The sequence below is a fragment of the Acinetobacter sp. YH12039 genome, from assembly GCF_013420015.1.
GTDB classification, from domain to species: Bacteria; Pseudomonadota; Gammaproteobacteria; order Pseudomonadales; family Moraxellaceae; genus Acinetobacter; species Acinetobacter amyesii.
In genome coordinates this window covers 57672-104518 of the sequence record NZ_VOZA01000010.1, presented here as the reverse complement: position 1 = coordinate 104518, position 46847 = coordinate 57672, and the positions used below count along the sequence as shown (strand labels likewise).

Sequence of the window (46847 nt, the reverse complement as noted above, 5' to 3'; positions counted from 1 at the left end):
CGTCTTGGAATACCATTGGTACAGCCATGATTTTGCGTTCTTCCACTTCTTCTTGGAAGAATGCACCATCAATCATGGTTGCAGTTGTACCCGGGTTGTAAATTGCGATCAAGTTAAGTGCTTGAACCACGTCAGGACAGTTATGGCAGCTTAAAGATACAAACACATCAAAGTCAGTTTTAAGACCTAGACCTTTGATAGTGTTCAGTACTTCGTCAGAAACTTTCGGTGCATAACCTGAAGTTTGTAGCAAAGCTAGAATCAAAGATGTGAATTCGTGGCCCATCGGTAGACCTGCGAAGAATACGCGTGGTGTTTCACCTGCTTTTGCAATGCCAAAGCTTGGCGCACGGCTGTTGTTACCGTCAAAACGTGCAGTCACTAAATCAGATAAAGCAGCAACTTCAGTTACCAATTCTTTAATTTTGTCTGATTTGTCTGTGCCGTTTAAAGTCGCGACGATTTCAATCGGGCCTTCAAGGCGTTCAAGTAAGGTTTTTAATTGAGCAGAAGTATTTTGATCTAACATTGCTAACGTCTCCAGAGGAGTAAATTTATTTGATGAGAGAATGATAGAACAAACCATTAAATAGGTGAAACGGTTTGTTTTTATAAAATTAATCGGTTTTACAAATCAAATGATTAAATTTCTTTCTAAATCATAAATATATATACGTATAATAACATTAAATTGATTTACTTCGTACACATATATCGTGATAAATCCCTCATTTTTTTCTTTTTTATTGAAATTACACCAAGCCTATGCAAGACATACGCACGACCTGATCAATTACAAAATCTTTATAAAGCTTTAAGTTTCATTTCAGCAAGTCGGCTTTAAATCAAAGGAAATATCAGATGATTTGACTGCTTTTGAGTTCCATCAATAAAGCCACAATCAATCCCTTGCATCAATCAGCCATCGATCTACAAGTATAAAATCAACAGTGAGGAAAATAATGAAAATTGAATTTGTCTTTGATATTGTTTATCCCATGAGTTATGTCGGATTTCAAAAGTTAAAACAAAACTGGAATGAACATACAGCAACCCGTGTAGAGCTATTGCCGATTCAACGCGTTCCTGAAATTCCTGAACAAGGCTTAGATGTGCTGCAGTATTTAACCAATAAGTATGGCTCAAGTGCAGCAAATCGAAAACTCGAAATGACAAAGTTTGCCGCTTATAGCGAAGATGTGATTATCAATATTGAGCACATGAAACGTATGCCAAACAGTCAACTGGCTCAACAAGGTATTTTGGCCTTGGACAATATTCTGGATCAATATGCCCTGACTCAAGCCTTATTCCATGCATTATTTGCACACGGTCAAAATATTGCTGATATTCAGGTTTTAAAAAGCATCATTGAAGGCATTGGTTTAGATGGCTCAAAAGTACTGCGCTCAATTCAACATAAAGATATTGCAGACCGTCAGCATGAAATTACACAATATGTAAAATCAAAGGGACAGCACCCCATTCCTTTTTACCTTGTGGATGGCGAAGTGAATGATCAGACTTTTTCTACACAGGAACTTCGACAACTGTTTCATCGCGCAAGTTAATCTACCCAAGATCAAAAATCCCCATACAATGTGATGGGGATTTTTATTCTGAGCAATGCAATGATCTAAAAAGAAAATAGGCCTGTTAATGAAGTCCCTGCTCAATTCGATTAATCCGTGATTTGAAATGCTGAGATAGTAGATACAAAATTAAGCTCAAAACCAGCGTGAGTACCATCACGGCGATCAACAGCCAACGTACAACAACTTCTACTACATTGGCTTGCTGAACTTGTTTTTCCACGCTTTGCGCCATCGGTGTCATGGTTTTATCAAATAGCTGATTTTGCATTGCCCAGAGCTGTTCAGGCTGAAAACCGTATTCACGGAATTTTGCTGGATTTTGTTGCTCGGCATTGATTAAGGATTGCACCAAAGGAATGGCTGTCGCACGATCTACAGGCTTATGCATCAAAGCAGCTTGTGCAAGTAAATAGGCTTGCACGGGTTTTGCCAATTGTGCATCTTCCATCTCGAAAGCCAACGGGCTTTCTTGAATATTTTTTTCATAATGTACCAATTTTTGATCTGCTGCACGGTCATCATGATTAAGGTCATATTGCACATAGGTTAAGCCTGACCAAAGCACAATAAACGATAAAATCCAGCCGACAAATTTCAATACAAAAGATTGGAATCGAATTCTAAAAAATTGAAATTTTTTTAGAAAACCAACCAAGAAAAATGCGCCAATAAATGAAACGATGAGTTTTAGAAATAACCAACCAATAAAGGATAAAAAGTTTAAAAAATAGTCGGAAGACTCACCGAGTTGATATGCCAGTTCACCTGCACTAACGGGAATATGCAGTTGCTGTACGCTAGAACTTAGGCCAAAAAAGCTATAAACCATATCATGCTGAATAAACAGCATCACAGCCGAAACGATCAGCACAGAAACACTGGTTAAGGTCAATAACGTTAAATTACGTTGACGCTTCTTAATGGTTTGAAGCCCTGTTTCCAGTTGCTGCGGATTTAGCGCATATTCATCAATGGGAGGCAAAGACATACTCCTTCAGATTATATTTTCACCTCCCTCAAAGCTTATGAAGAAGGGTTTGAACCACTCGATTCAATCACCAAATGATTCAAATTGTTTTGTAAGGCACGAATACGTGTCGTCGCTTCTTCACGCTTTTGTACACCTTCTTTCTGAATTTGAATCACATCATTAACGGTTTTAATGAGGGTATTTTGCACATGTTCAAGTGTTTCGATATCAATCACTGAACGCTGATTGGCTTTTGCTGTATCGACAGAATTTTGATGCAACAAATCTGCATTGCGTTTTAACAGGTCATTGGTCGCATCATCAATGCTATTTGCCAATTGCACGCTGTTCTTTTGTTCTTGCAATGAAATCGCCAAGCTAATTTGGTTTTTCCAAGCAGGTAATGTGATGTTTTTAATTGCATAAAACTTATCGACCAACATCAAATTGTTGGATTGAATAATGCGAATCATCGGCAAGGTCTGCATTGCAGACTGTTGCAAGATCTGTAAATCACTCACACGTTTTTCAAGATTATTTGCCAAATGATTGAGGTCATAGATTTTTTGCGTAGTGGTTTGATCTTGAACTTGAGTGGTTAAGCTTGCAATTTCCTGTTGAATTTCTTGCTCTTTCAACTTACCTGCGGCGATATACACCCCTAATTGTTTATATTCGTCTTGCACGCCTTCAAACATTTTATCTAAGGTATTTACACGCGCTTTTAAGCCATTTTGCGAAGTCTCAATTTCTTTGACCAACGCATCAATTTGCTCTTTGGTGGTATTAAAGTGCTGATCAAAACTTTGCTTAGCACCTTTAAATTTATTCAGTAAACCACCAAAAAATCCTGAGCTTTTAGATTTATTTAAAATGCTCGTGGTGTTTAGTTGCTGTGCAACTTGTACCACCTGATTGAGCTTTTGACCTGTCGCATCTAAATCTTTATTTTGCACCAAATTTAACAATTCATCGGTATAGGTCGACGTTTTGGTGGCAATGTTTTTACCATATTCGGCAACACTATTATGACTTAAATCTGCCAATTCCTTACGTGCAGCTTCGACTTCGTGAAAATCGGAAGTTTGTAAGCCAATTTCCTGCAAATTGAGCTGCTGAAACTTTTCTTCAGTCACCTCTTTGCTTACTTCAACGGGTAAATTTTTGGCATCTAAATCGGTCATAACTCACCTTATATTTCTAAGACTTAGAGGAATTCTCTAATGATTTTTTTAAAGTTTTAATCAAATTTTCACGGCTATTATCAAGCTTTTCCAATGAACTTGTCGAGTTACTTTGACGACTTTGTTTCACATGATATTGCCATGCTGGAATCAACACCTGCTGAGCTTCCTTATATCGATCTAATAATTCAAAAGAAAGCTGCTGAGAAAGCTGCATTTGCGTAATTGCAATATCATTACTGGCTTGTAAGGTTTGCAAGGTATTCACCTTTTTCGATAAACGTTCAGCAAAGTTATCAAGCGGATGCTGATTTTTCACAAACTGTGGGTATTCCAGCAAAAACTCTTCAGCCGCGACGATATAGCGTGCCATTTGCTCACGTAAGCCTTGTAGTTGATTAAAACGTGCTTGGGACTTTTGAATTTCTAACTGTAGTTTTTGGCTCAGATGATTTGCCCGATCAAGCAATTGATCCAAATTTTTATAATATTCAACTTGTCCTGAACCGTACTCCAAATCAATGCCTAACCATTTTTGCAAGGCATTAAATTTGCGTGTTTTTAAATATTTTTTTGAATTGGCTAAGGCTTGAATCAACTGCTCAATGGTTTGACTAAGTTGCTTCGTCAACTGAGGGTCAACACCATCTAGCAGTACCGACTGTGCTTGAATTAATTGATCTGCATAATGATTTAGACGATATTGATCGGTCAGTAATGGCACAAGGTCATTCCGCTTAATCGAAAGCACTTCCGCCCGATCTACCGTAATATCCTTTAACGGCACCAATACATCAATTTGTGACATAGCCAATTAAACTCAATAAAATCATTTTTATACTACAAGTTTTGCCATAAAAGTCTTGTAGTATTTTGCAAAAAATACATCTATTTCATCAGTCAAATTTCGCCATCAAATTCAACCGTTGCCTATAGATCCGCCAAAGCAGCCATACAGCATCATATGAATGGATATGATGACCTAAACAGATGAATTCAAGCTTAAGATACCCAAAGATTCAATCTAGATTTAAATTAAACAACTGACTCTACATGAATTATTATCAAAATTATCGTAAAATTTAATCCATATACTTTAGAACCAAATATTAGATCAATAATTTTAGAGGCTTAAATGGAACGTTTTTTCCATAACACAATGTATGCTGCACGTTGGATTCTGGCTCCCGTGTACTTTGGTTTATCCTTTGCACTGCTACTGCTCGCGATTAAATTTTTCCAAGAAGTCATTCATGTCCTTCCGCATATTTTAGAATATTCAGAAGCTGACCTGATTTTAGTCATCCTCTCTTTGGTCGATATGACTATGGTGGGCGGACTGATTGTAATGGTGATGTTTTCAGGCTATGAAAACTTTGTTTCGCAATTAAAAATTAATGAATCGACCAATCGCTTGAACTGGCTCGGCACCATGGATGCCAATTCATTAAAACTCAAAGTTGCAGCATCAATCGTGGCAATTTCTTCGATTCATTTATTGCGTATTTTTATGGATGCGAAAAACATCCCCAATGACAAAATCATGTGGTACATCATCATGCATTTAACCTTTGTTTTTTCTGCTTTTATGATGGGATATTTGGATAAAATCAGTAAGCACTAATCTAGATAAGGTTAATGAAGCCATTTGCGATCATGGCTTCTCGTCAAATTTTAAATCTAGTTATTCATCAAGTTCACTCATTTGCCTTAAACGCTCAAGATCCAAAATCGCGATTTGTCCATAATTCCACGCGATCACTTGTGTTTGGACAAATTGCTGTAAATGTTTATTCAACGTTTGCCGTGAAATATTAAATGACTCTGCAAATTCCTGCTGACTGAGTTTCAGGGGAATTTCCTGCCGACATCCATATTGTTCATAGAGTCGAATCAAATGTCTTGCGATGCGCTGCTCTAGCGTTGCCGTTCTCAAATAACGATTATGCTCAAACATCAAATACATACGTCGACTGAGAGATTGCACGACATTCCAAAGCGCCTGTGGATCACGCTGTAAAACCGCTAAAAACGTTGTTCCAGAAATGATTGCCACCTCGACATGTGTCGCAGCAAAATAATCATAATTCAAAGGCTTTTGTTGTAAGACTGCGACAAAATTAAATACCGACTGGCGACGGATATAGTCATTTACAATCAATTCACCATTATTTTGCAACCAACCAATTTGTAGCGTACCTGAAAGCAAAATATTAATATCTTGCACGATTTGTTGTTGTTTTAAGATGTGCTGCTGTGCATGAAAACGTGAATATTTCACCTGTTGTACAAGCTGTTCTAAAGTCTGATCGCTAAAGCCCTGAAAGATGTCTTCATTACGCAAAATTTGCAACAAATGCTGTTGGGCTGTGTTCTTTTGATCGCTCACGTCTATAAAAAAATGCCTAAGATCTCATCGATCTTAGGCAAGTGCTGAAAAATGTAAAACCATTGTTTTTCGCATTATTTATCTATTTTTGTGCTGTTTTAAATGACGCTCTAATACTTAAGATGCTTTCTCATAAATACGGCCTGCTTCTGAACGCAAGTTTGAAATGTCCGTGTTTTGTATATTCTTCAACACAGTACTCGGCTGACCATTTACATCGACAGGTACATCACCCTCAATGGTGACACGTGAGGCGATACGTAACTCATCACCATAGTCATTGATGGCACGATGCTGCGTTGCACGATTGTCCCAAATGGCAACATCACCAACCGCCCAGCGCCAACGCACAATATTTTCCCATTGCACGATTTGCTCTTGAAACAGTTCAAATAAACGACGTGACTGTACCGGACTATACCCACTGAAGCGTTTAAAGAAGTGACCTAAAACCAAACTTTTTTCACCTGTTTCAGGATGTACACGCACCAATGGATGCTCGGTTTCCACTTCTACCGCGGTACGGAATAAATGGCGATCTTCTTCATTGTACTGACCTTTGGGAGTCGCATAGTCATAACTGTTGCTATGCACAGCGCGTAATTGTTCCGCCAACTTTTGTAGCTCCGGACTTAAATCTTCATAAGCCGTCACGGTATTGGCCCAAACTGTATCGCCACCATGTTCAGGTGCAACTACATTTCTTAAAATTGTGGCTTTAGGATAATTGGGCAAAAACGTAATATCGGTATGCCACGAATCTGCGCGCCCACCACGTGAGTCAATTGACAACGTATGTGCTGTACCATCTTTGAGTGGCACACTTGGGTGATTCAACGGATTTCCTAAAAGTCGTGCAAAGGCTTCTTGTTCTAAATCGGTGAGATCTTGCTGTCCACGTACAAATACAACTTTATATTTTAATAGTGCATGATTAAATTCATCGACCACGCTTTTGTCTAAATTTCCAGACAACTGAATGCCAGAAATTTCGGCACCAATACGACCTGTTACAGGTTTTACTTCAATATGCTGATATTGATAGTCCGGATTGTAATGATTCGATTCTAATTGTGTCATAGGGCTCTACCTTATTCTTCAAATTATTAAGCAACGATGGTGTGGTTGAAATACAGTGTGCCGACTTCGTGCCCATGACTCTGTCAATTCTTTGACAGTTTTCCCAAGTTAAACTGCTATGGTTGTGATGAAATCTGCTTAACAACTTTTGCCGATTTCATATCTAAAAATGCGATATCGAAAAATAAAAAAAGCCATCAATATCGATGGCTTTGTGTGTAGATTTTATCTGTATATCGCTGCGGAATTATAAATAATCCCCTTCACGCTCAGGTTGATAAAGCACTTTAATGATTTTGACTTTCATGGAGTGACCATCAGGCTGCGGCCATTCTATTTCCTGCCCTTCAGCCAAACCTAAAATGGCAGCGCCCACTGGAGCCAAAACATTGACTTGGCCTTTATCGCCACGAAAATCATGCGGATAAACCAATGTAATTTCGGTTGCTTCTGTCGCAGGTGCAATATTAATGAGAACCTTGGCGTTCATACTCACCACATTGGCAGGGACATCTTGTGGAGCAACCACTTCAGCGCGCGCCATCTCATCTTCCAAATGCTCCATCGTCGGCGTCAACTTAGACTGATGCTCCAACATGGTTTCTAAGCGATGTAAATCTTGTTCTGAAAGAATAATATTGGGTTTTTTCATATAAAGTTCCTTTGCGACCTTGCCAACAGATCTATAGCGATGGGCAAATTTTTTGTTATCTCTTATTCCGTTATATCAGAAATATAAATGTTTAGATAACTTTTGAATTTTTCTGATGACATAAAAAAAGCCCCCTTGAGGGGGCTTTCTCAAGTCAGACTTATTTTGCGTAAACTGGGAATTTAGCGCAAACAGCAGCAACTTTTTCTTTCACTGTAGCAATCACAGCTTCGTCACCTTTGCTGTCTAGAACGTCAGCGATCCAGCCTGCAAGGTCACGTACTTCAGCTTCACCAAAACCACGTGTTGTTACAGCAGGAGTACCGATACGGATACCAGAAGTCACGAATGGAGAACGTGGATCGTTTGGTACTGAGTTTTTGTTCACAGTAATGTGAGCAGCACCTAACCAAGCATCGGCATCTTTACCAGTAATGTCTTGTTTAATTAAAGACAATAAGAACAAATGGTTCTTAGTACCGCCAGAAACAACATCATAACCACGAGCGATTAATACTTCAGCCATTGCTTGCGCATTCTTAACAACTTGTTGTTGGTAAGCTTTATATTCAGGCGCCATTGCTTCTTTGAAGCAGATCGCTTTAGCCGCTACAGCGTGAACTAAAGGACCACCTTGGTTACCTGGGAATACAGCTGATTGTAATTTTTTCTCGATTTCTTCATTTGCTTTCGCAAGAATTAAACCAGAACGTGGACCACGAAGTGTTTTATGTGTAGTCGTTGTAGTTACGTCAGCAATTTGTACTGGGCTTGGGTAAACACCAGCAGCAACAAGACCAGCTACGTGAGCCATATCTACGAATAAGTAAGCACCAACTTTGTCCGCGATATCTCGGAAACGTTGCCAATCAACAACTTGGCTATACGCAGAGAAACCAGCCACGATCATTTTTGGCTTGTGTTCTTCAGCTAAACGTTCAACTTCTTCATAGTCGATTTCGCCAGTTTCTGGGTTCAAACCGTATTGAATTGCGTTGTAAGTTTTACCAGAGAAACTAACTTTAGCACCGTGAGTCAAGTGACCACCGTGAGCCAAGCTCATACCTAAAACTGTATCGCCTGGGTTAAGTAGCGCAAGGTAAACTGCAGAGTTTGCTTGTGAGCCAGCGTGTGGTTGAACATTTGCATAATCAGCACCAAACAATTCTTTAGCACGGTCAATGGCCAATTGTTCGATCACGTCTACATACTCGCAACCGCCATAGTAGCGTTTACCAGGGTAGCCTTCTGCATATTTGTTAGTAAGTTTTGAACCTTGAGCTTCCATTACTGCAGGTGAACAGTAGTTTTCTGAAGCGATTAACTCAATGTGCGCTTCTTGGCGAGCATCTTCATTCGAGATCGCTTGAGCTAATTCAGGGTCAAATTGAGCAATAGAGGTGTTGGCAAACATTAGCGAGGTCCTATTAAATTAGGGCTTTTAAGCCGTGCTAAGATTGGCGCGTATTGTAGCATGAAGTTTTAGAAATAAGAGAGGGAAGTTTGTGCTGTTTTTAAATAAATAATGCCCGTGTTGAATCTGCACGAGCACTATTTAAGTCAAATCAACTTATTGATTTGGCATGAGAGTCTCTACATCTTGCACAAAATTTGCCAGATTATCGGTATAAATACTGATATGATCTGCTGTCGCTTGCTCACGGTAGTCAATCGATGTTCCCGGCTTAGCAAGGCTAATCATAAATTTAGTCGCATCTGCTGGAATGGTCTGATCGGCTTTACCTTGATAAATGATGATCGGCGTTTTCACCGCTGTCGTTAAAGGCTGTGAACCTTCACTCATAAAGTTTTGGATTGGCTTTAAAGTTAAGAAATCAGACTGCATGCGTCCATAGTTATCCAAAGTCGTGTTCTGACTCGCATAACTGAGCATGTCATCTTGAATTAACTTGGTTAACTCACCTGAACACACTGTTTCAGCCTGAGGTGCAATCGCAGCCAAATGTCCACTAAATACTTTTGAATAATCCACACTGTTTTTATGCCCTTGCATACCCGCAATAATCTGCGCAGTAAAACTGTCTAAAGGTGCATAAATCATACTTTGCACAGTTGCAGGTTTACCTTCCGCTAACTTCTCGCCTGCGTCAAGAATGAGCGCAAGATTATTTGCAGGTGCTATGGCAATCGTTCCCTTATAGTTTAAGTCAGCACGCGATGCGAATTCAGCTGCACCTAACACGGCTTGACCACCTTGAGAATGCCCGATTGACACCCAATCCTTCGACACCGTTTTACCTTGGCTGGTTAAATAACTTCGAGCAGCGACAACGGCATCGGTAATCGAAAAGGCTTCACTTTTTAGATTCAGATAAGGATGGTTTTCACGTCCACTAGGTTCCCCTAATCCTTCATAATCGGGTGCCACAACGACATAACCCTTTGCCAATAACATTTGCAATAAATATTCAGTGCCTTGCAAACCTTGTCGGCTCGGAGCGCATTTATCAGCCACACCGGTCGTTCCATGTGCCCAAGCCACAATTTTCCAACCACCTGCCGGAGCAACAGTTTTTGGGGTAAAGACTAAGGCTGTGGCTTGAACAACTTTGCCATCTACTCCTAGCATTTTATAGGTCATCAAACGGCTGTCTGCACTCACAGCAGACATATTGTCTTGACTATAGGCGGTTGTAGTTACCACTGGATTTTTGATCTGATTGAGATCAGCGTTTGTTTCAGGGTTACTAAATTGTTGGTCATTACTATCATTACCGCAGGCTGCTAAAAATAGCGCACTGCTGACTAAAACCGTTAAACGCAGCATTTTCATTCCATGATCATTTTGTTTGTTGTTTTAAAGTCAATTTTTCATTGAATATGAATCATTAAATACATGGAACAAACTTTTGTTCAAGCCTAATTTTTAAGCAACTACTCTTATTTTAATATACTAAAATAACCTTGAATTAACACTTTGTTTTAACTTGATATTAATCAACAGTATCCGAATACATCAGCCACCCCGATCTCAGAAAAATGGCTGAACTTATATTTCTGATCATTGGATACAGATTGGGCTATTTTTCGGAGGTTAAAGCAAAATGTAAAATCAACAAAAATGCTGTACCCCCTGCCAACTACACAAACATATGCACAAAAGTAAAGCCGAAAAACCACCATGCCATTGATCGTGAACATACTCTAGTGCTTAATCCACTTAGCGACATTTTTGGATATCAAGATGGACAAAAGCCTTTAAAACAAGTCGATTTAGAAGATGGTTTAGCTTTATCCCGCTGTAAAGGTTTTATTTCGGCAGATGCGATAAAAGCAGATTATTTAAACACTGCGCAGCCATCTTCATAATATTCCTACAAATAATCACAGCATGGGTTTGTCAGTATGGATGTGATCATGTACATTCATAAACATTATTCAACATGCTGGAACTGGACATGCAAGCCATCATTCTCGACACAGAAACCCATACACTAAATGGACAACCCATCGAGATTGCCTATGCTCCAATTCAGGTGGCAGATACCAAAATCACCTTAGATAAATCTAAAATTTTTGATCAACTATATCGTTGTGATGAAGCTATTTCTTTTGCAGCGATGGCTGTACATCATATTTTAGAATCAGATCTTGAAGGTCAGCCCCACTACAGCAGTTTTGAACTCCCATCAGAGACGACATATATCATTGGGCATAATATCGACTACGATATTCGAGCGCTCGAAAAATGCGGTGTAGATAGTTCAAAAATCAAAGCCATTTGTACCCTTGCGCTAGCTCGTCGTGTTTGGCCTGATGCAGAAGCGCATAATATTTCTGCCTTGATATATATGATCACCAAAGGCAGTGAAAAAGCCCGTGAAATGATCCGTAAAGCTCACCGCGCAGATATGGATATTATTTTAACTGCCAATATTTTGATGCATATTGTGCATCACTTAAAAATCAACAGCATCGAAGAATTATACGAAGCTTCGGAAGATGCACGCATTCCACGCAGTATTAATTTTGGTAAACACCGTGGTACTGCAATTGCTGAATTACCTGCGGACTATGTGCAATGGCTATTACGTCAAGATGACTTAGACCCGTACCTACGTAAAGCTTTAGAAAATTCTGCTGTCATTACTTTATAAATCATTGATTATTTAATATTTTCTTAATATTACTGTCATTATTACTGCATAGGATTGCCTTAATTCTTTTGAGCTATGGAATTAAGGCATGTTCAACTATCAAAAAACTGAGCTGGGTTTTCAAACATTAAAAGACCGACAGCTCGCATTAAATGCAAGACAACGTCGTCTGCTACTCTTAATTGGTACTGATGACTTTAACCAAATGCCTGTGCATTATCAGCAGCGCATTGCTGAAGTGACATTGCTTGAGCAACTAATGGAACTTGGGCTGATTCAGCCAATTACAGCACATGATCATCTACGCCTTCAAAGCTCAGATTTTTCTGCTTTTAATACTCCTAAAAAAGCGCCTAGCAATACGTCCGATCTCAATACCTTTAGCCTTGCATCCGATTTCACAGCGCAAGAACATGTGACTTTTAATGAACTTTCAATGCCTACAATGGAAGTTCCTCAGACTCAGACTCAGCACGCACTGACGAACAACCTACCAATGGAGGCGATGGGCTCTACACCCCATCAACTCCCACAAGCCATACCTGAAAACATAACATCAAACAACCCTGTATTAGCAGAACAAATCATTGATTTCATCGAGCATGATTTTGATGAGTTACAGAGCTTTATGTGCAGTTACTTACAGCGTTATTGTGGGCTGATGGCAAAAAAATTAATGCTTAATATTCAACAGGCCACGGACATTGCAGAATTAAAAGCCTGTCAGATGCAATGGATCACCTGTCTAAATGAATCCAATATTCAACCTAAACTCTTACAACATGCATTACAGCAAATTAATTACAGTATAAAAAATCTGCAACAACTGGTTTGACTTAGAGACTTTTCCTCACTTCTCATTCAAAAAACAACTTAATGAGGTGAGTTATTTTTCAAACATATCAATATAAGAAATTGAATTATATTAACTTTATTGATTTACTTATTTCTTTTATGGTTTTAACTGCTGTTTTATACGACCTTCCCCTAATGTCAATCAACAGTAAAAAATCGCAAGAATAAAACCGACCTCCTAGCGTTTGAGCATGTCAATGTCACAACAGTTTTGTTTAGAATTTGATTCTTTCGATAATCCTATGCAACTCAGCAAAATTGGCAATTGGGTATTTACCTTCTTAACCTCACAAGACGAATTGCCTAATGTTCAATTGGCCATTACCTATGTCATGCCACGAAAAATTAGTGATGAATTACAGCCTAGACGTGTGGTCATTCAAAATACAGCCATTGAAACAATTTGGCGTATAGAACAAGTTGAATGCTTCAACAGCCAAACGAACCAAGAACTCACCTTTACAGCAGCGGAACCTCAAGCTCAAATGGTTTTAAACACTATCATTGAAGAATTTGCTCGCTATGATGTCCCGCTTGTATTCAAGCCTCTTTAATTTAAAGCGACTTTCAACTTATTTTGCATAAAGACTCAAGCTGTCTCAATGATTTAACCAAAGTTACCTAGACAGACATTAAATGAAAAATAATCCATACAGATTAATATTGCTCAATTCGTATACACTATTCCTGCTCAATAATTTTTGACCACGGATAATAAAAATGAACTTAGCCAATTATTCTAATGATCAGGCACTCATCCTTTTCAACCTATATAGCAGCCTAGAACAATGTCTAGATGCGATTGGACATTTGCACCTTGGACCAAAACTGGTGCTGACCGACCATGATGTATCAAAAGATCATATGATCGTACAACGTTTTCAAGCTGGTGTTTTAACTCAAGAAATTCAAGTGCGTAAACAAGACGTTGAACTGTCTTCTAGCAACCCGATGACACGCTATCAGTTACTGTCTTATATTTTGAATCAATTTAAAGCAGATCAAATAGCTTAAAGTTCTATCTCTAAAAAAAAACTCACCATTAAGGTGAGTTTTTTATTCATTCAATTTAAGCTTCTAAAAGCTTGTAAATACTGTCCGATTTTTGACTTTCAAAAAGTAATTCGATACTGGGTAGGATGATTTCACCTGCAATAATGATATGTTCAATGCGATGAAACAGCGCTCTTGAATCTTCTTCTGAAGGATTACGCACCAAAGCTTGTGCTTCATAAACCTGACTAAATTGGTCCTTCACTTTAATATCGATCATCTGTGTCATAGTGACGTCTCTACTTGTTTTAATAATTGAATTGTTTATATCACACCTTTACGCAACAACCTGCTTTGTAAATGTTAGATTTCATGGCAATGTAAACTTATTTTACTTTAGTAAATATATATCAATAACATAGATTGACTATTTAATTATTGTTTGACAAAAACACTATATTTTCACATTTTGAAAGACATTAAAAAGCCCGCATTGCTGCGGGCTCTATGTTGGAAGGCTAGTGCTGATTTCTTGTCTGTAATATTCAAAAACATCTTAAACATTACTAAACTCAACGAGCTGTCATTGATCCGTCCAACTTATTGGTAGCGTCGTTTTATGACCTACCGTGATTTAAATATAGCACTTTCAATTCTCTTGCCAAGCCTTGCTAACACTTCAAAACAATTGATCAAATAAAATACAATTGATATTTTTTCAAAATAAGCGATCATAGCTCTGCCCAATGCTTGTGAAAGATTTAAATAAATAGGCCATTAAAAATAAATTCTACACTATCAATCTATAAACATTCTTTTCTCTTACTTTTAATTCTACCTTTGACAACCCTTGTATTAATTTCTGACTTGAATTTTAAGTCTGATATCCATTTTTAGCATTGCTTAAAAATACTAATGAATAAGATTGCCGTCTCAAATTAAAATCTAAGACAAAAAAAAGCCCTTGTATCACTACAGGGGCTTTTTTGAATTTGGCGGAAGCGGTGAGATTCGAACTCACGGAGGACTCGCGCCCTCGTCGGTTTTCAAGACCGGTGCATTAAACCGCTCTGCCACGCTTCCATGTGCGCCATAATACGGAGGTTTTATTCATCTGACAAGTAAAAATTACAACTAAACCTTTCAAATGAATATTGTTTCGCCAAATCCTTAAAGTTTAGCCGCAAGCTCCGCACCTTCACGTATTGCGCGTTTCGCATCTAACTCTGCTGCTAGTTTTGCGCCACCAATAATATGGTAATTGGCAAGGGTTTTCTCACCCTGTTCTGGCATCAAATGCTTCACCGATTCCTGACCTGCACAGACAACAATCGTATCTACACGTAATAATTGATCATGCCCTGCATGTTCAACCCAAAGCCCTTCATCACTAATGGCTTTGTATTGAACACCACGCAGCATACGAACCGCATTTTTCTTTAATTGTGCACGGTGTACCCAACCTGATGTTTTGCCTAACCCTGCACCGAGTGCAGTTGTTTTACGTTGTAATAAGTAGATTTCACGAACAGGAGGTTCGATCTCAGCAGCCTGCATACCGCCTTCTGTTACATAGTTCGGATTTGGATCGACACCCCACTCTCGCTGCCAATCCGCTAAAGGCATTGGTTGTGGCTGATGTGGTGGTTTGAGTAAAAATTCAGATACATCAAAGCCAATGCCGCCTGCACCAATCACAGCAACTTTATTGCCCACAGCTGCGCCTTTCAGCACTTCTGCATAAGACAAAACATTCGGTGCATCACTACCTTCGATTTTCAAGCTGCGAGGAACTACACCTGTTGCAATAACAACTTCCTCAAACCCTTCACGTTCAAGTTGCTCACGGTTTACGCGCGTATTTAAACGCAAATCCACACCCGTTTTTTCGATTTGAACTTTAAAGTAGCGAATCGTTTCGTGAAATTCTTCTTTACCGGGAACGACTTTTGCCAAGTTAAATTGACCACCCACCTCTGCACTAGCTTCAAATAAAGTCACGGCATGACCTCGGCTTGCCGCTACCGTTGCAGCAGACATACCTGCCACGCCACCACCGACGACTGCAATACGCTTCGGTTTTTTGGTTTTTAAATAAACCAATTCTGTTTCATATGCCGCTCGTGGATTGACCAAACACGTCGCACGCTGATTTTTAAAAGTATGATCTAAACAGGCTTGGTTACAGGCAATACACGTATTAATTTCATCGACACGATTGGTCGCAGTTTTATTCACCCAAAATGGATCTGCCAAGAATGGACGTGCCATTTGCACCATATCTGCCTTGCCTGAAGCCAAAATTTCTTCAGCTGTATCTGGCATATTGATACGGTTTGACGCAATGACAGGTATCGCAACATGTTTTTTGACTTCAGCGGTATAATCCACAAATGCTGCGCGAGGCACTGAGGTCACAATTGTCGGAATACGTGCTTCATGCCAACCAATCCCCGTGTTCAACAACGTCACACCTGCTGCTTCCAACGCTTTGGCAACAGTAATGACTTCTGCCATAGTGTTCCCATCATGAACCAAATCAAGCAATGACAAACGGAAGCAGATAATAAATTTCTCACCCACTTCAGCACGTATCGATTTCACAATATCAACTGCAAGGCGCATACGATTTTCAATTTCACCGCCCCAACGGTCTGTCCGTTGGTTGACATGACGGCTTAAAAACTGATTCAGCAAGTAGCCTTCTGACCCCATAATTTCAACACCATCATAGCCGGCCTTATGTGCAAGGCTTGCAGTTTTGACATAATCATCAATGGTTGAAAGAATTTGTTTGTCCGTTAATTGACGTGGTTTAAAAGGTGAAATCGGAGATTTAATCGGACTTGCTGACACTGCAAAAGGCTGATAGCCATAACGCCCAGCATGCAAGATTTGCATTAAAATTTTGGCGCCATGTTTATGTACGGCATGGGTCACCAAGCGATGTGGAGCGATATCACCTAACGTATTCATGGTACCGCCAGCAGGTAACAGCCAACCTTGACGGTTTGGCGAGATACCGCCTGTAATAATCAGGCCGACACCACCTTTCGCACGCTCACCAAAATAAGCTGCAAGCTTAGGATAATTATAAAAACGATCTTCTAGCCCACTATGCATGGACCCCATCACGACACGGTTTTTAATCGTGGTAAAACCCAAATGTAAAGGCTTTAAAATATTTGCATAGCTAGTCGTTGTCATGCTGAATCCTTATTTTGGCTTTGCAACTTGTTGCATAACACTTTAGCGTTTTTTTTATATTTTGGGATGACAATTTAGAAAATATTCTTCGCCTTTATGGTCAATACCGTGTTACGCATAAATTATTCACTCATAAAAAAGCCGTGAACTTTCACATCACGGCATGTTGTTTTTAAAAGCATTATTTCCAATGTTTCAGCTTACTGGTTTGTCCAATCCCGACATTAAAACTATTAGTCGGATCCAGTTTTTGATAATGATTTTTTAATGCAGGCTTAGCCACATATAAATGTCCAACATTGTGTTCCGCAGGATATTCAGCACCACGATCATCGAGTAAATGCCACATTGCATGTTCCATTGCCAAAGGATCTACACCTTTTTTCACAATATAATCTTGATGAAAAACATGACAGAGAAAATGTCCATAATAGAGTTTATGGATAATTTGCTCATCCATGGCGTTCGGCAAAGTTTCCACCCATTCACGATCATTGCGACGTAATGCAATATCCAATGCAACAATGTCTTCCACTTCTGAACGATGCGTATCACGATATCGAATGGCAGCACCCGCCACCGCAAAACGATGTAAAAATGCCTTGCGTCCTTCTTCATCCGTACATTTAAAATAATTGCCTGACGTTCTATCTAAAAAATACCTTTTCAAATACTGATCAACTTGATCAACATCCTGATTTTCAATACGAATCATCAAATGATGTTCATATAAATCACGAAACTCATTCATACGTTTTGGCAGATGATTCGGCATAAATTTAGTGACGAGTTGTAAAACTTTATCCGATAAACCTTGCAAACCCAGTTTTTCTAAATAGCCATCGACTTTATCTTTCATGGCAAAAGCAGCAGGAACTTTTGCGGTGCCAAATTTTTCGATAAATACAAAAGAATCTTTACCGTATTCAGCCCCAATATCGTATGCCACGCGATGAATGTACTCACCTGCAATCGGGAGGCGTGCAAGATCTTTTAGTAGAAAACGACGAATTTCTGTTAAATCATCTTGTGAATTGGTTCCCACATAAAACACCTGACTAGGAATTTTTTCAAAGGTATCTAAACGTACGGCAAAGACGCAGACTTTACCCGCTGAACCTGATGCTTCAAATAGTCGACTCGGATCTGCATTAAAACGTGCAGGTGTATTTTCATCGACTTGTTTAACATCATGTGAGTAGCGTTGATCTGATGCACAGCAACTTGAATTATTCACAATGTCATTGATTTGATATTTTTTATTTTCTAGCGCTGTGAGGATTTCTTCAGGCGTATTGCCAAGATTGACACCTAAATGATTGATCAGCTCCAATTCACCTGACTCATTCACTCGTGCATACAGTGCAAGCTCTGTATAGGCAGGACCGCGGCGCACCAAAGCACCCCCTGAGTTATTGCACACGCCGCCCAAAACCGATGCCCCAATACACGAAGAACCAATCACCGAATGAGGTTCACGATTAAATGGCACCAAATCTTTTTCAAGCTTGTCTAATGTCGCACCCGGTAGACAAATGACTTGTTGACCATTATTAATCACCTGAATGCCAACCAAACGACGCGTGCTGATCAGAACCACAGGACGGTCATAGTCATCACCAAAAGGCGTTGAACCACCTGTCAAACCAGTATTGGCGGCCTGCATAATCACAATACAATTTGCATCTACAGCTGCTTGCAGTACGTGCCATTGCTCAAGTAATGAGCCCGGTGCAACAACAGCCAGTACTTTCCCTGCACCGTAACGACGACCTTGGCGGTATAAACGTGTATCTTTATCGTCAGTTAAAACGTGTTGTTTACCAACAATAGTTATGAGCTTTTGAATAGTTTGCGGTGGAGATAATTGAGTTTGCATAAGGAGTTTTCCTATTCCAAATTTTAATTAAGGAATAATGTTTATTTATTCATTTAACTTCTTATATTCGAATTCAAAGTGCAAAGATAAATTCCATATTTGAAATCCCCCTATATCCCCCTTTTCCAAAGGGGGACTTTTCTTTTACCTAGATCAATTCAAGTAAAAACAAGCCCCTCCGTTTACAAAGGGAGAGTATTGCAAATTTTACAATCAATTAATTTGCAACATTCCCCTCTTTTATAAAGAGGGGTTAGGGGAGATTTACATTGTGAATTAAAACAACTTCACACTATCCATTTTCATACAATAGAAATTATTAAAAACTTACTCAGCCAACTCTTTCTCTAACTTCACCAAACAATCAGATGTAATATCTGCAATGGTTTTCGCGCCCGTTAAAGTCATGGCAACACGCATTTCTTTATCAATCAGTTCTAAAAGATTTGAAACGCCCGCTCCACCCGCAGCACCTAATGCGTAAACAAAAGCACGACCGAGCATACAGGTGTCCGCACCCAACGCCAGCATACGTACCACGTCTAAACCATTACGAATACCCGAATCCGCGAGGATTTTAATATCACCCTTGACTGCATCTGCAATTGGTGGAAGCGCACGTGCAGAAGATAAAACGCCATCCAGCTGACGACCACCGTGGTTTGAAACCACAATCCCATCTGCACCAAAACGCACTGCATCTTTGGCATCTTCAGGATCCAAAATTCCTTTAATGACCATCGGGCCATCCCAAAATTCACGAATCCACTCAAGATCTTTCCATGAAATTGATGGGTCAAAGTTATTACCCAACCAGCCGATATAATCTTCTAAACCTGTTGGTTTGCCCAAGTATTTAGAAATATTCCCTAAGTCATGCGGACGACCTAATAAACCCACATTCCACGCCCAGTGTGGGTGGAAACACGACTGCATATAGCGGCGCATGGCAGCATTTGGGCCGCTCATCCCCGAGTGTGCATCACGGTAACGTGCGCCCGGAACAGGCATATCCACGGTAAAAACCAGAGTTGAACAGCCTGCAGCTTTGGCACGTTCTAAGGCATTTTTCATAAAGCCACGGTCACGTAGCACATATAACTGAAACCACATGGGACGCTGAATCGCTGGCGCCACCTCTTCAATAGGACATACTGAAACGGTAGACAGCGTAAATGGAATGCCCTTTTTATCTGCAGCAACGGCTGCTTGAACTTCGCCGCGGCGTGCATACATCCCTGTTAAACCCACAGGTGATAAAGCCACAGGCATCGATAAGGTTTCATTAAACAGTTGGGTTTCTAGACTCAGCTGTGACATGTCATTCAGCACACGTTGACGCAACGCTATTTTTGATAAATCTTCTACATTACGCTTTAAGGTATATTCGGCATACGCCCCGCCATCGATGTAATGAAATAAAAATGGCGGTAAACGACGACGTGCCGCTTCACGGTAGTCATTGGCAGAAGAAATAATCATGCTTATATCCTGTTTAATCGACTGGCGCGCTGACGACGAGCTTCTTCTTCATCAATCATGCGCACCTGTTGTACTACAAACTCAATGTGTCCACAGACTGCTTTACGTGCAGCTTCAGGATCACGACGTTCAATTGCATTCATGACTTGAAAATGCTGATCATGCAATTGATCAAATCGGTGTGCTTCGCTATAAACTTTTCGACGACCTAAAACGACATTAAATTGCAACAGATCAAATAGACCACGCATCATCTGAATCAACACTAAATTGTGTGAAGCTTCAGCAATCGCCAAATGAAATTTGGCATCTGCACGCGCTGCTTCATCGTCATTGCCTAAAGCCTGAAAATGATTGATCTGATCATAATAATGTCGGATATGTACCAAGTCCTCTGCTGTAGCACGTTGTGCCGCATACCATGCAGTACCACCTTCCAAAATAATGCGCGCCTCTTGCACATCAAAACGGTAGGCAGGGTCTTCACTAATCAAACTGCTGATGGGCTGCACAATTTGATAACTCGACCAAGTCGCTGGTAATTGCTTTAAAAAAGTCCCTGCACCGACTTTACTGACCAACACGCCCATGCTGGTCAATTGAGAAATCGCTTCGCGTAAAGAGGTGCGTGAGACGCCAAGTTGTTCACACAATTTCCGTTCAGCAGGCAGACGATCTCCAACTTGCATATTGCTTTGTTCAATCAATACACGAAGACTTTGAACAGTTTTATCAGAGACTTTCATCTGCTTTCCTTAACGTTGTTACACAATTCGTGTTATGGAATCATCCAAGGGAACACATAAGCTTGTAGGGTGATTAAAATCCCCATCATGATTGTGAACGTTATACTGTGTTTTACGGTAAAACGGAATAAATCCGACTCTTTACCTACCAACCCGACTGCCGCACATGCAATTGCAATTGACTGTGGTGAAATCATTTTCCCTGTCACACCGCCACTGGTATTAGCAGCAACGAGTAATACTTCTGGCACACCGATTTGTTGTGCAGTAGTCGCCTGCAATGCTGCAAATAGCGCATTGGCTGACGTATCTGAACCCGTGAGGAATACACCAAGCCATCCTAAAAATGGCGAGAAGAAGGTAAAGGCTTGACCTGTATGTGCAAGGGCCAAAGCCAAGGTCGAAGACATACCTGAATAGTTGGCGATAAAAGCAAAAGACAACACCATCCCAATCGAATAAATTGGAATTTTTAATTCATTAATGGTTTCACCAAAGGTCACAATCGCGTCTTTCGGCTTCATTTTTAAGAAAATAATGGTAATGATCGCAGCAATGACAATTGCTGTACCTGTTGCCGAAAACCAATCAAATTTATAGATGGCATCGTAGTCCTTCATTTCAGGTACGACTGGCGGCATCTTTTGAACCAATTGATGTAAAAATGGCACTTTGATCGAAATAACCAAATCATGTAAGGCACCGTCTTTAGTAAATAAATCTTTAAACGGTTTAATACTCCAGATCGTAACCATCACCGTTAAGATCGCAAATGGCGACCATGCTTTTGCAATTTGACCCAAGCTATATTTTTGCTGTTTTTGTGCAGCAACATCTTCACTCATCGCCGCATCTTGATCTGCAAAGCGGAAAATATGTTTAGGCTGCCAATATTTAAATAAAATCGTTAATGACACTAAAGACGCAATCGCCGCAGTAATATCTGGTAATTCAGGACCGACAAAGTTCGACGTTAGGTACTGTGCAATCGCAAAGCTACTCGCGCCAACCACAACTGCAGGCCAAGTTTCCTTCACACCGCGCCAACCATCCATAATCGCCATAATCCAAAACAGTACAATCGGTACCATAAATGGCAACTGTCGACCAACCATCTGACTGATTTCCATCGTATCAACACCAGACACTTGCCCAGCAACGATAATTGGAATACCCATCGCACCAAAAGCCACTGGCGCTGTATTTACGATCAGACAAAGACCTGCCGCATATAAAGGCTTAAAGCCTAAACCTACCAATAGTGCTGCAGTAATCGCCACAGGGGCACCAAAGCCCGCCGCACCTTCGAGGAAAGTACCGAAAGCAAAGCCAACTAACAGCATCTGTAATCGTTGATCTTCAGTAATGGAAAGAATCGAAGAACGGATGATGTCAAACTGCCCTGTTTTGACTGAAATTTTATACAGGAACACCGCACCAATAATGATCCATGCAATTGGCCATAAACCATAGAAGAAACCATAGACCATCGAAGCCAATGCCATAAGCGCAGGCATGTCATAGGCAAATAAAGACACCAAAAGTGCCAGTACAACGGTGATCGTACCTGCCACACTGCCTTTTAAACGAAATACAGCAAGCGCCAAGAAAAAAAAGATAATCGGAATGAGCGCAATTAAACTTGATATCCATATATTCCCCATTGGGTCATATATTTGCTGCCATTGAAGCATTGTCATCTCCTTGAAATGCTTACTAAGATTTAATTATTGAGCAATATCAGCATGTGGTCTTTTCACATTGGTATGACCAATATAAAAATCAAAGACATAAAAACTCATACTATTGCTGAAATACTCCGCAATTTTTAATTATTTCAACTCAATCATTCAAGCTTTTCTTGTTTTTGGTATGACCAATATAAAATACAAAAACATTATTTTTCCGTTTAAAAACCTCCATATCAACTTTTAAATATCTGTTTTGTATTTATTATTTACAACTAAACTTTATAAAATATACTTTAGTCTAATAACCACGCTTTGTTTGACCTCAGTCTCATTTCAATGAAAAGTATAAAAACCAAATCAACACCATATTGGTATGACCATTTATTTAAATCAAATAGATTTCTTTATATGTGCAACCTATTTCTTTCAGAAAATGCCTTTTCCGCCCGCAAAAACTGGATGAAGTATTCATCAATAGATTTCAACGATCATTTTTTTCTACCTCATCGCTTGTATCTCATGATTTTTTAGAAAAACCCTGCAGAAAAGTGCTACAATCGGGCACATATATGTATTCTTTCAGGCCACCCATTCTCGGTGCCTATATTTATATCGTTAGGATTAACAATGACTGATAATGCAACTATCTTGCAGAATGTCCCAGTTGGCAAAAAAGTTGGTATTGCCTTCTCTGGTGGTCTAGATACTTCAGCTGCGCTTTTGTGGATGAAACAAAAAGGTGCAGAACCTTATGCTTACACAGCAAACTTAGGTCAACCTGATGAAGACGACTACGATGCGATTCCAAAAAAAGCGGAGGCGTATGGCGCAGTTAAAGCTCGCTTAGTTGATTGTCGTTTACAACTTGCTTTAGAAGGTATTGCGGCTATTCAATGTGGCGCTTTCCACATTTCAACTGGTGGTATGCCTTATTTCAACACGACTCCTCTTGGTCGTGCAGTTACAGGTACGATGCTTGTAACCGCAATGAAAGAAGATGACGTAAACATCTGGGGTGACGGTTCGACTTATAAAGGTAACGACATTGAACGTTTCTATCGTTATGGTCTGTTGACTAACCCATCGCTAAAAATTTACAAACCTTGGTTAGACCAAACTTTCATTGACGAGCTAGGCGGCCGTGCAGAAATGTCACAGTTCCTGATCGACAATGGTTTTGACTACAAAATGTCAAAAGAGAAAGCGTACTCAACTGACTCAAACATGTTAGGTGCGACTCACGAAGCAAAAGATCTTGAATACCTTAATGCGGGTATCAAAATCGTAGACCCAATCATGGGCGTTGCGTTCTGGAAAGATGACGTAGAAGTAAAAGCTGAAGAAGTTTCTGTAACTTTCGAAGAAGGCTTCCCTGTTGCATTAAATGGCAAACGCATCGAAAACCCAGTTGAGTTCATTCTTGAAGCTAACCGTATCGGTGGTCGTCATGGTCTAGGTATGTCTGACCAAATCGAAAACCGTATCATTGAAGCAAAATCTCGTGGTATCTACGAAGCTCCGGGTATGGCACTTCTTCATATCGCTTATGAACGTTTAGTGACTGGTATTCATAACGAAGACACCATCGAACAATACCGTATTAACGGTCTGCGTTTAGGTCGTCTTCTTTACCAAGGTCGTTGGTTCGATTCTCAATCATTAATGCTTCGTGAAACTGCGCAGCGTTGGGTTGCTAAAGCAATCACTGGTACTGTGACTTTAGAACTTCGTCGTGGTAATGACTACACTATTCTAAACACTGAATCTCCTAACCTCACTTATGAAGCTGAGCGTTTAACTATGGAGAAAGGTGACTCTATGTTTAGTCCTGCTGACCGTATCGGTCAATTGACTATGCGTAACCTGGATATCACAGATACTCGCGCTAAATTAGGTATCTACACAAACTCTGGCTTACTTGCAGTAGGTACAGGTTCTGCAGTGCCTCAATTAAAAGACAAAAACAAATAAGATTTGTTGAGTCATAAAAAACCGCGCATTTTGCGCGGTTTTTTATTGCCGATTTCAGAGAAGTTCTCAATTTTATTAAACATTAAGCCACATGTGCTGAACGAATCGACTGATAGTAAATTTGATTCCGGCCTAATTGTTTCGCACGATACAACGCCTGATCGGCAATATTTAACAGTTCATCCTTCGTCATATTTTCAGCACGATATACCGTAATACCCAAACTAATAGTGACGTGATTTGAAACCTGTGATTTGGCATGTGGAATTTCTAAACGATCGATTGCTTTATAAATATTTGACGCTACCGCATAAGCACCATGCGCATCGGTTTCAGGCAATAAAACCACAAATTCTTCACCACCATATCGCGCTACAAAATCCATATGTCGAATGGCATTTTTAATGGTTTTGGCAATGGTTGAAATTACATCATCGCCTTTTTGATGACCGTAGAAATCGTTATAGTTTTTAAAATGATCAACATCGATAAATAGCACAGCAAGCGAGGTGTTATTACGTCGAGATTGCTCATAAAAGGTATCAAGCATTTCATCAAAAGTACGTCGGTTTGAAATCTTGGTTAATTCATCATGCTGACTTAAATGTAAAAGCTCTGTGGTATGAATACGATGGATTTTTTCACTAATATCCGCGCGCAGCATATTCAAAAATATCATCCGTTCACGCGCACAGAGCATCTTACTGATTGCAAAACCCAATACACAGCTTCCAATCAGTACACGCCCCAACACCATCACATCAAATTTCACTTCTAATGAAAAAAGCATCAACATGGTGACCACAGCAGCCAACAATCCAGACATCAACATTTGGACCGGTTTTACCCCCGTCAAAATATAGCTCAAGATGTAAATCATACAAAGGATCATCATGGCCTGATGTTTAAGTGCTTCGGTATACACGGTCATGGTGAGCCAAGACATTGAAATAACAGCCCAAAACACTACAAACATACTGGCATGTGAAAAATAAGGCTTCAGACGGTCGTAACGGGCAAAGGTATATAAAGCCAAAAGACACAGCGCACCATTGAGCTGACCAAGCAAACAACGAATAAAATCATGCACAAAATGCTGTTGATTAATTATCCAGTAATCTCCGGGAATGATCAGCATCGTGAGCACAAAGTAGATCAACACTCCCATCCAAAAAAAATGACGTATGTTGGTTTGTGCACGATCGAGACTTAAAGTCCAAAATTGAGTTTCCAGTTTTTTAGGAAACATTTCCCCTACACGACGAGTTTGCCGTGTAATCAGTTCCTCTATTTTTTCTTTATCGTATTGCAACTTTGCAAGGTTATACTTGTATTCCATTTCCAAGCATTTATCTAATTTTTTTAGTCATTTAAAAATACCACAGTTTTTATTCTTTATTTATATCTGTTCAGTCATTTGTACATAAATCTCGTTACCATTTTCACATTATTTGCATTATCATTTGTTTTATTTCCAAGCTTGGAATCGCTGTGAATACGATTACTCTTCTTCAGCCAGATGATTGGCATGCACATTTACGTGACGGTCTAGCCCTAAAGCGTACAGTTCCTGATTTAGCACAACAATTCTCTCGCGCGATTTGTATGCCAAACACCGTACCACCGGTAAAAACCGTTGAAGAAGCAAATGCATACCGTGAACGTATCATGGCACATGTTCCTGAAGGCGTTCACTTTGACCCGCGCATGGTGCTCTATTTCACAGACAACACACCTGCAAGTGAAGTTAAAAAAATTAAAGAATCTGAGCATGTTAATGCCATTAAGCTCTATCCAGCAGGTGCAACCACGAACTCGGACAGTGGTGTCAGTGACATTAGTAAAGTATATGGTGTGATTGAGCAGCTCGAAGAACACCAAGTACCATTACTGTTACATGGTGAAGTGACGCATAACCATGTCGATATTTTTGACCGTGAAAAACGTTTCCTAGATGAAGTGCTATCTCCACTGTTAAAACAGTTCCCTAAATTAAAATTGGTACTAGAACACATCACCACCAGTGAAGCTGCGCATTTTGTATTAGAACAAGACCGTAATGTCGCTGCGACAATCACACCACAACATTTATTATTTAACCGTAATGATATGTTGGTGGGTGGTATTAAACCGCATTTCTATTGCTTACCGATTTTAAAACGTCAAACCCATCAGCAAACTTTGCTCGAAGTCGCGACCAGTGCGAACCCTAAATTTTTCTTAGGTACAGACAGTGCGCCGCACTCAAAAAATGCTAAAGAAAATGCATGTGGCTGTGCAGGATGTTATAGTGCACCAACAGCAATTGAGCTATACGCTCAAGCATTTGATCAAGTCGGTAAAATCGACCGTTTAGAAGGTTTTGCAAGCCACTTTGGTGCAGACTTCTACGGACTCCCTCGAAATACCAATACCATTACCTTGGTAAAAGAAGATCAAGTGATCCCTGAAAGTTTAGACTACTTGGATGGCGAAAAAATTATTCCGTTGTATGCGGGTAAGACCATCCAATGGAGAAAAGTGTGACAGATGAAACTCGACCAGTCATTGGTCAACGTTTCCGTGGATTCTTACCTGTTGTAGTCGATGTCGAAACAGCAGGTTTTAATTCACAGACCGATGCCTTACTGGAAATAGCAGCTATTCCTATTGTGTATGATGCAGAAGGTAATTTTGTACCGGGTGAAGCCCACCATGCACATATCAATCCGTTTGAAGGTGCCAACCTTGACCGTCGTTCACTGGATTTTATTGGTGTAGATCCATTTAATCCGATGCGTATGGCCATGGCTGAAGATGAGAAATCAGCATTAAAACGTATTTTTAAGTCAGTGAATGAAGTACGTCGTCAACAAAACTGCACTCATGCTGTTTTAGTTGGTCACAATGCCCATTTTGATTTAGGGTTTGTACAGGCAGCTATTGCACGTACAGGGACAAAAAATCAAAATCCTTTCCATAGTTTTTCCGTATTCGATACAGTGACTTTGAGCGCTGTAATGTTTGGACAAACTGTGCTGGCAAAATCATGTATTCAAGCAGGTATTGAGTTTGATGGTAAAGAAGCACACTCTGCACTTTACGATACTCAGAAGACCGCAGAACTGTTCTGTTATATTTTGAACAAACTCGGCCCTCGCCTACTTGACACTATGATGGCGGATCAATAAGATACCGCCATCTTCTAAACGTCCCTATCGTCTAGAGGCCTAGGACATCGCCCTTTCACGGCGGTAACCGGGGTTCGAATCCCCGTAGGGACGCCAATTTTTATTCAGACTTTCTCCAAGCTGAATATTCAAGTCTATTGAATACACATCACCACCTCTACTGATTAGTTAAAATTTTCATTCACTGAAATCGCTGTGTATTAAAAAAACACCTATTGCAAATAATTCTCATTTCTATTGATTATTTTTGTAAAGTTAATGATAATCGCTATCGTTTTTATCTGCATAATTATTGACAGCCATGCGCTTTGCCTATTCTCCTCTTAATATCGCAATTTTGACTGCTTTAGCATCTCAAGCTTATGCCAATGAAATTGATTCAACTCAAGTTATTCAAAGCAATAACCTCAAAATGACGCCGATTGAAGTTGAAGTCAAAGCCAAACAAGAAGTAGGTAAAACCGTCTACACCAAAGAAGATTTAGAAAAAACGCCGAATAGCTCGAAAAATATCACAGACTTTTTAAAAGTTAATCCAAATGTGCAGTTTAGCCGTGAACAACGTTCTGCAGATTCACAGGCTGAGCTACGATCATCCGAGATTTCTATTAATGGCGCGCAAACTTACCGAAATAAATTTGTAATTAACGGCGTCAATACCACCAATAACATTGACCCTCTGGCAAGTGGCGACTCCTATTCAGGCAAGCTTGATGGTGGCTCACAAGGGATGGCCCTAAATACCGATTTAATTTGTAAATTAGAATTGATCGATAGTAATGTTTCTGCAGCATACGGCGAATTTACAGGTGGTGTAGTTAATGCTGAAACTTGTGCCCCAAATACTGAAATTGGCAAAATCCACGGCTCCCTTACTTACGACTACACGGAAAGTGATTGGTCACGTTATCATTTTACCGATGAAGAAGAAGCTGCAGAGTTTGAAGATCCAACATCATCAAATAATAAAGAATATAAAAAACACGGCCTAAGCCTGAAAAAACACATCAAACATACGGCCGTGGCTATCGTGCAGAAACATATAATTTACTCTACAAAGCTGCCGGTTTTGGTTTGCCTGATGTTTTTGATTATCTCCTGAATATCGGACTCACAGTAAAATATACCGATGGTAACTTACTAAATACACATTTTGATGGTCGCTCCCCTCAACTCGCTTTAACCCAAAAAATTTTAAAACTGGGTGTCGAGCCAAATGCTTCAACCATCACAATCATGCAACAACGGAACCTTAAACAACACTACCCTGACACCTACCAAGTCATCCTGTCCAATCTAGAACAGAAAAACCGTAAACTTTAATTAATTACAGCCTGACTGGTTTTGTTTATACTTCAGCTTGATCTATTTTGATGTAAGAATACCCTATGTTTAAAAAGTTGCTCTTGGTTTTAGCCATATTATTTCCATCTGCACTCTATCTGTATATTGTGAGCCGCGATGACAACAAAGCCCCTGTAGCTGAACAAACTCAAGTACCTGCAACTTCTGAAGCTGAGTATCAAACTCCTGACCATTAATCCAATGGTCAGTGCTAAAGATTTAAATTTTAGATCAGTATTATTACATTATAAGAAAAATTCGATTTATCAATCATTTCACTGCATTCAATCATAAAATATACCTTTCATTCAATTTTCTTTTCACTATGCAATCTCCCTCTGAACCTTCGCAACACTCGTCTGCTGAAGGTAAAAGTCCATCGCTTAAACGTGCGATGACGACTCGACACCTTGTGATGCTCTCACTTGGTGGTGCAATTGGTACTGGTTTGTTTATGGGTTCAGGTGAAGTTATTTCACAAGCTGGGCCTTTAGGCGCTGTTCTTGCCTATATTATTGGCGGTTTGATTGCCTACATGGTCATGCTCTGTTTGGGTGAACTTGCCGTACATTTACCTGTTTCTGGCTCTTTTGGTGCTTTTGCGACTAATTATATTGGCCCGGGTACCGGCTATATGGTGTCTTGGATGTACTGGTTGGGCTGGTCTGCCACCTTAGGTACAGAATTTACTGCGGCGGCTATTTTGATGCAGGAATGGTTTCCACAAACCTCTATTTGGTTATGGACACTGATCTTTGCTGCTGGTGTAATGATTTCTAATCTAAGTTCTACACGCACATTCGCAGAGTCAGAATTTTGGTTATCCATGGTGAAAGTTGCAACAGTGTTGATTTTCATCATCCTTGGTTTTGCCTGCATCTTTGGTTTCGTACCTTTCCAAGGCTATGAATCAGCTCCAATGTTCCACAATTTGACAGAACATGGTTGGCTGCCAAATGGTTTGTTCCCTCTGTTTGCCACGCTATTGATCGTGAACTTTGCCTTTAATGGTACGGAGATGATTGGTATCGCTGCAGGTGAAACTGAAAACCCTGAAAAGAATGTGCCTAAAGCCATTCATGCTGCGGTATGGCGCTTAATCATTTTCTTTGTCGGCACTATTATCGTCATCAGTTCCCTGTTGACCTATACCGATGCAGGTTTAAATGTTGGTGGACATGGCGGCTTAAGTAGTAGCCCATTCGTTTCCGTATTTAACCTGATGGGCATTCCCTATGCAGAAGACTTAATTCGTTTCGTCATTATTACGGCTTTACTGTCTACAGCTAACTCTGGTTTATATGCTGCATCACGTATGATGTGGGCGCTGTCCGCACAAAAACAATTACCACGTGCTTTCGGCAAATTAAGCAAAACTGGTGTGCCTTATATTGCTGTATTGGTCACTATGATCGGTGGTTTACCAGGTCTATTGTCAGAACAATTTGGCGCAGATGTGATCTTCAAGAACTTGATGGGGGTTGCCGCTTTCACCATGGTGATCGTGTGGATGAGTATTTGTTGGAGTCAATTTAACTTCCGTCGCCAATGGCTGAAACAAGGTCATAGCGTGTCAGAGCTTAAATTCCGTACACCATGGTTCCCACTGGTTCCAATTCTTGGCTTTGTCTGCTGTACCGCAACAGGTTTAAGTATGGCTGCAGATCCTGAAATGCTTTCAGGCTTTATTGGCTGTCTGATCTTTATGGCGGCGTGTTATGCAGGTTATTATTGGTTATATCACGATAAATAAAATAGTTAAGGTGGCCCGAAGCTCTTTCTAGTAGAAAGTGTATAAAATGAGAGAAAGATGTAAGTATAACCTTTAATATCAGTTGGTTATATTTCATCTTTCTTTTTATATATGTATAAAATAAATATATAAAAGCTGTGATCCTTTCCAAGATTAAAATTGATTTAGAATTTTTTGAATAGCTAACACAAATCCACTTTTAAATAGCGGTCGTTCATACTCATCTTTTACAGCACCATATTCTGAAACTGTCCAACCGAGTTGTGATATTTTATTCTCGTCAATGGCATCCTTTAAAGCGTCAACTTCACTTGGTAAGAGAAGATTATCTAATGCAGATAAGACTTGTATACCTTGATGTGCTTGATCTGAAGAAATGTTTTGCATAGGACGCATATCAACAACAACTTCAGTATTTTGTTTAAGAATACGATTCTCTGCTTTAAGCTTATTTCTTTCAGCGATTATTTGACCAAATACAACCCTCATCACAGCATCATCTAGCTTTTTTAAAAGCTCCATGTCTGTTGGTATTTCATTCTTTCGAGAATGTGGTGCAGGAGGCTTTTTCATACTGGTATTTGCTTTGGTTGCCCAAGCCTCAATCAGTATACGAAAATGTTCACCAGTTTTATTGCGAATACTTACCTCGCTGATACCTCCATTAGCTTTTGAGGTTCTACCAATTGTAGCAATAGAATAATCTTTCTCTTTTGCATTAAAGCGAGTTTCCAATAAAATATTGAGCTTATCTAGTGAGTCTTGAGTTCTCTGACTCTTTCCAAATTTAAGATTTTCTAAAATTAAATTAATATCAACACTCATGACATATCCTTTGGTTTTAAGCCATGAGGCGTTAGCTTTAAAATAGGTTGATTAATATTATTTTTTAATATCTCCATACCAGCATCAAGTAATTTGCTATCTTGCATGAAATGCCCTAGCTCTAGGTAATTTGTGACTTGTGTATATCCATCCAATTTATTTGTTGGATTGGCTTGTAAAGCCATTTGACGCATCATCGCGTTCGCTGAAATAAGTTGTTGCTCTTGATCTAACATCAAGAGTTGGGGACTATAGCCCTTACACATCATTAATCGACTAAGATTTTGTGTTCTGTTTTGAATTGCTGGTGTTTTTTTAATATCATCAAGTATATCGGGATAGAACTCGGCATCCTCACAAAGTAAAGAAAGTTGTAGTAACTCAGAGTTAGTTTCGATAAAACCGACTTTTATGTCATTTTCAGAACCAACAGCAATGAGTTTATTACTAGTATCCATTTCAGCCCGAGCTTGTTCAATTTCAATGAGACGACGTATTAATTTGAAAGTCGCAATCCAGTCTTTTGTGTATTCATCAGCTTCAACCAATTGCTTTTCATATCTGCGTCGAAATGCTTGTAATTCATTGTGTTGGGTAAATAGCTTGCTTTCATTTTCAGCTTTATATTTAAGTTCTTCCATAACCTCAATCTCATTCTCTAAATTTACAGCTAAATTGGCGGCTTCATGGGCTTTATAGCTCATAAAATTAAGGTGAGCACAAAGTGCAGGAAGGTAACGGGCATCTGTAATAAACCATCGACAACGGACACAATTTTCTAAACCATGAGGCACAGAATCATAAATTCGGCTAGATGGATGAGCTGAGTCTTTAAGTAAAATCCCACCATTCCAGCAGCCAGCTACAGATTTACATTCATCTGAACGAACAGTATTACCACCAACTAAACATAGTCCATGATGTCGATTTTCCCAACCTAAAGGATTTCGATTAACCAATGCCACCTCAATGGCTTTATCATTCTGATATGCCGTTTTGCATTTAATTTGACGCATTTCCGCATCTTTAAGAAATAAACGAAGATTATCTTGTGACTTGCTATCAAGTAGACGCTCAGCTTCTGTCATTTTATCCTTCATTACTACAGGTGTAAGTTTAGTGTAATAAACCGTCATAATAATGCGTGAATGACCAGCCAAGAGCTTTGATACCACAGGTATCGGTAGTTTCGCATCTATAATGTAGCTGGTGATGAGAGATACACGTAGACTATGTAAAGGGAACTCAGTTTTAGTCTTTGTTTTATGATGATCTAGCTTATAATCATGTACTAAACGAAGTTTTGTGCCGTCAGATAATGTTTCTCCAGTAACTAAAAGATTTTTTTCGAGTTGTTGAAGTAACTTATACCAAAGCGTTAAGATCGGTGTTTCGATGATTGGCTTGGTTTTATCATCTTTCAACTTTGCTGATGCATCTCGAAATAAAAAACAAGAATGACCCATTGCACTTAATGATGTTTTTGACTTAATTCGGCTTGTATGCTTTCCCTCTAATGTTGTGCAATCTACTGATTTATATATAGGGTTATATTTTTCCTGCCAGTTTCGCAATTTTTCAAGCCAATACAATACATCTTCATGCTGCCATGGTATTTCATAACCACGCTCAAACTCCTCCTTGTTCTGATCTGCAGTTTTATTGGTACTGATATATAACCCAGTTGATTCAGTTCCTGTTGCATTATCTTTGAATTGCCGAAATACCCCTTTACTATAAGAATTGAGAGCGAAAGTATGTGAATTTTTAACCCAGTTTCCATTTTCATATCGCATCGTATCTGCCTCACCTGAATCAAGCATACGTACTTGATAGGTGCGTAAAGGTAAATGTAGTTTAATAAACAGTAGCATACTAGCTACAGGTGACCAGATTTGATGAATGGTAGTAATTCGACCTTTACGAGTTACTTTTTTAGTGCGCCATACACAATCTTTGTCGTTTTTATCAATTAGACTTTTATCAACTTCAAACCAATGACCACTTTGAGTTATACCTTGACCTGTTTGTTGTTGTGCCCACAACCAATCTGAAAAACTTCCACGTGATTGTGGACAAAGTATATTGCGCAAATCACAAATATAACGATACGGTAGTGGATTATGCATCGTTTCAGTATTGTGAAATCTACTTTTTACTTTTGTAAAAGGATTGACATACAAACGAAGAGAATTGCCATTATCATCTTTCTGACTGAAATGCGTATCAAGCACCCAATCAATAAATAATTTTGTATAATTTATTAGCTTTGCTGTATTTTTATTATCAGACTTGTTCGTACTTATTAGTAGAATTCGCTTAAACTCATCGGTTGAAGCTTTCCAACCGTTTTTGCCAGTGAAAAAATTAAGAACATTAGATGTGAACGGCATTGTATGGGCAAGATAAATATCAAAAAAAATGCATAAAGCATCTAATTTCTCTGCTGTTCCTTCATCTTGTTTGGTTATCCACTCCTCAGCTAATTGTCGCCATATTTCCCATTCTTTACCGTGATTTTTTACAAGCCATAGTAATGTTAGATCAGATTTACGACCATCATATTTTTTTCTTTTTACCGTTGTTATTTTAGCCATGATATTTTCCTATTTTGGATTTTTCCCTGTAAATAAACCATCTGGATCAATATCATTAAATCCATGTTCAGTTAATACAGCCCAACTAGGCGTACCCACTTGCTCTATAGGTTCTGCTGGATTTAGAAGTCGAAATGTTGCAGCATTTAGACTAGCAGTAACTTCTTTTATTGATGGAGTGGTATAGGCCATCTGTGATGCTAATGAAGCATGATGTAAACACTTCTTAATCACAATTTCGTCTACACCAGCTCTCCGTAAGCGTCTTCCATAGCTATGTCGATGGGAATGAGGTGAAAGTCCATCAGCTTTACAGGGTTTCAACCCTATACGTTTTAAAGCTTGATGATAATTGTGATTGAATGCATTAAGTGTGTAAGGATGTCCTAGATGTTTATGGTGGAAACTTACAAAAGCATAAGGGTGATTGCGCTCAACAGCAGTCAGAAATCGAGTGTAGTCTTGCCAAAGCTTGGCAAATACTTCACCAAAGACAGTCGGAAACCAATGAACTTCCAAATATCCATCTTTGCTGTCAGTCACTCGGCTTTTCCAACCTACATGCTTTTTACCCATAAGGTCAGTACGAGGAGATAGTGCATATAGTTCTTTGAGAAAGGCTGCACGAGTTGTCTTTCCTGAGCTCCCACGCCAATTGTTCGGAGCTTTGCCATCTTCTGGATGGTAAATACGAACCTTCACATTATTTAAATTGGATGGGTCAATAAGGACATCTTCAAGCCACAAATGCAAAGCTTCAGATTCTCGTAAACCACCGCCATGCATGAGCAATAATATTAATTGATCACGAAGTACAACCCTGCGATCTGATGCTCCACCTAATCCATTAAAATAAAAAGAATTAAAATATCGTTCAGGGAATTCGATAGCGTCTTGTGATTGTTTACCCAATGGACGTTTACCTTGAATGCTACGGGCATATCGGACGGTTGAATTAATATGCTTATCTTTGATGTGACCAAGGAAGTTATGCTGATTCTTGCGAAACCAAGCAGCGTAGTTAAGACGTTGTGTTAAACTATCAGCCTCTACAATTGGGTTTATTGACATTGATCCCTGTTTTTCGGCAAACCAATCCGTCATTTTATTCAAAGCATTAATGTGCGATCTGGCGACTTGTTTACTGCAAGGTAGCCAATACAAACCAGACGGATCTAATCCGTCATCTCCAATAGTACCTGTATATAATCGACTACTAAAACTCTCAAATAAGGCTTGTGGTGAAGAAAAAGCACCGACATTCGCTGCCATATATTCAAGTAAAAGTTGAGCTGCTTTGATAAATTTATTGGTTGTTGATGGTCTTATGCCATCTCGCTTTAACTTCAAAGCATATTCAACCAAAGGTTTAATCGGTTCTTTATATTGATCAAGTAATACAGGAATCTCAGTAAAAATACCTGAATTATCATCTACGACTTTTGCAATGATTTTTACAATCTGCATGTTTTATCCATTAAAAATATAAATTTAGGAAAATACACAGCAGAAAGTACCCTAGACATTGATAATATAACCAATGTCTTTTAGAATAAATTTGTCTTGGACGTGCAAGTTAAAGACAAATTTATAAAGACTCATGTTGACGCATGGGTCTTTATACTTTCTGCATAAAAAATATAAACTTATCTTTTATTTCATATCTTTTTGCTCCTTAATTCCTAACTTCACAGCGATTTTATGGCTTTCCCCACGTTTCGGTATCTTATTGTTTTTGAAAATCCTATAGACTAAATCTGGAGAAAATTGATTATCTCTCGCCCATTCAGCGATCGAGATCCCTGCTGAAGAAAAATCTTCTTTTACTTCCTGAATAGACTTGATCATACGTGACTAAAACTGACTAAATTTGAGTGAAATTTAGAATAAAAAGTGAGTGCTAGTCAAGCTCTAATTTCAACTAAATTATTGAAATAACTAAATATATTTTTTTGTTATGTCGATATTTATAAGCTGTTATAGTTTGTATTGATTTAAAATTGAATGTATGACATCTAGTTTTAAGTTAAGTTCAAAAAGCTGTTTATGTAACTCTTTCTTATATTTTGATACATGTCTTTCTGCCAAGATCTTTTCAGATATAAGCTCATTAACATAATTCAACTTATATTCATGAATTTTGATATTGCTTTTAATATCAAATACTTGTTTATCTAATTGAATTTGCATTTCTTTATTGTATTGATAATTAATCAAATATTCGATATTACTCGTACCCGTATAGAGATATACATTTTTATTATTTAATGATTTTCTTTTTTCTAAATATTTATGTTGGACTAAAATATTTAACCCACGGTACATCTTAGCTTTAAATATATTTTTATTATATTCACCATCAAATGGCATTTTTTCCCAAAAATGTTTTGCTTGCCAATCTACAATTTTATTTTTTTCAAAAATTGAGAGAAATTCGAGACCTAATGGTAAGTAGGAAGACATCATAAATAATTTTCAAAATGAGGATTATAGTCCGTGGAGTTGTAAGCATCAAAATTTAATAGTCTGTCTTTTAGGCGAAAGAGCTAAATGTCAGAGTTATCTAAATCATTAGGACAAAATATACGCACACTTCGAAAAGAAAAGTCGATTAGTCAGGAATCCCTTGCTCACGTTTGTGAAATTGATCGTAGTTATTTAGGGCGAATAGAACGTGGAGAGGTTAATATTACTGTATGCAAACTTTATGAAATTGCTAAGGCTCTCGAAGTGAATGCGAAGGAGTTACTGCCATAACGCTATAACTATCTGAAATTTTGTTGATTTGAACCAATGATCATTCATGTGGTGCTGTTAGTAAATTTTGCAATACATCCATAAGGTTTTGCGAACGATTTCTTTCTATTAATTTTGCCGACATTCCTAGAGAAATAGGCATTTTTACATCTAAAATTGGATGATCTCCAATGAATAGTATTTCCGACATTTCACAGCCAAATTGAGCTTGAATAACTTCATAAATCTGTTGTTCAGGTTTTATATAACCGAGTTCATAACTAAAAAAATGGCATCAAAATGATTTGCTAGCAGTGTTTTAAGTTTGTCACCGTAAGGCATAGCTAAATTGGAGCACAGTGCGATTTTAAAGCCCTTATTTTTTAAGTTTTGAAGCGTAGAAATCGTATCTTTGTATAATTCAATTGTATTGAGTTCAAACTGAAGATCATCATTTATTTCATCCAAAAGTTGTATTGGTATGACATGACCAAAATGTAGAGCTAACTTTTCAATAGTTACAGCATGGGACATGATGATTCTGGCATCTTGCATGTTTGGCTTTCTTCCATTGTCTCTCAACCATTTCATTAACTTACGATATGGAGATCGATTTTTACCAGTGTTCCAAAAGCATCAGAAATAATGACTTTAGGTTGATAGGACATAGCATTCTAACCGTATGTGCATTGGCAAATATTTAGTTTAGTCTAGACATGAGCTAAGAAACAATCTTATTTTAAAATCAGATAATTGCAGATTTAATTATGGACGTAAAATGTTTGATTTTACAATTTATGTTACTGGAGCTATACGCTTACCAGCAAAATGAAAAAGCAAATGTGCTATGAGTTATTGATATGAATACACCATCATCTAGGCAATCATTGGATCAAAAAAGAATTTTAGCAAAAGCATTTTTCAAAGCATCTGAACAGCTCAATCTTTCTCAAACTCAACTAGCTATGATTTTAGGTATATCTGAACTAGAAATACATAAATTAAGATCAGAAGGTCAACTTGACCCTTTCTCACAACAAGGAGAAAGAGCATTATTAATTATACGCTTATTTAAAGCTTTATATAATTTAAGTGGTGGTGATCAGGAAACGATTCAACTATTTCTTAGCTCTAGAAATCAAGTAACAGGCGGAATTCCCCTTGAACAAATTGAAACCATGAATGGTTTAGTGGCTTGTCTACAATTTGTTGAGCTCATCCAACGCTAACCATGAGCCTAAAAGCAATTTTATTTAAAAACCAGATTATTGAGGATTTAATCATGGACATCCATAAAAAATTCGATTTTACAATTTATGTTACTGATTTAAATACTACGGATAAGTGTGTCGAAGACCGTTTATTTGAATCAGGTTGTGGTGATGCCTTACTATGTTCGATTAATGATAATCTTTATTTAGAATTTATGAGAGCAGCGGAAAACATTGATATTGCTATATTGAGTGCTATAGAAAATATTCAGCTTGCTGGATGTAAGTTCAATCAAATACTTGTAAAAAATGAAGTTTATACACTCGTAGAAAAAAAACTAGAGCTATAGACTGCAACCTAAATCAAACGCCAACCCTTGTCGCATCTTATTATTTCCTCATAGCTTTTCCCTTTCAAATCCAACACAATAGACCTCAAAGAAATTTGAGAGTCATCTACGTGATTACAGGCGAAATTAAAAGCAAAATTGACCAGATTTGGAACGCATTTTGGAGTGGTGGTATTTCCAATCCTTTAGAAGTCATGGAGCAAATGACTTATTTGCTGTTTATTCGCCGACTTGATGAAATTCAGATCACTAAAGAAAAGAAAGCCAACCGTTTAAAAAGAGAAGTTGAGCAACCTATTTTCACCGCTGAACAAGATCATTTGCGTTGGTCGAAGTTCATTACTTTGGGTGATGCTGCAACGTTATATAACACTGTTGCCAATGAAGTCTTTCCTTTCATCAAAAACTTAGGTGCAGAAGACGAAACCACCTATAGCCATCACATGAAGGATGCTCGTTTTACCATTCCTACGCCTGCGCTTTTAACCAAAGTGGTGGATTTGGTTGCCGATGTACCTATGGATGACAAAGATACCAAAGGCGATATTTACGAATATATGCTCGGTAAAATTGCCTCAGCAGGTCAAAACGGTCAGTTCCGTACTCCTCGCCATATCATCAAGATGATTGTCGAGCTGATGCAGCCTAAACCAACCGATACGATCTGTGACCCTGCTTGTGGTACAGCAGGCTTTCTCGTTGCAGCAAGTGAATATTTAAACGATCATCATAGCACTGAGATTTTTGCCAACCCTGAAGCGGCTAAACGTTTTAGCGAAGAAACCTTCTTTGGTTATGACTTTGACAGCACCATGCTTCGTATTGGTTCGATGAACATGATGCTACACGGTGTAGAAAACCCAAGTATTGAAAACCGTGATTCTTTAAGTGAAGCGCATTCACATATTGCTGAAAAATACAGTTTGATTTTAGCCAATCCGCCATTTGCAGGCAGTTTGGACAATGAAAGCTGTGCGAAGAATATTCAAGCGGTGGTTAAAACCAAAAAGACTGAATTACTGTTTTTAGCCTTGTTTTTACGTTTGTTAAAAACTGGCGGTCGTGCTGCGGTGATTGTGCCTGATGGTGTGTTATTTGGTTCATCTAAAGCGCATAAAGATTTACGTCAAAAGATTGTGGAAGAGCAAAAACTAGAAGCCATAATTTCGATGCCATCTGGTGTGTTTAAGCCGTATGCAGGGGTTTCAACTGCCATTATGATTTTCACCAAAACCATGTCTGGCGGTACGGACAAAGTTTGGTTTTATGATATGCAGGCGGATGGTTATTCGCTTGATGATAAGCGTAACGAGCTAGATGCATCTAAGCATGAAAATAACAACATTCCTGACATTATTGCTCGTTTTAAAAATTTAGAGGGTGAAAAAGGTCGTAAAGCCACAGAGCAAAGCTTTATGGTGGGTAAAGCTGATATTGCTGCCAATGGTTATGACTTGTCGATTAACCGTTATAAAGAAGTGGTATATGAGCAAGTGGAATATGAAGCACCAAGTAAAATTTTGGCGGATTTAGAACTGCTTGAGCAGGATATTTTAAAAGGAATGGCTACGCTTAAGGAGATGTTGAAATGAGTTATCCAATGATTGAAATTGGTGACTTAATGCTAAAGCGCAATGGTTCTGTTGATCCTTCTAAGTTCCCTGATGAAACTTTTGAATTACATAGTATTCCTGCTTTTGACAAAGGAACTCCTGATATTGTAAAAGGTTCTGAAATTGGATCATCAAAACAGTTAGTTCAAGAAAATGATGTCATGATTTCAAAAATCGTTCCTCATATTCGTAGAGCTTCTGTTGTTTGTCCAAAGGGCGATTATCGACAAATTGCTTCAGGTGAATGGATCATATTTCGTAGTGATAAAATATATCCAGATTACTTAAAGCATGTATTGATTTCAGACACGTTTAACAAGCAGTTTATGGCTACCGTCTCAGGTGTTGGTGGCTCATTATTACGAGCTAGACCTGCTTTTGTTGCTAAAATTAAAATAGCCCTCCCACCACTTGCAGAACAACGCCGAATTGCGTCTATTTTAGATCAAGCGGATGAGCTACGCCAAAAACGTCAGCAAGCGATTGAAAAGTTAGATCAGCTTTTACAAGCCACCTTTATTGATATGTTTGGCGATCCTGTTTCTAATTCAAAAAAATGGACTGAAAAAACATTAGGTGAAGTCGTAGTATTTAATACAGGGAAATTAGATTCTAATGCAGCAGAGGAAAATGGGATCTATCCTTTTTTCACTTGCTCTAGAACCCCATTTGCTATTAATACTTATGCTTTTGATATAGAGGCATTATTACTCGCAGGTAATAATGCAGCAGGTCAATATTGGGTTAAACATTACAAAGGTAAATTTAATGCTTACCAACGAACTTATGTGTTAACCATAAAAGATAGTCTCTGTACTTACGGATATTTACGATATGTTTTGCAATTCTTACTTGGATTTTTGCAACGAATGTCTAAGGGTTCAAGTACTAAATACTTAACTTTAAGCATTTTAAAACCTATTAAAATTCCTATTCCACCATTAGAGTTACAAAGAAAATTTATTCAATTTTATGAAAATATTGATTCACAAAATCAATTGCTTATGCGAAATGAAATTGAATTTAGTAAACTATTTTTTACACTACAAAACCAAGCATTTAATGGCACTTTATAAAATTTAATTAAAAATATGAGGGTATATACATGAGCAACTTCTCGTTTTTAGAACCTGAATTTAAAAGCTTGGCAGCCACTGCCAAAGAAGCCGAAAAGCTCGTGTATATCTCCCCACAATTTGCACTTGCTGCGGCTCGAACATCACTCGAAAACCTTGTACTGTGGCTGTATCAATACGATAAAAAACTTACCCAACCCTATGATGCTTCACTGCATAACTTACTCAACGATCTCAAATTTAAAGACCTGATTCCACCCTATATTTGGGACAAAATGGACAACATCCGCATGGTCGGCAACAGTGCCGTACATGGGAAAAAGTTCAAGCAACTCACTACTGAAGAAACGGTAAGACACATTCAGCATCTTTTCTTGATGTATGTTTGGTTTGAACGTAATTATGGCTCACCCTCAAAAGACCGCTCTCAGTCGATTTTATTTAACCCAAAACTAATACCAAGTGCTGACAATACTCAGCAAATTACCGCCAACCAAGAACAACTGCAAAAAGAAATAGAAGCCAAAGAAAAACAGTTTGCGGAGCAACATAAAGCTTTACGGGAACGTGAACAAAAACTATTTGAACTGTCCGCAAGTTTAGAAGAGCGTGAAAAATTACTTGCAAATATAGATGCTGAACTTGCACAAAAACGTGCAGACGTTGAACAAGCCAAAATTGCCAACAGCAAAATCGAAGACCATACCGACTATAAAGAAGACGAAACTCGAAAACTTAAAATTGACCTTATGCTTGAAGAAGCAGGCTGGGAAATAGGTACATCGGTTCGAGAGGAAGTTGCTGTAACAGGTATGCCGAGTCCATCAGGTAAAGGTGCAGTGGATTATGTACTGTATGATGCCAATGGCTTGCCTTTGGCTGTGGTTGAAGCAAAACGCACATCGACTGACCCTGATATTGGACAACAACAAGCCAAGCTCTATGCAGACTGTTTAGAGCAACAAACAGGACAACGCCCTGTCATTTTCTATACCAATGGCTACAAAACCCGAATTTGGAATGATGTACAAGGTGGTCCACCACGTTTAGTACATGGCTTCTATACACAAGCAGAACTCAAGCGTCTGATCGAAAGACGTAAGAACAACCCTGATTTAAGTAGCTTTCCGATTAATGCAGAAATAGTCGAGCGTTATTACCAAACTCGTGCCATCAAAGCCATGCTTGCAGCCTATCAGCGTAAAGAACGTGCTGGTTTGCTCATCATGGCGACAGGTACAGGTAAGACTCGTACCGCTATTGCATTGGTGGATGTGCTTATGAAAGCCAATGTGGTGCAAAAAGCCCTGTTCCTTGCGGATCGTACATCATTGGTCAATCAAGCACACAATGCCTTTAAAGCCAATTTAAAAGATGCTTCATTCGTCAATTTACTTGAAGATAAAAACCAAGTCGGTCGAGTATATTTCTCTACCTATCAAACTATGATGGGTTTGATTGATGAAATGAATGACGATGGTACACGTAAATTCGGTACTGGTATGTTTGACTTGATCATTATCGATGAAGCACACCGCAGTGTGTATCAAAAGTTTGGTGAAATTTTTAAATACTTCGACAGCCTACTGGTGGGCTTAACTGCGACACCGCGGGATGAAGTGGATCGTGATACATACGCACTGTTTGGCTTAGAAAGCGGTGTCCCAACCGATTACTACGACCTCGATCAAGCCATTGCCGATGGCTATCTTGTGCCACCGAAAGCTTATTCTGTTCCGCTTAAATTTATGCGTGAAGGCGTGAAATATGACGAACTTTCCGAAGAAGAAAAACAACATTGGGATAGTCTAAATTGGGGCGATGAAGATGCGCCTGAAGAAGTCTCAGCTTCTAAAATCAATAAAGAGCTGTTTAATACAGGTACGATTGATTTAATGCTCAAGCACTTGATGGAAAATGGCATTAAAACCGAAGGTGGTGATCGCCTAGGCAAAACTATTATCTTTGCTGTGAATCAGAAACATGCTCAGTTTATTGCTGACCGCTTCAATGAAAACTATCCGCAATATGATGGCAAGTTTGCCCGTGTCATTACCCATGCAACCAAGTATCCACAAAGCTTAATTGATGACTTTAGCAAGAAAGATTTACCTGAACCGCAAATTGCGATTTCAGTGGATATGCTCGATACAGGCATCGATGTACCTGAAGTGGTCAACTTAGTATTCTTTAAAGCTGTACGTTCTAAAGTGAAGTTTATGCAGATGATTGGGCGTGGCACACGACTCTGCAAAGAACTGTTCAGCCCTGAAGATGATAAAAAAGAATTTTATATCTTCGACTACTGCTCTAACTTTGAATACTTCAATGAAAATCCAGATGGTGCGCCTGTATCTACTACAGAACCACTTGGACAACGCTTGTTTAAAGTACGTTTAAATATCCTGAGTCTGCTCAATGCGAAGGACGATGCCACCGAAGAATTAAAAGCTGTACAGCAAGATATGCGTCAAAGTTTACAGACTGAAGTGAAGTCGATGAACAATGATAATTTCATTGTGAAATCTGAACTTGAGCATGTTGAACATTTCAAAAATGATGATGCTTGGAACAACTTAGATGATCTTGCGATAGGTACGTTGCGAGAACACATCTCAAAATTACCAAATCAGCTTGAGCCTGAAACCTTAGAAGCCAAACTGTTTGATATGTTGTGTTATAACCTTGAACTAGCAGTATTAGAACAGAACAATACAGCAACTCAAAGCTATGCCAATAAAGTGATTGAAATCGCCTCTAAATTGGAAACTAAAGAAAACATTCCTATTGTTGCAGAACAGATTGCGCTGATTCAAGACATTCAAACCGTTGAGTATTGGAAAGGCATCACCTTACCCATGCTTGAAGCGATACGTAAACGTATTCGTGGTTTGGTCAAACTGATTGAAAAATCGACCTCAACCATTGTTTACTCCATGCTTGATGATGAAATTGGACAGATGCAAGCAGTTGATATTCCAGTGGTATCAAGTGGCGTAAACCTTGCCCAGTACCGTAAGCGTGTCGAAAGCTTTATTAAAGCCAATGAAAACCACATTACTATTGCTAAGTTAAAGCGTGGTTTAGCCCTTACACCAACCGATTTAAGTGAGCTAGAGCGATTTGTTTTTGAAGCGCAAGAAGTAGAAAGCCGAGATAAATTTGAAGAATGTTTTGGCACAGAAAAGTCGTTACCTCTTTTTATCCGCTCTTTGGTTGGACTTGATCGTCAGGCTGTACAAGAAGCATTCTCCAAGTATTTACAAGGATCAAGCTATAACGAAAAACAGATTCGCTTTGTGGAAATGTTAATTGAACATTTAACTCAAAATGGTGTCTTAGAGGCTTCTCAATTATATGAGCCACCATTTAATCAAATCCATTATGAAGGAATTGATGGCGTTTTTGGTGATGCCGATGCTGACAATATATTTGGGGTTGTTGAAGCGTTTAATGAAGCGGTGGCTTAATTTTTAAATTTTCATCAATAATTAATCAGGTATAACTGTGTATATTAAGAAGTTATCAATTACGGGATATCGTTGTTTTTCAGAACTTTTTGAGATCAACTTTAGGAAAGGTTTAAATGTAATTGTTGGGGAAAATGGAGCTGGTAAAACAGCTATCATCAACTCGTTTCGACAACTATTTATTGATACTGAATCTGGCTCTTATAATGTTTCTTCTGATGATTTTAATAAACCATTTAAAGAAGCTTCTATAGCAGCTGACTCTTTCAAAATAAAAGTTGAATTTGATAATTTAGAAAATGCTGAACCAATAGCATTTCTACAGTGGAGTGATGCTGCAAATAATGTAATTTTAAACTTAGAAGTCTTAAATAAAGAGTTACGTGGGCGTTTTAAAAAAAGTTTCTGGGGTGGAAACTCTAAAGCATCACAATTTGATGTTGAGCTATTTGACAAAATCCATTGTATTTATCTACCTCCATTACGTGATGCGGAATCAAAGCTAGTAAATGGAAGACAATCTCGTTTATCAAAACTATTAAAGTTTATTGAAGCAGACCAGCTTAAAGCGTGTAAAAAAGCTGAGACAAAACATCCTTTAGAAGAAAAATTTAAAGAGTTCAATCAATCACTTATCGATGATGAGGATTCAAGTATTAAAAAAGCAAATAAACTGATTGCAGATCATTTGCTAGAAGCTATTGGTCAGAATTTTAGTCAATCAACACATATACAATTTGTTGAAAATGAATTTTCAAAAATTGTTGAAAATTTAAGATTAATTTTCTTTCCTAAAATTACAACTGCTGAAGCAGATCAATTCAGAGATTTATGTCAGAATAGCCTTGGCTACAATAATTTATTATATATTGCTTCTATACTTGCAGAATTAACCTTAACAAAGGAAGAGTCCCTATATAGACTTTTACTCATTGAAGAGCCAGAAGCCCATTTACATCCTCAATTGCAGGTTCGTTTATTAGATCATCTTGAGACTGTAGCAAATGAACATAACGTACAAGTTATTGTTACTACTCACTCAACAGTATTAGCTTCAAGTGTTAAATTAGATAAAATTATACATTTAACTAAAAATGAAAATCCTCAAGCTACAGCTTTAGCTGACTGTGGTCTAGCTCCCAATAATTTAAATTTTCTGAATCGTTGGTTAGATATCACAAAGTCAAATCTACTTTTTGCAAGTGGAGTTATTTTGGTTGAAGGCATTGCTGAACAAATGATCATCCCAGAGCTTGCTAAAACGGTGTTAAAAGGAAAAGATATTAATAATATTGAAGACTATGGGGTTTCAGTAATTAATCTTAATGGTATTTATTTTAATCATTTTATGCGCCTTTATTGTAATATTACAGATGTAAAAGATGTTCAAGAAGATCAAGTAGGCTTGAATGTACCCATCCGTTGTGCAGGAGTTACAGATTTAGATCCTGAGCAACACTATTATCTAGAAGAGATAGTAAAAGATTCAAAGACGGGTAAAGAAGAAAAAAAACAAGTAAAATATGACCATAAGCCACCTTCTGAAAAAAATAAAGTAGAAGGAAAAAATCATGCCCTCAAATTAGTGAAAAGTATTAATAGTTCTAACTATGCACGTCTCTTTGTAGCTGGATATAAAACGCTAGAATATGACATAGCAATGGAAGAAGATAATGCAAAAGTTATGGCTAAAATTATTTATGATCTTTGGCCATCGGAAGGAACTGTAAAAAAAGGTTTAAAGACAATATTTGAAGCTGATTACTCAAAAATTACTCCAGAAAATAAAGCAGACTATGCCTTTGAAATATTAAAAAGAATAGATGATGACAATATCGGTAAGGGGTATTTTGCTCAAATTTTAGCAGATAAAATTTCTTTAGGGGGAAT

Annotated in this window: 42 protein-coding genes, 2 tRNA genes and 1 pseudogene (1 of these 45 only partly in view); 22 read left to right on the top strand and 23 right to left on the bottom strand. The window is 38.5% G+C overall.

Translation table 11 applies throughout. The annotated features are described in order from the left end of the window. Positions 1–529 (bottom strand): thioredoxin family protein (locus FTT98_RS06710; protein WP_180177183.1); only part of this gene is annotated, 529 nt, incomplete at its 3' end. Positions 530–962: 433 nt separating this feature from the next. On the opposite strand from FTT98_RS06710, the gene FTT98_RS06705 reads away from it, so the two are divergent. Next, the gene (locus tag FTT98_RS06705; RefSeq protein ID WP_180177182.1) at positions 963–1571 is read left to right on the top strand and encodes a DsbA family protein; all 609 of its coding nucleotides are present in this window, start codon (positions 963–965) and stop codon (positions 1569–1571) included. A gap of 85 nt (positions 1572–1656) precedes the next feature. On the opposite strand, the gene FTT98_RS06700 is transcribed toward FTT98_RS06705, so the two are convergent. The 3 genes from FTT98_RS06700 to FTT98_RS06690 are packed head-to-tail and all read right to left on the bottom strand — an operon-like array spanning position 1657 to position 4557. Beyond that, a complete protein-coding gene (locus tag FTT98_RS06700) occupies positions 1657–2577 on the bottom strand; it encodes a hypothetical protein (protein WP_180177184.1) in 921 nt (306 codons plus the stop codon). Between the two features lie 41 nt (positions 2578–2618). Continuing rightward, the gene (locus tag FTT98_RS06695; protein WP_180177181.1) at positions 2619–3749 is read right to left on the bottom strand and encodes a toxic anion resistance protein; all 1131 of its coding nucleotides are present in this window, start codon (positions 3747–3749) and stop codon (positions 2619–2621) included. A gap of 16 nt (positions 3750–3765) precedes the next feature. After that, the gene (locus FTT98_RS06690; RefSeq protein WP_180041543.1) at positions 3766–4557 is read right to left on the bottom strand and encodes a tellurium resistance protein; all 792 of its coding nucleotides are present in this window, start codon (positions 4555–4557) and stop codon (positions 3766–3768) included. Between the two features lie 327 nt (positions 4558–4884). Between FTT98_RS06690 and FTT98_RS06685 the strand changes: the two genes are divergently transcribed. Next, positions 4885–5373 carry a TIGR00645 family protein gene (locus FTT98_RS06685; RefSeq protein ID WP_078189122.1) on the top strand — a complete coding sequence of 163 codons (489 nt, stop codon included), beginning with the start codon at positions 4885–4887 and terminating at the stop codon, positions 5371–5373. A 60-nt stretch (positions 5374–5433) separates the two neighbouring features. Here the strand turns inward: FTT98_RS06685 and FTT98_RS06680 are convergent, their stop codons facing one another. From FTT98_RS06680 to FTT98_RS06660, 5 genes are all read right to left on the bottom strand, one after another. Further along, the gene (locus FTT98_RS06680; protein ID WP_180041542.1) at positions 5434–6138 is read right to left on the bottom strand and encodes a Crp/Fnr family transcriptional regulator; all 705 of its coding nucleotides are present in this window, start codon (positions 6136–6138) and stop codon (positions 5434–5436) included. A gap of 117 nt (positions 6139–6255) precedes the next feature. Further along, positions 6256–7218, bottom strand: a complete 963-nt coding sequence (locus FTT98_RS06675; RefSeq protein ID WP_180041541.1) for a TauD/TfdA family dioxygenase — start codon at positions 7216–7218, stop codon at positions 6256–6258. Between the two features lie 247 nt (positions 7219–7465). Beyond that, on the bottom strand, positions 7466–7870 hold the full coding sequence (gene rnk, locus FTT98_RS06670) for a nucleoside diphosphate kinase regulator (protein WP_180004206.1): 405 nt from the start codon (positions 7868–7870) through the stop codon (positions 7466–7468). Positions 7871–8030: 160 nt separating this feature from the next. Further along, complete coding sequence (gene glyA / locus FTT98_RS06665) at positions 8031–9284, bottom strand: serine hydroxymethyltransferase (RefSeq protein WP_180041540.1); 1254 nt, start codon at positions 9282–9284, stop codon at positions 8031–8033. Positions 9285–9440: 156 nt separating this feature from the next. Beyond that, positions 9441–10664, bottom strand: coding sequence for an alpha/beta fold hydrolase (locus FTT98_RS06660; protein WP_180041539.1), 1224 nt, complete (start codon positions 10662–10664; stop codon positions 9441–9443). 206 nt (positions 10665–10870) lie between these two features. Here FTT98_RS06660 and FTT98_RS06655 point away from each other — a divergent pair, with 206 nt between their 5' ends. The 5 genes from FTT98_RS06655 (at position 10871) to FTT98_RS06635 (ending at position 13857) form a co-directional block, all read left to right on the top strand. After that, positions 10871–11200 (top strand): hypothetical protein, encoded by a 330-nt coding sequence (locus FTT98_RS06655; protein WP_180008264.1) that lies wholly within the window; start codon positions 10871–10873, stop codon positions 11198–11200. Between the two features lie 89 nt (positions 11201–11289). Then, on the top strand, positions 11290–11988 hold the full coding sequence (locus FTT98_RS06650; protein ID WP_180041537.1) for a 3'-5' exonuclease: 699 nt from the start codon (positions 11290–11292) through the stop codon (positions 11986–11988). A gap of 88 nt (positions 11989–12076) precedes the next feature. Then, entirely contained in the window at positions 12077–12823 is a 747-nt protein-coding gene (locus tag FTT98_RS06645; RefSeq protein WP_180026806.1) for a hypothetical protein, read from the top strand. A gap of 217 nt (positions 12824–13040) precedes the next feature. Continuing rightward, positions 13041–13397 (top strand): hypothetical protein, encoded by a 357-nt coding sequence (locus FTT98_RS06640; protein WP_180004202.1) that lies wholly within the window; start codon positions 13041–13043, stop codon positions 13395–13397. Positions 13398–13563: 166 nt separating this feature from the next. Further along, complete coding sequence (locus FTT98_RS06635; protein ID WP_180004201.1) at positions 13564–13857, top strand: hypothetical protein; 294 nt, start codon at positions 13564–13566, stop codon at positions 13855–13857. A gap of 55 nt (positions 13858–13912) precedes the next feature. On the opposite strand, the gene FTT98_RS06630 is transcribed toward FTT98_RS06635, so the two are convergent. The 7 genes from FTT98_RS06630 to lldP all read right to left on the bottom strand — a co-directional run bounded on the left by FTT98_RS06630 (position 13913) and on the right by lldP (position 22850). After that, complete coding sequence (locus FTT98_RS06630) at positions 13913–14125, bottom strand: hypothetical protein (RefSeq protein ID WP_078189132.1); 213 nt, start codon at positions 14123–14125, stop codon at positions 13913–13915. Between the two features lie 704 nt (positions 14126–14829). Next, positions 14830–14919: transfer RNA gene (locus tag FTT98_RS06625), tRNA-Ser, on the bottom strand. A gap of 87 nt (positions 14920–15006) precedes the next feature. Further along, positions 15007–17043 (bottom strand): NADPH-dependent 2,4-dienoyl-CoA reductase, encoded by a 2037-nt coding sequence (locus tag FTT98_RS06620; protein ID WP_180041536.1) that lies wholly within the window; start codon positions 17041–17043, stop codon positions 15007–15009. A gap of 181 nt (positions 17044–17224) precedes the next feature. After that, entirely contained in the window at positions 17225–18922 is a 1698-nt protein-coding gene (gene dld, locus FTT98_RS06615) for a D-lactate dehydrogenase (protein ID WP_180041535.1), read from the bottom strand. 327 nt (positions 18923–19249) lie between these two features. Next, positions 19250–20404: an FMN-dependent L-lactate dehydrogenase LldD gene (gene lldD / locus FTT98_RS06610; protein WP_180041534.1), complete on the bottom strand. Its 1155-nt coding sequence runs from the start codon at positions 20402–20404 to the stop codon at positions 19250–19252. Positions 20405–20406: 2 nt separating this feature from the next. After that, complete coding sequence (gene lldR, locus FTT98_RS06605) at positions 20407–21150, bottom strand: transcriptional regulator LldR (protein ID WP_180041533.1); 744 nt, start codon at positions 21148–21150, stop codon at positions 20407–20409. A gap of 32 nt (positions 21151–21182) precedes the next feature. Beyond that, positions 21183–22850 carry an L-lactate permease gene (lldP, locus tag FTT98_RS06600; protein WP_180041532.1) on the bottom strand — a complete coding sequence of 556 codons (1668 nt, stop codon included), beginning with the start codon at positions 22848–22850 and terminating at the stop codon, positions 21183–21185. A gap of 618 nt (positions 22851–23468) precedes the next feature. On the opposite strand from lldP, the gene argG reads away from it, so the two are divergent. Continuing rightward, positions 23469–24812: an argininosuccinate synthase gene (gene argG / locus FTT98_RS06595; RefSeq protein WP_078189146.1), complete on the top strand. Its 1344-nt coding sequence runs from the start codon at positions 23469–23471 to the stop codon at positions 24810–24812. 82 nt (positions 24813–24894) lie between these two features. Here the strand turns inward: argG and FTT98_RS06590 are convergent, their stop codons facing one another. Next, the gene (locus FTT98_RS06590) at positions 24895–26151 is read right to left on the bottom strand and encodes a diguanylate cyclase (protein ID WP_180004192.1); all 1257 of its coding nucleotides are present in this window, start codon (positions 26149–26151) and stop codon (positions 24895–24897) included. 152 nt (positions 26152–26303) lie between these two features. Between FTT98_RS06590 and pyrC the strand changes: the two genes are divergently transcribed. From pyrC to FTT98_RS06555, 7 genes are all read left to right on the top strand, one after another. Next, on the top strand, positions 26304–27338 hold the full coding sequence (pyrC, locus tag FTT98_RS06585; protein WP_111885770.1) for a dihydroorotase: 1035 nt from the start codon (positions 26304–26306) through the stop codon (positions 27336–27338). Next, a complete protein-coding gene (gene rnt, locus FTT98_RS06580) occupies positions 27323–27982 on the top strand; it encodes a ribonuclease T (RefSeq protein ID WP_180041531.1) in 660 nt (219 codons plus the stop codon). The genes pyrC and rnt overlap by 16 nt, the downstream gene beginning before the upstream one ends. 20 nt (positions 27983–28002) lie before the next feature. Continuing rightward, positions 28003–28078 (top strand) — tRNA-Glu (locus FTT98_RS06575). Between the two features lie 205 nt (positions 28079–28283). Continuing rightward, positions 28284–29084 carry a Plug domain-containing protein gene (locus FTT98_RS06570; protein WP_180177180.1) on the top strand — a complete coding sequence of 267 codons (801 nt, stop codon included), beginning with the start codon at positions 28284–28286 and terminating at the stop codon, positions 29082–29084. Next, entirely contained in the window at positions 29057–29305 is a 249-nt protein-coding gene (locus tag FTT98_RS06565; protein ID WP_180042385.1) for a hypothetical protein, read from the top strand. The genes FTT98_RS06570 and FTT98_RS06565 overlap by 28 nt, the downstream gene beginning before the upstream one ends. A 65-nt stretch (positions 29306–29370) precedes the next feature. Continuing rightward, on the top strand, positions 29371–29523 hold the full coding sequence (locus FTT98_RS06560; protein WP_168379378.1) for a hypothetical protein: 153 nt from the start codon (positions 29371–29373) through the stop codon (positions 29521–29523). 128 nt (positions 29524–29651) lie between these two features. Continuing rightward, on the top strand, positions 29652–31079 hold the full coding sequence (locus FTT98_RS06555; protein ID WP_180042383.1) for an amino acid permease: 1428 nt from the start codon (positions 29652–29654) through the stop codon (positions 31077–31079). A 153-nt stretch (positions 31080–31232) separates the two neighbouring features. Here the strand turns inward: FTT98_RS06555 and gmtX are convergent, their stop codons facing one another. The 5 genes from gmtX to FTT98_RS06530 all read right to left on the bottom strand — a co-directional run bounded on the left by gmtX (position 31233) and on the right by FTT98_RS06530 (position 36967). After that, the gene (gene gmtX / locus FTT98_RS06550; protein WP_180177179.1) at positions 31233–31904 is read right to left on the bottom strand and encodes a gamma-mobile-trio protein GmtX; all 672 of its coding nucleotides are present in this window, start codon (positions 31902–31904) and stop codon (positions 31233–31235) included. Continuing rightward, a complete protein-coding gene (locus FTT98_RS06545; protein ID WP_180177178.1) occupies positions 31901–34501 on the bottom strand; it encodes a VPA1269 family protein in 2601 nt (866 codons plus the stop codon). Before FTT98_RS06545 ends, gmtX begins: the two co-directional genes overlap by 4 nt. Before the next feature lie 9 nt (positions 34502–34510). Continuing rightward, entirely contained in the window at positions 34511–35968 is a 1458-nt protein-coding gene (gene gmtY, locus FTT98_RS06540; protein WP_180177177.1) for a gamma-mobile-trio recombinase GmtY, read from the bottom strand. Between the two features lie 186 nt (positions 35969–36154). Continuing rightward, complete coding sequence (locus FTT98_RS06535) at positions 36155–36349, bottom strand: DNA-binding protein (protein ID WP_180072154.1); 195 nt, start codon at positions 36347–36349, stop codon at positions 36155–36157. Positions 36350–36478: 129 nt separating this feature from the next. Beyond that, positions 36479–36967, bottom strand: coding sequence for a hypothetical protein (locus FTT98_RS06530; RefSeq protein WP_180072152.1), 489 nt, complete (start codon positions 36965–36967; stop codon positions 36479–36481). Positions 36968–37051: 84 nt separating this feature from the next. Between FTT98_RS06530 and FTT98_RS06525 the strand changes: the two genes are divergently transcribed. Next, positions 37052–37258 (top strand): helix-turn-helix domain-containing protein, encoded by a 207-nt coding sequence (locus tag FTT98_RS06525; RefSeq protein ID WP_180072150.1) that lies wholly within the window; start codon positions 37052–37054, stop codon positions 37256–37258. A gap of 40 nt (positions 37259–37298) precedes the next feature. Here the strand turns inward: FTT98_RS06525 and FTT98_RS06520 are convergent. Further along, a pseudogene (locus FTT98_RS06520) lies at positions 37299–37905 on the bottom strand (HAD family hydrolase). 192 nt (positions 37906–38097) lie between these two features. On the opposite strand from FTT98_RS06520, the gene FTT98_RS06515 reads away from it, so the two are divergent. The 6 genes from FTT98_RS06515 to FTT98_RS18345 all read left to right on the top strand — a co-directional run. Further along, positions 38098–38466, top strand: a complete 369-nt coding sequence (locus FTT98_RS06515) for an antitoxin Xre-like helix-turn-helix domain-containing protein (RefSeq protein WP_180072148.1) — start codon at positions 38098–38100, stop codon at positions 38464–38466. A 53-nt stretch (positions 38467–38519) separates the two neighbouring features. Further along, positions 38520–38798: a hypothetical protein gene (locus tag FTT98_RS06510; RefSeq protein ID WP_180177176.1), complete on the top strand. Its 279-nt coding sequence runs from the start codon at positions 38520–38522 to the stop codon at positions 38796–38798. Between the two features lie 110 nt (positions 38799–38908). Continuing rightward, entirely contained in the window at positions 38909–40390 is a 1482-nt protein-coding gene (locus FTT98_RS06505; protein ID WP_180177175.1) for a class I SAM-dependent DNA methyltransferase, read from the top strand. Then, positions 40387–41487, top strand: a complete 1101-nt coding sequence (locus tag FTT98_RS06500; RefSeq protein ID WP_180177174.1) for a restriction endonuclease subunit S — start codon at positions 40387–40389, stop codon at positions 41485–41487. The genes FTT98_RS06505 and FTT98_RS06500 overlap by 4 nt, the downstream gene beginning before the upstream one ends. 29 nt (positions 41488–41516) lie before the next feature. Further along, positions 41517–44957: a DEAD/DEAH box helicase family protein gene (locus FTT98_RS06495; protein ID WP_180177173.1), complete on the top strand. Its 3441-nt coding sequence runs from the start codon at positions 41517–41519 to the stop codon at positions 44955–44957. A gap of 37 nt (positions 44958–44994) precedes the next feature. Next, positions 44995–46847: the 5' portion of an AAA family ATPase gene (locus FTT98_RS18345; RefSeq protein ID WP_180177172.1), read on the top strand. Its footprint extends 79 nt past the window's final position; only the first 1853 of its 1932 coding nucleotides appear in the window; its start codon is at positions 44995–44997; the stop codon falls past the right edge of the window.

Excerpts from the sequence above, each read along its gene's own strand:
- FTT98_RS06705 (WP_180177182.1), top strand. The coding sequence starts at position 963 with ATGAAAATTGAATTTGTCTTTGATATTGTTTATCCCATGAGTTATGTC.
- FTT98_RS06695 (WP_180177181.1), bottom strand. The coding sequence starts at position 3,749 with ATGACCGATTTAGATGCCAAAAATTTACCCGTTGAAGTAAGCAAAGAG.
- FTT98_RS06690 (WP_180041543.1), bottom strand. The coding sequence starts at position 4,557 with ATGTCACAAATTGATGTATTGGTGCCGTTAAAGGATATTACGGTAGAT.
- FTT98_RS06685 (WP_078189122.1), top strand. The coding sequence starts at position 4,885 with ATGGAACGTTTTTTCCATAACACAATGTATGCTGCACGTTGGATTCTG.
- FTT98_RS06675 (WP_180041541.1), bottom strand. The coding sequence starts at position 7,218 with ATGACACAATTAGAATCGAATCATTACAATCCGGACTATCAATATCAG.
- rnk (WP_180004206.1), bottom strand. The coding sequence starts at position 7,870 with ATGAAAAAACCCAATATTATTCTTTCAGAACAAGATTTACATCGCTTA.
- glyA (WP_180041540.1), bottom strand. The coding sequence starts at position 9,284 with ATGTTTGCCAACACCTCTATTGCTCAATTTGACCCTGAATTAGCTCAA.
- FTT98_RS06660 (WP_180041539.1), bottom strand. The coding sequence starts at position 10,664 with ATGAAAATGCTGCGTTTAACGGTTTTAGTCAGCAGTGCGCTATTTTTA.
- FTT98_RS06655 (WP_180008264.1), top strand. The coding sequence starts at position 10,871 with ATGGCTGAACTTATATTTCTGATCATTGGATACAGATTGGGCTATTTT.
- FTT98_RS06650 (WP_180041537.1), top strand. The coding sequence starts at position 11,290 with ATGCAAGCCATCATTCTCGACACAGAAACCCATACACTAAATGGACAA.
- FTT98_RS06645 (WP_180026806.1), top strand. The coding sequence starts at position 12,077 with ATGTTCAACTATCAAAAAACTGAGCTGGGTTTTCAAACATTAAAAGAC.
- FTT98_RS06640 (WP_180004202.1), top strand. The coding sequence starts at position 13,041 with ATGTCACAACAGTTTTGTTTAGAATTTGATTCTTTCGATAATCCTATG.
- FTT98_RS06635 (WP_180004201.1), top strand. The coding sequence starts at position 13,564 with ATGAACTTAGCCAATTATTCTAATGATCAGGCACTCATCCTTTTCAAC.
- FTT98_RS06630 (WP_078189132.1), bottom strand. The coding sequence starts at position 14,125 with ATGACACAGATGATCGATATTAAAGTGAAGGACCAATTTAGTCAGGTT.
- FTT98_RS06620 (WP_180041536.1), bottom strand. The coding sequence starts at position 17,043 with ATGACAACGACTAGCTATGCAAATATTTTAAAGCCTTTACATTTGGGT.
- dld (WP_180041535.1), bottom strand. The coding sequence starts at position 18,922 with ATGCAAACTCAATTATCTCCACCGCAAACTATTCAAAAGCTCATAACT.
- lldD (WP_180041534.1), bottom strand. The coding sequence starts at position 20,404 with ATGATTATTTCTTCTGCCAATGACTACCGTGAAGCGGCACGTCGTCGT.
- lldR (WP_180041533.1), bottom strand. The coding sequence starts at position 21,150 with ATGAAAGTCTCTGATAAAACTGTTCAAAGTCTTCGTGTATTGATTGAA.
- lldP (WP_180041532.1), bottom strand. The coding sequence starts at position 22,850 with ATGACAATGCTTCAATGGCAGCAAATATATGACCCAATGGGGAATATA.
- argG (WP_078189146.1), top strand. The coding sequence starts at position 23,469 with ATGACTGATAATGCAACTATCTTGCAGAATGTCCCAGTTGGCAAAAAA.
- FTT98_RS06590 (WP_180004192.1), bottom strand. The coding sequence starts at position 26,151 with ATGGAATACAAGTATAACCTTGCAAAGTTGCAATACGATAAAGAAAAA.
- rnt (WP_180041531.1), top strand. The coding sequence starts at position 27,323 with ATGGAGAAAAGTGTGACAGATGAAACTCGACCAGTCATTGGTCAACGT.
- FTT98_RS06570 (WP_180177180.1), top strand. The coding sequence starts at position 28,284 with ATGCGCTTTGCCTATTCTCCTCTTAATATCGCAATTTTGACTGCTTTA.
- FTT98_RS06560 (WP_168379378.1), top strand. The coding sequence starts at position 29,371 with ATGTTTAAAAAGTTGCTCTTGGTTTTAGCCATATTATTTCCATCTGCA.
- FTT98_RS06555 (WP_180042383.1), top strand. The coding sequence starts at position 29,652 with ATGCAATCTCCCTCTGAACCTTCGCAACACTCGTCTGCTGAAGGTAAA.
- gmtX (WP_180177179.1), bottom strand. The coding sequence starts at position 31,904 with ATGAGTGTTGATATTAATTTAATTTTAGAAAATCTTAAATTTGGAAAG.
- FTT98_RS06545 (WP_180177178.1), bottom strand. The coding sequence starts at position 34,501 with ATGGCTAAAATAACAACGGTAAAAAGAAAAAAATATGATGGTCGTAAA.
- gmtY (WP_180177177.1), bottom strand. The coding sequence starts at position 35,968 with ATGCAGATTGTAAAAATCATTGCAAAAGTCGTAGATGATAATTCAGGT.
- FTT98_RS06535 (WP_180072154.1), bottom strand. The coding sequence starts at position 36,349 with ATGATCAAGTCTATTCAGGAAGTAAAAGAAGATTTTTCTTCAGCAGGG.
- FTT98_RS06530 (WP_180072152.1), bottom strand. The coding sequence starts at position 36,967 with ATGATGTCTTCCTACTTACCATTAGGTCTCGAATTTCTCTCAATTTTT.
- FTT98_RS06525 (WP_180072150.1), top strand. The coding sequence starts at position 37,052 with ATGTCAGAGTTATCTAAATCATTAGGACAAAATATACGCACACTTCGA.
- FTT98_RS06515 (WP_180072148.1), top strand. The coding sequence starts at position 38,098 with ATGAATACACCATCATCTAGGCAATCATTGGATCAAAAAAGAATTTTA.
- FTT98_RS06510 (WP_180177176.1), top strand. The coding sequence starts at position 38,520 with ATGGACATCCATAAAAAATTCGATTTTACAATTTATGTTACTGATTTA.
- FTT98_RS06500 (WP_180177174.1), top strand. The coding sequence starts at position 40,387 with ATGAGTTATCCAATGATTGAAATTGGTGACTTAATGCTAAAGCGCAAT.
- FTT98_RS06495 (WP_180177173.1), top strand. The coding sequence starts at position 41,517 with ATGAGCAACTTCTCGTTTTTAGAACCTGAATTTAAAAGCTTGGCAGCC.